The following is a 56,900-nucleotide window of genomic DNA, read 5'->3' on the forward strand; positions in this document are numbered from 1 at the left end:
TGAATAATAACTGAATCGAGTTTGAGCCTGGTTGGACAGGTTTTCGGAGAGACGTCATGGCAATACACGAGAAGGCACTGATCGAGGACGAGCGGCTCCAGCAGCACGACGAGCTGGTGGTCGACGGCGTGGACGTGTCCGGGCACTGGAACACCATGATTGCCCCGCGCACGGTCCGCGACTACGACGACGATTTCGAGACGAAGATCCAGAGCTACACCGGCGGCGAGTACGTGCACCGCTGCTGGCAGTGCGGGTCCTGCACCAACTCCTGCACCATGTATGCGCAGAACGTACAGTTCAATCCGCGCTACTGGATCTACCTGACCCGGCTGGGCATGAAGGAAGAGCTGGTCAAGGACAAGGACATCATCTGGCAGTGCGTGTCCTGCAACAAGTGCACCAATATCTGCCCGAAGGACGTGAAGCCCGAGGGCGTGATGAAGGCGCTGGCGCACTGGATGGAGGAAGAGGGGATCACCGAGAAGGCCCCGTCCACCATCTTTGACGAAGAGTTCGCGGACCAGATCTACAAGACCGGGCGCATCGAGGACGGCAAGGTCATGCAGAACTTCTTCAAGAAGACCGGCCAGCCATTGTTGCAGGAATGGCTGAAAGTGTTCGTCTTCCGCATGATGAAGCACCTGCCGGTGAAGCACCTCATGACGATGGGCTTCAATACCGTTCATACGCCGCGCACCAAGTCCTGGGGCAAGACCGGGGATGTGCTGAAGAACTACGTGCGCGAACAGAAGGAGGCCGCTCATGGCTAAGGTTGCTTACTATCCCGGGTGTGCACTCGAGGGTTCCGGCGGTCCGTATGACCGGTCGACCCGCGTGCTGGTCAAGGCGCTGGGCCTGGAGATGGAAAACCTGCGTGACTGGAACTGCTGTGGCGCGATGGAGGTGAAGAACGTTCACCCCATGCTGCAGACCTACCTCTCGGCCCGGAACATGGCCATCGCCTCCGAGCAGATGGGCATGGATACGGTGATGGCGCCGTGTAACGGTTGCTATCACAACCTGAAGAAGGCCGAGTACGAGACCGCGACCTCCGACGACGCCATGAATACCGTTCAGGATCTGGCTCGCAAGTCGGATGACCCGGTGTATTCCGGCGACGTGCGCACCCTTCACCTGCTGGAATGGCTGATGGAGGAACTGGGCCCCGAGGGCATCAAGCAGAAGATGACCAAGAGCCTGAACGGCCTGAAGATCGCCAACTACTACGGGTGCATGTACACCCGTCCCCGGCAGATCTTCCCGGAGAAGGACAACGGCCCGGGTTCGGAGTCCAGTTATCAGCCGCACTTCATGGACGATCTGCTGGGCGCTGCGGGCGGCGTGAACGTGGACTTCCCGCTGAAGACCTCCTGCTGCGGCGGTGCCCATACGCTGTCCGACTCGGATACCTCGACCCAGCTGGTGCTGAACCTGCTGCAGTCGGCCGAGGACTCCGGCGCCGAGGTGATCGCGACTGAATGCCCGACGTGCCACTCCGGTCTGGAGATGCACCAGGTGCGTGCCGAAACCGAGTTCGGCATCAAGACCGACGTGAAGGTGCTTTACTTCACGCAGCTGCTGGGCCTGGCCATGGGGCTGTCGCCGCGCAAGCTGGGCATTCACGAGAACGTGAGTGACTCGATCGGCCTGCTGAAGGAGAAGGGGGTCCTCTGATCCCCTTCTTTCGGCATTCAGGCTTGATACGACAAAACGGGCGCGCTGCGCCCGTTTTTTTGTGGAGCACGGGCGCGCGGGCGTCCGGGAACGAGGCGAATCATGGATTGCAACGGCTGCGAGTTCCATCCTGAACTGTTCTACGACGACGAATACCAGATCTGGCTTCGGCGCGAGGACGACGACACCCTCACAGTGGGGATGACTGACCTGTCACAGACGATCGCCGGCAAGATCATCCATGTGCGGGTGCGCCGGCCGGGGACGCGGCGGCCGCCGGGCAAGCCGGTGGCCACCATCGAAAGCGGCAAGTGGGCCGGTCCGATCCCCAACTTCATCGACTGCAAGATCGTCGAGGGGAACGAGGAGGTGCTGGAGAATCCGGTGCTGCTGAACTCGGACCCCTACAATGCGTGGATCGCGCGGGTCGAGGCGACCAACGGCGCTGATGCGGCACTGGCGGAATTCGTCACCGGCGACAAGGCGCACGAAGGTTACTGCCGGCGGGCGCGTGAAGATGATATCGAGTGCCAGCGCAAGCTGCGCTGAGGGGTAAAGATGGCCGATCTCGACGACGACTACTATCTGGACAACGACGAGCAGACCGTCGTGTTCGTGATGACCTCGGGGCCGTCCACCCCTGGCCGCTGCGCCACGCCGTTCTATCTCGGCGCGGTGATGGCGTCGATGGACGTGGACGTGTACATCTTTTTCACCATGGAAGGGGTGAAGCTGATGGAGCAGGGTGTCGCAGAGAATCTGCGGGCAATGGAAGGCGGCAAGCTCATCAGCGAATTCATTCAGGACGCCAAGCGTGCGGGCGTGCGTCTGCACGTTTGCCAGCCCGCTTTGCCGGGGTATAGAATCGACCCGTCTTCCGATCTCGTTGCCGAGGTCGATGAAGTCAATCGGGCCAGCGAGCTCGCTGACCTGATCCTGCGTAGTGATAAAACGATAACTTTCTAGTCTTTCCCGCTTTTTTATCCAGGAGGTATTTATGGGCGCTGTTCGGGGTTGTGATATTCCGGAAGATCTGATGTACAACGTTGAAAACAACGTCTGGGTGCGCAAGGAGAGCGATGGTACCGCCACCGTCGGCCTGACCTCCTACGCCTGCTCGCTGGCCGGCACGATCGTGTCGTACACCCCCAAGAAGGTGGGAAAGTCGGTCAAGAAGGACAAGTCCTGCACGACAGTTGAATCCGGCAAGTGGGTCGGTCCGGCCAAGACTCCGGTCACCGGCGAAGTCACCGAGACCAACGACAAGGTCGCCGCGAACCCGGGCCTGATCAACGAAGATCCCTACGGTGAAGGTTGGCTGATCAAGCTGAAGCCGGAAGACTGGGACGGCGAAAGCGCCGAACTCAAGACCGGTTCCGACGCCCTGGCGGCGTTCGAAGCCAAGATGGAAGCGGACGGCTTCGGCGGCTGCTGAAGGTCTTTCGCGAAGAGGCCGTCGTTCCCGAGGGATCGGCGGCCTCTTTTTTGTCACTAATACCGCAGTAAAACGTTCAACAAATTGCGCGCACCCGGAGAGAGCCGATGACGAGCTGGAACGATGTGATCCGGCGGGTTGAACCCCTGGAAGACGTCCCCGTGGATCCGTTGCTGGTGGAGGATCTTCAGGCCCGGGGAGGCGGCGCGACTGCGGGCAGTGACTCGGTCCATTTCTACACCCCGACGTTCAAGTCCTACCAGACCAGCGAGATCGCCGACTGCGGCAAGAGTGCCTGGCCGGCCATGTCGATCACCGGCGGGGACTGCAAGCTGGCCTGCGACCACTGCAAGGCCAGGATCCTGGAACCCATGATCCCGGTGCGCAGCCCCGAAGACCTGTGGCGGGAGGTCAATCAGGTGATCGAATCCGGTGCCCAGGGGATGTTGCTGACTGGCGGCTCGAACCACCGCAACGAGGTGGAGTACGGGCCCTATTACTCGACCATCCGCCGGATCAAGGACGAGTTCCCGGATTTCCGTATCGCGATGCACACCGCCCTGGTCGACGACGACATCGCGCTGTCCATGGAGCAGGCCGGGATCGACGCGGCGATGATGGACGTGATCGGCGCCCAGGACACCATCACGCAGGTCTACCATCTGCGCCGTAGCGTCGACGATTTCGAGCAGACCCTGGAAAGCCTGGTGAAGACCAACATGAAGGTGGTGCCGCACATCGTGGTGGGCCTGCATTACGGCAAGTTGCTGGGCGAGTGGAACGCGCTCGAGATGCTGGCCCGGCATCTGCCCGATGCGGTGGTGCTGGTGGTGGTGATGCCGTTCTATGCCCCGGCCAGCCGGCCGTTCGAAACCCCGGACGTGCACGCGGTGGGCCGGTTCTTCCATGACGCCCGCGAACGCCTGGGCGACACCCCGCTGCTGCTCGGGTGCGCCCGGCCGCCGGGCGAGGCCAAGAGCCAGATCGACAGCTATGCCGTGATGGCCGGGCTGTCGGGGATCGCGCATCCGGCCGAGGGTGTGGTGGAGCTGGCTGCGCGGCTGGGCAAGAACGTCCGCGTCACGCCCGCATGCTGTTCCATCGCGGTGGGCGACGAGGTGATGGCCGAGGCCGCGGACAACGCCAGCGGGGTTGAACTGGATCTGGACACCATCGTTGCCGAAGAGGCCCGCCGGCGCGAACAGGAGCGCAAGGCGCGCGAGGGCCTGGGTGGCATTCGCATCGTGACCGAAGGCGGGGCCGTGGCCTCGGGGGGTGGCTGTCATGCCTGAACGTGATCAGAAGACGCTGCGCATCCTGGATACCGGCCTGCGCCCGGCCGCGGAGAACATGGCGTTCAACCGCGCCCTGCTGGAGTGCCACCAGGAGGGCCATTCGCCGCATACCCTGCGCTTTCTTCAGTTCGAGCCCTGCGCGCTGGTGGGCTTCCACCAGAACGTGGATCAGGAGATCCACGCCGATTACTGCCGCGAGCAAGGGATCGCGATCCAGCGCCGGATCACCGGCGGTGGCGCGATCTACTTCGACAGCACCCAGCTGGGCTGGGAGCTTTACCTCGACAAGCAGTTCCTCGGCACCGCCGACATGGGGCGCATCGCCGAACGGATCTGCACCGCGGCGGCCGAGGGCATGCAGAAGCTCGGGGTGGATGCGCGCTTCCGCCCGCGCAACGACATCGAGGTGGACGGGCGCAAGATCTCCGGTACCGGCGGCGCCTTCGACGGCGAGTCCATCCTCTATCAGGGCACGCTGCTGATCGAGTTCGACGTCGAGGACATGCTGCGCATCCTGCGCATCCCGGCGGAGAAGCTCTCCGACAAGGCGATCGAGTCGGCGCGTGATCGCGTGGCCAATATGGCGACCCTGCTGGGCGAGACCCCGGATCTGGACCACGTGAAACGCACCATCGCCGAGGCGATCGCGCGCGAGTTTGCGGTGGAGGCGGCACCGGCCGACCTGCTGGCGGAAGAAGACGCCGCGTTCCGCGAGGCGCTGGCCGAAATCGACAATGACGAATGGGTCTACCAGCGCAACCGTCCCGCGACCGATGCCCCGCTGCACGAAGCGGTGTATCGCTGCGACGGCGGCCTGATGCGCGTGGGCGCGGCGGTGGACCCCGAGCGCAGCCATCTCAAGCAGGTCTGGATCACCGGCGATGTCTTCGTCAAGCCGACCCGCACCATCGCGGATCTGGAGGCCAGCCTGAAGGATACTCCCGTCACCGAGATGGAGGACCGCGTGCGCGCCTTCTTCGCCGAGCGCGAGGTGGAGATGCTGCAGCTGACGCCGGAAGACTTCATCGCCGCCCTGCGCGAGGCCCTGGCGCAGGCGGAAACCGACGAGGCCGCCGAATAATGAACGGTATCCCCAACCCGGCGGGGTGCGCCTGATGCTGCCCGCTTCGGTCGACGTACTGGTGGTCGGGCTGGGGCCCGGCGGGGCCTCCGCCGCCCGCGTGGCGGCCGAAGCGGGGCTGTCGGTGCTGGCGGTGGAACGCAACCGCGCACGCGGCGAGCCGGTGCAATGCGCCGAGTTCATCCCCAACCCCATGGGCGCCTATGCGAAGCCGGACGGCGTGCTGCATCAGCGCATCGATTCCATGCAGAGCTTCCTGCCCTCCGGCGCGGTAGAGCAGTCCGACTTCCCCGGGCTGATGGTGGATCGCGGCGAATTTGACCGCGCAATTATCCGCGCCGCGGAGGCCGCCGGGGCGCAGGTGGCGATGTCCTCTCCGCTGACCGACGTGGATGCGGACCGACGTGTGGCGCGGGTGAAACACGCGGGTGAGGCGGTCGAGGTCGGCTTTCGCTTCCTGGTGGCCGGCGACGGCCCGCATTCCCCCGTGGCCGCGGCCCTGGGCCTGGATCCGCTGCCGGTGGTGCAGACCCGTCAGTACACCGTGCCGCTGCTGCGGCCGTACACCGCGACCGACGTCTGGCTGTCGGATGATTTCCCCGGCGGGTACGCCTGGCTGTTCCCCAAGGGCGAATGGGCGAACCTGGGCCTGGGCGCCGACAAGCGTCTGGAGCGTGACATGAAGACCCCGCTGGAGACGCTGCATGCGCAGCTGGTGGAGCAGGGGCTGCTGGGCACCGAGATCGTGCATCGCACCGGCGGTGCCATCCCGGTGGGCGGTCTGCGCGAGCAGCTGGTCCACGGGCCGGTGCTGTTCGTGGGCGATGCCGCCGGGCTGACCCACCCGATCACCGGGGCCGGGATCGCCGCGGCGGTGGTCTCCGGCGAGGCCGCTGCGCAGGCGGTCGTGGATGATCTGGGCGGCGATGACGAGGCGCTGGAGGACTACGACGACGAGATGCGCAGCCAGTACGGCCCGGCGCTGGAGCGCGCCTGCCGCCGGCGTGCGTTTCTCAATCAGCACTGGCGCACGCCGCGCGCGAACGACGACGCAACGCAGCGCCGTGGATGGATTGCATTTTCCGATTATTTCGACGATGGTGACCGGGCCGCGTAACCGGGCTCGGTCGACGGATGCCCCGCATCCCCGAGACAACGCTGGAGGAAGACAATGAGTGCAAGTGCAGAGGACATGGTCGCGCCGGTAAACTTCTATCGGCCGGACTACCACATCAAGACCCCGGACATGCGTTCGCCGGAGTACGTGCAGATGTCCACGGCGGCCGCGATCACGCTGGGCCTGGTGCCGGGGACCATGCATCGCACGTCCTGCACCCACTGCCTGAACCTGCTGGTTACCTATCCGGAAGGCTGCCGCGCCAACTGCTCCTACTGCGGGCTGGCGCGCCACCGCGAGGAATCGCGTGACTACGCCGACCGCAACTTCATCCGCGTCGACTGGCCCACCGCCAAATACGACGAGGTGATCGAGCGCGTGAAGAACAACGCCGACGCCGGCCAGTTCGAGCGCATGTGCATCTCCATGATCACCCATCCCAACTCCGATGCCGACACCGTCGAGCTGCTGGAGAAGTGGGTCGCCGAGGTGAATCACATCCCGGTGTCGATCCTGTCCAACCCGACCACCATGAGCTATGAAGACCTCCAGCTTCTGCGGGACAAGGGCGCGGACATCTTCACCGTCGCGCTGGACGCGGTGACCCCGGAGATCTTCGAGCGCACCCGCGGCAAGTCGGTCGAGAGCCCGCATACCTGGGACAAGTACTGGCAGTCCATCGAGTGGGCCGCCGAGATCTTCGGCCCGGAGAAGTTCGGCGCCCATCTGATCTGCGGCATGGGCGAGACCGAGGAAGAGATCCTGCAGGTCTGCCAGCGCATCCGCGATCTGGGTGGCCACAACCACATGTTCGCCTTCTTCCCCGAGGAAGGCTCGCTGATGGAGGACTGGAAGCCGGTCCCGCGCGACCAGTGGCGCCGCGTACAGCTGGGCCGCTTCATCATCGATTATGCCGGCGGCCGCATCGACGACATGAAGTTCAACGACGACGGCCAGGTGGTGGACTTCGGTCTGCCGCAGTCCGAGGTTGAGGAACTGATCGCCTCCGGCAAGCCGTTCCAGACCTCCGGGTGCCCCGGCAAGTCGGACGAGGAGGTCTCGGCCTGCAATCGCCCCTATGGTGATTCCAGCCCGACGGACATCCTGTCGTTCCCGTTCGCGCTGAACAGCAGCGACGTCGGATTCGTGAAGCGGCAGATGGATGGCGAAGACGTCGGCACCTTCGACTTCGACGCCGACGATGAGGCCGAGGACGAGACATCGGTCCGGTAAGCAATAACCATCAAGTCCCCGACGAAAGCCCCGCCCTGCGGGGCTTTCGCACGTCAGGGCGCCGATAAGCGGTTTTGAATATTCAGGTTTCGAGCGGCAGGGGGGCCGCCGAAAAAGATGCCCGTCCGTATGGTCAGCGGTGCGGGTATCCCGAGCCGATGGGGGAGCCAATCCGCCCCCGGCTACAACAAGAAGACCACCAAAGGAGACAACAATGAAAGCACGCTTCATTCGCCGCAGCGCGATCACGATGGCGGTCGGCCTGGCTCTGGGCGCCGCCGGCACTGCACAGGCCACCAACGGCTATTTCGCCCATGGCTACGGCATCAAGGCCAAGGGCATGGGCGGCGTCGGCATGGCCATCTCGCAGGACGCCTACGCCCCGGGCATCAACCCGGCCGGCCTCGCCGGCATGGAAACCCGATTCGACGGGGCTCTCACCTACTTCCGTCCGGAACGTTCGTATGAGGTTTCCGGCATGCCTCAGGGCAACGGGGTGTTCCCGCTCGCACCCGGCGAAGTCGAGAGCGACAGCAAAAACTTCTTTATCCCCTCGCTGGGCTTCGTCCAGCAGATCGATGAAGATCGGTCCTGGGGCATCGCTTTCCTCGGTAACGGTGGCATGAACACGAACTATCCGGGGTTCGAGAACACGGCCTTCTGCACCGACCCGAATACGGGCGAAACCATTGGAACCGGGACAGGCCTGTTCTGTGACGGCTCGGCCGGGGTCGACCTCGAGCAGCTGGCCATCATCCCGACCTACGCGCAGAAGTTCGCCGACGGAACAGTCAGCGTGGGCTTCAGCCCGATCATCAGCTATCAGCGCTTCGAGGCGAAGGGGATCCAGACCTATGCCGATTACGGCATGTCGGACTCCCGGGAGAACTTCTCCGGCAACGGCACGGATGACTCCTGGGGCTACGGTGCGCAGATCGGGATCCAGGCCGAAGTGGCCGAAGGGGTCCGGTTGGGGGGCAGTTATCGTTCGAAGATTCGTAACTCGGATTTCGATGACTATTCCGGACTGTTCGCCGAGGGAGGTTCCTTCGACATCCCGTCGACCTGGGGGATGGGCGTGGCCTGGGAGGTGACGCCCACGGTGACCCTGGTGGCCGACTACCAGCGTATCAACTACTCCGACGTGGATGCGATCTCGAACGACGGTCCCGACGCGGATGATTTGATGGCCGGCATGATGGGCCAGTACGCGGCTTTTGGTACCAGTGACGGTCGTGGTTTCGGCTGGGACGACATCAACGTCTACAAGATCGGTGCCCAGTTCGAGCTGCCGAACGACTGGCAGGTGCGCGTGGGCTACAACCGCGGCGACAACCCGATCGATTCGGACGAGGTGACCATGAACATTCTCGCGCCGGCGGTGATGACGCATCACTACACCGCGGGCTTCACCAAGTCCTTCGGCGACCAGCACGAGCTGAGCTTCGCGGCGATGTACGCGCCCAGCAATTCGGTTTCCGGCTCGAACGCGTTTGATCCGGACCAGGACATCGAGATCGAGATGAAGCAGTACGAGCTGGAGCTGGGCTACAGCTATCGCTTCTGAGGCCGGTCCGTCGATCCCCCGGCGCCGGGGTTGTGGCCCCGGCCGGGGTCGACGGCGATGTCCCGCTTCCCAATGATCGAAGGAGCAGTACCCATGTCATTGTTTCATCGCAAGCCGCTGCAAACCGGCGGCTCGACCGGGATCGTCCGGTCACTGACGGCCGGGCTGGCGGCCGTGACCCTGATGGCCGCGGCAGCGTCCGCCACCGCGGACGAGTATCGCCCGTTCGTGCTGGCCTGGACCGATGGCGGGGCCGGCGTCTCCGAGGTGGCCGACGAGGCGCGCGAGCGTCTGGAGGGCGCGGATTTCGAGATCCTCGGTGAGTACGACGTCACCGACTCGGCCCGTGTGCTGGTGGCGACCAGCGACGACCTGCTGGAGGCGGCCGCCTCGCATGACCGTGCGGCTTATATCGCGCCGATGCGTGTCGGCATCACCGAGGTCGACGGCGAAGTGCAGGTCAGCTACACGCATCCGGTTTACTTCCAGCACGCCTACCGTGTCGAGGTGCCACTGGGCGGTGTCGCGGCGTCGCTGGAAGAGGCCCTCGGGGCCGAGGAGACCTTCGGCCACGAGGACGGCATGAGCCAGCGCGACCTCAACCGGTATCGCTATGCCTTTGGCATGGAACGTTTCGACGCGCCCTACGAGCTGGGCAGCCGGGGCTCGCGTGCGGAAGCCCTCGAGACGCTGAGCGCAGGTCTGGAGGAGCGGGCCGGCGGTGTCAGCGAGGTCTATCGCGTGGACATCCCGGGGCGCGACGCAACCCTGGTCGGCGTGGCGATCCGCGCCGCGGACGGGGCCGAGGAGGATGCGTCCGATCGCAACGCCCTGGAGACCGTGGACGTCAACGCACGTCGCCACACCGCCTACGTGCCCTACGAGGTCCTGGTCAATGGCGGCGACGTGGAGGCGCTGCACATGCGCTTTCGCATGGCGCTGCATTTCCCCGACCTGAGCATGCTGGGGTCGAACAGTTTTATCCAGCTGCGCAATGCCCCGGGAGCGGTGGAAGAGGCGCTGCAGGAGGCCACCGGATTCGCGTCCTCCGGCTTCCAGTGGGATGACTGAATCCCGGCCCGGGAAAAACCCCTGGTTGCACTCAAGAACCCCGGTCCGCCGGGGTTTCTTACGTAGGGGGGCCGGGGTTGTTTATCCTCCCCGTTCACTCGCGGCAGGAAGCAGGCCATGAAATCGATGAAGATCGCCAATATCGGCGAGATCCGCAACGAACTCAACAAGTACAAGAAGGGCCGCAAGCTGGACATCCACCAGTTCAACCAGGTCGCGCGTCAGGCGTGGCTCGGCAAACTGGTGATGCAGCCGCTGGACCTCGAAGATCCCGAATGCAAGGCGTTCCTGGTGTTCGTGCAGGAGCCCGAGGAGCTGGCGCAGCATTTCCTCGACACCGACCAGGAGCTGCTGGGCGGCATGCACATCATCGACGGCCAGCAGGCCGAGGCGCTGGTGGATATCATGCGCACCGGAGTCGAAGAACGGGCCAAGTTGTACGAGGATCTGTCGCGCTCCGACTTCTATTTCCGTTACTTTTACAAGCCGGGGAACGATGACAAGGATCAGGAGCAGCAGGGCGACGCGGCCTCCGGCCAGCCGTCGGAGGAATAAGGCACGATGACGACCCCGGCCGCTCCGGAATGGATCGATGCCGGGGAGCGGTCGGCGACGGAGCTGCATGCCCTGTATACCGGGCTGGCGGCGTCCACCCCGCCGGACGCTCCGCCCCGGGTGCTGTGGATGCGCTCGCGCGAGGCGCATGTCTCGGTGGGCGGCAGTCAGGATCCCGAAGCCGACCTCGATCTGGACCACTGTGCCGCGCGTGGCATCCCGGTGGTGCGGCGCCCGCTGGGCGGTGGTTCGGTATGGGTGGATGCCGACCAGGACTGCTTCTTCGTGATCCGGCCGAGTCGTGTCCTCAAGCGTGGTCCCCGGCATCTGTTCGCGCAGGGCCTCGCCATGGCCGTGGACGTGTTGCGCGAGCTGGGCCTGCAGGGGGTGGAACCCCGCGGGCAGGATGTCTGGGTGCAGGGCCGCAAGATCATGGGTACCGGTGCGGCCACCCTGAACGAGGGCTCGGTATTCGGCGCGAGTTTTCTCGGTCGTTTCCCGGTGGAGGATTTCCTCGCCTGCGTGCGGGCCCCCAGCGAGGGCTATCGCGAATGGCTGCGCCCGGTACTGGAGGCCGGCATGACCGACTGCGCCGGGGAGCTGGGGCGGGCGCCGGATTCCGCGGCCCTGCGCGACTCGCTGCGTCGGGTCACGGAACGCCGCTTCGAGGCGCCGCCGGTGGAGGTGACGCCGGACGCGGCGACCGTGGAGGCCTGGCTGGCGGCCGGCTACGAGGAACTGGACGATCTCGCGGACGGGGATGCGCGCCCGTCCGTGCCGGAGGGGATCCGGGTCAATCGTGACAATCACGTGTTCGAGACACGGGTGGCCTGCGGGCGCCTGCGCCTGCACGTGGAAGGACAGCACATCGCCCGCGTGTGGTGCGAGGACCCCGCGGTGGACCGTGTCCTCGGCGAGCGCGTGGCGGGCGAGCTGCCGGAACGTCTGCATCTGCGCTCGCGCCTGGCCGGCTGCCTCGACCCTGCGGTGGCCGATGCGGTCAGCGCCCGCATCGATGCGCTGTACCGCGGCATCGCCTGAATTTCCAAGGAGACACCGAGATGGCCGAACCGACGATCCAGCGCCGGCTGGAAAAGCGCATGATCCTGATGAGCCGGGACGGCGAGATGACCGAGCGCCTGCGGGCGCCATTGCCCGACGACTGGCACATGGAAGCGACCACCGATCTGGAGGGGCTGGGAGACTGGAACGAGGTCCTGCTGTATCGCTTCATGCTGCTGGACCTGGACGAGATCGAGGTGTTCGATCCGCTGGACGTGATCCGCACCCTGCGCATGGAATACCAGATCAACCTGCCGGTGTTCTGTTTCGGCGGGGATGCGGACATTCGTGACGAGATGCGCCTGGCGCGTGCGGATCGCTTCTTCGACCGGGACGAGATGGTCGAAAAGCTCCCCGAGTTCATCCGCATGTACGACTGGGGCTGAGTGCCCCGTCAGAAAGAAAGGCCTCAACAGAAAAGGCCCCGGGCTCAAGCCACGGGGCCTTTTCGCTTGGTCGGTCCGCGTGTGCCGCGGACAGGCGAATGGCGCGGCCTTCAGCCGATCCAGGCGTGCTCGAGGACGTCGATCCGGATCTTCTGGTGGTAGGTCTCGCCGTTGCCCTCGATCTCCAGGTCACCCATGCGGGTCCCCGCGGTGTCGTAGCTGAACTTGCAGTCGAAGCTGCCGGGCAGGGACACGCTGCTTTCGCAGAGGGTCTCGCCCTCCACGGTGAAGCGGCACTGCGCGGTGCCCGAGCCGTTCAGCATGGCCTGCAGGCGGAATTCCTCGTTCACCGGGCGACGGTACACTTCCGGGTCGCGGTTCGGGTTGTACTGCAGGTTGTTCAGCTTGACGAGTTTGACAAGTTTCATTGCGGGTCCTCTATTTACGCGCTGAATCCGAGTGAACTGGTTGGGTATAATCAAACCCGAAATCATACAACAATCCCCGCGCGATGACGATTCCGGGGGTGCGCCCCCCGGGAATGTGCCCGGAATCGTCATGCGACGCGACATACGAGGCGGCCTACAGGAGCCAGCATGAAGAACCTGATCAACCGCATGCGCGGAGTGGAACGCGACGTCATCGACAAGCCCGGCCAGGATGGCAGCCAGGGCGGCGCGCCCTTCTACAAGCCCCAGGCCGACGAGGTCGAGATCTTCCAGGCGGCCTATGCCAAGCGCCTTCCGGTGATGCTCAAGGGGCCGACCGGCTGCGGCAAGACCCGTTTCCTCGAACACGTGGCGCACACCCTGGGTCAGCCGCTGGTCACCGTGTCCTGCCACGAGGACCTCACCAGCTCGGATCTGGTCGGGCGTTTCCTGCTCGAGGGTGAGGAGACCGTGTGGCAGGACGGGCCGCTGACCCGCTCGGTCAAGGAGGGGGCGATCTGCTACCTCGACGAGATCGTCGAGGCGCGTACCGACACCACCGTGGTCATCCACCCGCTGACCGACCACCGGCGCCAGCTGCCGCTGGACAAGAAGTCGCAGATTATCGACGCGCACGAGGACTTCATGCTGGTGATCTCCTACAACCCCGGCTACCAGACCGTGCTGAAGGACCTGAAGCCGTCCACCAAGCAGCGCTTCGTCGGCATCCACTTCGATTACCCCTCGGAAGAGGTCGAGCGCGAGATCGTTGCCAAGGAATCCGGTGGCCTGGATGCCGACCGCGTGGAAAAACTCGTGGCCGCCGGCCGCAAGGCGCGTGCCCTCAAGGACCACGGTCTGGAAGAGGCCACCTCCACCCGCGCGCTGGCCTATGCCGGCGAGCTGATGCAGGCGGGCCTGAGCCCGCGCGTGGCCTGCCGCGCGGCGATGATCGCGCCGATCACCGATGACCCCGAGCTGATCCAGGCGCTGGAAGAGATCTTCGACGCCCACTTCCCCGAGTCGGAAGCCGCGTGAGCGAGCAGGTTCGCAACGACGGGGGCGCGGACAGCGAAGCCGGGGATCTCGTCGAGATCGAGGAGATCCTGCAGCACCTCGAGGACATGAGCTTCGTCGCCCACCGCGACGCGAAGGAGGCCCTGCCGGCGATCCGCGAGTTCGGTGCCGGCCCCGCCCGACGCTGGATCGAGACCGCGCGCGACCTGTTCTTCCACGACCGCGAGGCCGGCAAGAGCTTCATGCGTCATTCCGCGCGGATGGCCGAACACGTCGGCGGCGTGGAGCCGTGGCGCGCACAGGCTGCCGAATTCGCCCGCTGGGTGAATTCGGCCGATGCGCTCGAGGGGTTCATGAGCCAGGCCGACCGGGTGTTCGCCGCCTGGGGCGAGGACGGCGAGCGCGAGTGGTACGCGACCGGTCTGCGCTGGTGCGAGCGCAGCCTGCCGGACGCGCGGGCCTATTTCGAGACCGATTTCGACAAGCTCGCGGCCGGGCGTGGTATCGAGGGGCTGCGGGCCCTGATCGACCCGGCCGAGACCCTGTTCGACGAGCGCGGCCTGACCCTGGACTGCTACCTCGAGGGGGCGCCGATCGCGCGCAACCTGGTCGGCGACGGCGGTCTGCTCTCCTGGGCGCGGCGCGGGGCCGACCTGCTGAAGGCCGGGCGCTCGCGCGGCGAGGCCTATTTCCGCCTGGAAAGCGACGAGAGCCTGAAGCTGCTGCTGGACGCGCTTCCGGGGTTCCGTCCGCGCATGCACGGACGCTTCCTGCGGCTGGTGATGCTGGCCTGGCTGGACGCCGACATCCCGCTGGCGGATTCCAGCTGGAAGCCCGGCGAGGGCCGGCCGATGCTGGAGACCGACGGCCGCCGACTGTTCATGCCGGCGGTCATGGACTCGCGCGAGGAGGCCCTGGTGGCCACGCAGCATGCGGCGGCCCACCTGGCGTACGACACCTATGCCCTGCCCCGCGTGGAGCGCCTGTTCGAGCGCGCGGGCAGCGAGCACCCGCCGCTGGACGACCGCTCGCGCATCACCTGGCGGCCGCTGTTCGCCGCCTTCGGCGAGCGCATGTTCCGCTTTCAGGTCCTGTTCGACCTGGCCGAAGACCTGCGGGTGAACGCCCGGGTCGCCCCGCGCATCCCGCGCTTTCTCGAACGCCTGGTGCGGCTGGCCGAGGCGTACGAGCGCCCGGCCGAACCGGCCGGCACGTATTTCGATTTCGCGCTGCGGGCGCACCGGGCGCTGCTGGAGGGGCGCGAGCCGGAGGATCCTCGGCTCGCGCGCATGCTGGCGCCCGATGCCGACGTGGTGACCGCCTGGGAGGTGGCCGAGGAACTGTTCGCCGACGGGGCCTTTCCCGAGATCACCATCGAAGAACGCGCCGAGGCCTACCTGCCCGGGCTGTCGCTGAACGCGGCGCTGCCGGTCTATCCTCAGCGCGAGCGCAACGGCGAGCTGGCGGACTTCCGCGACCACGAGGCGCACGACGAGCACAAGTTCGAGCACGAGAAGCAGGAAGAGCAGCCGCAGCAGGCCCCGGAGGACGCGCAGAAGGACCCGGACGCCGACATCCAGACCCCGCAGCAGGAGACCTCCGGCACCGGCGGGCGGATCGGCACCGGGATCCCGCAGCCGGCCCAGGTAGCCAAGCGCGCGGCCCCGTACACGCCGAAGAAGGACGGCATCCTGTACCCCGAGTGGGACTATCGCGAGCAGCGCTACATCTCCGACTGGGTGAACCTCTACGAGCGCGTGCTGGACGACGAAGAGCCCGACCGCGCGGCGGAGATCCTGACCCGCCACGCCGACACCCTGAAGCGCCTGACCCGGGGCCTGGAGATGCAGCGCCCGATGCGCCCGGCGCCGCTGCGCAAACAGATGGACGGTGACGAGCTGGATACCGAGGCGGTGATCGATTATGTCGCCGACAAGAAGGCCGGGCTCTCGCCGAAGGCCTTCATCTATCGCCGCCGCGCGGTGCAGCACCGTGACACCTCGGTGCTGATGCTGGCGGACATGTCGACCTCCATCATGGCGCGGCATCCGGGCGGGCAGGGCAAGATCGTCGACCGCGTGCGCGAGGGCATGATGCTGTTCGCCGAGGCCATCGACCGGGTCGGCGATCCCTGTGCGATCGCCGGGTTCGCCTCCAAACAGCGCGATCAGGTCAACTACTACTGGCTGAAGGACTTCAACGAAGACCTGAACGCCACCGTGCGCAACCGCATCGCCGGGGTCTCCGGACGCCTGGCCTCGCGCATGGGCGCGGGCATCCGTCACTCGCTGGAGGCCTTCCGGCGCAGCTCGGCCCAGCGCCGCCTGCTGCTGATCCTGTCCGACGGCCGCCCGGCCGACTACGACGACGGCGGCGACCAGCGCTACCTGCACGAGGACACGCGCATGGCCATGAAAGAGGCGGTGGACGCCGGCGTGCACCCGTTCTGCGTCACCCTGGACCCGTCCGGCTCGGAATACCTGCCGGCGATCTTCGGCCCCGGCCACTACACCATCATCGACCACGTGGACGAGCTGCCGCGCCGTCTGCCCGAGATCTACCTGAGGCTGCGCCACCAGTGAATGCCACCCCCGAAGCCGCCCCCGTCGCTGCCCCGGACGCCGCATCCGGTCCGGCGCGCCGCCATGCGACGCTGCTGCACGCCCCGCGCTATCGCGGGCACAGCTACGGCGACAACCATCCGCTGGGGATCCCGCGGGTGTCGCTCACCATCGACCTGATCGAGGCCTACGATGCCGTCACCCCCGGCGAGATGGCGGTGACCCGCAAAGCCATGCCCGCCGAGCTCGAGTGGCTGCATACCCGCGACTACGTGACCGCCATGCAGCGCGCCGAGGCGCTAGGCAAGGTGTTCCAGCGCTACCGTGACCGCCACAACATCGGCAACTTCGAGAACCCGTTCTTCGCCGGCTTCTTCTCCACCCCGGCCACGGCCACCTATGGTTCCATCCAGGGCGCCGAGGTCGTGCTGGAGGGCGGCATGGCCTTCAATCCGGCCGGGGGCATGCACCACGCCGCCCCCGATCAGGCGCGCGGCTTCTGCTACTTCAACGACTGCGCGCTGGGCATCCTGCGCCTGCGCCAGGCCGGAAAACGGGTGCTGTACCTGGATATCGACGCCCACCATGGCGACGGCGTGGAAGCGGCATTCGCCGACGACCCGGACGTGCTTACCGTGTCCCTGCACATGGATACCGAATACGGCTACCCGTTCCAGGGCGGGCGTATCGAGGACACCGGCCGGCTGGGGAACGCGGTCAACCTGCCGCTGCCGAAAGAGACCAACGACACGGAATTCCACAGCGCCTTCAGCCGCATCTGGGAGGCGGCGCGTACCCGCTGGCAGCCGGATTACGTGGTCGTGCAGGCCGGCACCGATGCGCTGCTGCCGGACCCGCTGGGCAAGTTCGGCATTTCCACCCAGTGCTTCCTCCAGTGCATCGACGACGTGATCGAGACCAGCCCGCGTCACGGCGACGGCACGCCGAAGCTGCTGGTGCTCGGGGGCGGCGGCTACCACCCGCTGGCGCTGGCCCGCTGCTGGACCGGCGTGTGGGCGCAGCTCACCGGCCGCGAGCTGCCCGCCGCGCTGCCCGAGGCCGGTCAGTCGCTGCTGCGCGAGGTCGACTGGGACATGGACGAAGAAGAAGAGTGGTACGACAACCTGTTCATATCCCGCCTCGACGCCGACCGCAGCGGCCCGGTGCGCGTCGAACTGGAACAGCGCCTGGAGCGCCTGTTCGCGACCCATCCCCTGCTGGTGCTTTCCTAGCGCACGTCGACCACGCGGCTGGCGCGCTGGAAGCGGACGTGCCAGCCCTGCCAGGCGGGCAGTTCCCAGCGCTTCGGGTCGTCGCGCCGGTTGCCGTCGATTTTCTCTGCGGTGACGGTACGGCGGGCGACGTTGTAATGGATGCGCATGTGCAGGCCCGAGAGCCGCACCTCGCGCGGATAGCGGCGATCGAAGCGTTCGCGTTCCCACTCGGGTACGCCCTCGAACGCGAGATCCTCCGGTTCCAGCAGGGCCACGTCTTCGTCCGATTCCACGCCCAGGGTCTGCAGGCGACGGGTCAGCCAGTCGCGGGCGTCCGGGGCCTCGCCCTGCTCGAAGCCCAGCGCGAGATACAGCGCCCAGGCGTCGAGGTCGTCGCGCAGGCGCGAGCCGGCGGGGGCGAGCAGCCGGTCATCCAGGATGAGCGCGGCCAGTGCCTCGCGTGCCGCTGCGCCTGCGGGGCGGGTGCGGTCGCTGCGCAGTACGCGCCCGGCATGCCACCAGTCGCGGCGGACCACGAGTCCGTCGGCGGACCATTCGGGATCGGCGATGGCCGGCGTGGCCACCCCCGCGTCGATCAGGGCATCGGGCTCCAGCGGCGCGAGCACCGTGGCGATGGTGCGGGTGTCGCGGGTGCCCTTGCCGGGCAGGCTGTGGCTGTCGAACACTACGGCCGCCTCGGCATCCTCGTCCAGCAGCGAATCGCGACCGATCTCCGCCTCCTCGCCGCCGTTGCCCAGCGCGAAGCGGCGGCGCTCGCGGCGCACGAACGCCAGCTCGGGGGCGGCGGCGACTGCGGCGGTCAGGGCCCGGGGCGCGGTGGCCGCGAGGGGCTCGGACTCCGGTTCCTGCTGCGATTCCCGGGCGGGCAGGCCGGCCAGCTCGCGCACCTGACGGGCCAGATGGTGGGCCTCGCGGCGTTCCTCCCGGCGTATGCGAACCCCGTCGGGTGCGTGGCCGCGCACGGCGGCGACCCTCAGCGTCGCGTCGCAGGCCCGGCCGAGGGCGGCGAGTGCATCCTGCCGCTCGCGTTCGTCGTCGGGCGGCACCACGACCGCCCGGCGGCTGCCGAGGGCGCCGGCGAGATCGGCCATGAACGCGGCCGTCGCCGCATCCGGCATGGCCAGCACCAGATGGGCCAGCGCGGTGTCCACCGGCAGGGCGAACAGGCGTTGCCCGTGCTCGGTCGCGCGGCCATCCGCGTCGATCGCGTGCATCGCCCGCAGCCGGTCTTCGGCGCGTTCCAGGGCCTCCTCGCGCGGAGGATCGGGGAATGCGAGTTCGCGCGCCGGGCGGTCGCAGCAGGCGGCCGCCAGTACCGGTTCGGTGAGGTCCTCGCGCTGCAGCTCCGGCGGCGTGTTCGTGGCCAGCGGGGCATTGCGCCCCCACAGCCGCAGGCACAGACCCGGTGCGGTGCGGCCCGCGCGCCCGCGGCGCTGCTCCGCGCTGTCGGCGGCGATCGCCTGCAGCGCGAGCACGGTGCGGCCGTTGCGGCGACCCGTGCGGCGCTCCAGACCGCTGTCGACCACGGCGGTGACCCCGGGTACGGTCACCGAGCTCTCGGCGACGTTGGTGGCGAGGATCACCCGGCGTTCCTGCCCCGGCTGCAGGGCATGGCGCTGCGCCTCGGCGCTGGCGCCGGCGTGCAGCTCGATGCAGGCCACGGGCTCGTCCTTCAGGGCCCGCGCCGCCGCGGCGATCTCGCCGCGCCCGGGCAGAAAGGCGAGGACATCGCCGTCGGTACGCGCCAGTGCGGTGCGTATGCCTTCGGCCACGCGCGTGGCCAGATCCTTCGCATGAGGCATTGCCTGCGGGTCCGCGGCGAGGTGTTCCAGCGCGACCGGCCAGGAACGGCCGGGGCTCTCGAGGTGGGTGCCGCCGAGATCGCGGGCGAGGCGCGCGCCGTCGATGGTGGCCGAGGTGATCACCAGGCGGTGGCGTCCGGTCTCGGTCAGCAGGGCGTAGAGGAGATCGGTGTCCCAGCGGCGTTCGTGGAACTCGTCGAGGACCACCACCGCGAAATCCGCGAGGCCGTTGTGCGCCAGCCACTGCAGGGCCATCCCGGGCGTGGCGAACACGATCTGCGTGTCGCGGTCGCAGCGCACCTCGCCGCGCACGGCGAAGCCCGCTTCGCGCCCCGGCTTTCCGCCGAGCAGGCCGGCCACCCAGTGCCCCAGGCTGGTGGCCGCCACTCGGCGGGGTTCCACCACCAGCACGCGCCCCTGGTCCCGCGCCCACACCGGCAGGCGCGTCGACTTGCCGGAACCGGTGGCCGCCGACACCACCACCGGCCCGTCGGCCAGCGCCGCGGCAAAGTCCCCGCGCAGGGCGTCGATGGGCATCTCGTCGCTCATGCGAGCGAAGTGTCCACACAGCGACCGACCTATCAAGAGGGCGCGCCGGGGTCAATGGCCCGGCGCCGGCATTCACTCTCGAGCCCTGGCCAGCGAGATCCCGGATCGGGGCTGGCTGCGCCCGGACCTCATGCGGGTGCCGGGCGCCGGGCGTGCGTCAGACGAACCCGGGTCGGGACCTCCAGCGGGCCCTCCAGGGCCTGGTGGATCGGGCACTGGGCCAGCATGCGTTCCAGGCTGGTCTGTTCGCCTTCGTCCAGACCGATCGCCAGGCGCAACTCGGCCTGAAGGGTGGAGACCCGGCAGCGGCGCCCATCGAAGGTCCAGGTGACCTCCAGTTCCGCCGCACGGGAGTAGCCGCGCCGGCTCAGAAAACGGTCGGCGAATTCCAGCAGACAGGACGCGAGGCCGATGGCCAGGTGTTGCAGGGGGTCGTATCCCAGCACCCCCGCCTTGTCGCTGTGGTCGGTACTGCTGATCGCCAGGTTTCCGTCATGGTCGCGCTCGAGTATCAGGCTGCGGGTCGAATCATTCGCCATGCTGTCCCCATGCAGTTGCGGGCGGAAGGATCACGGGACCGGGTCGTTCAGCCTGCACCGACCGGCAGCGGGTGGTCGAAGGCGGGGAGCGACGGGGGCTCCCTGCGGATGTGCCGGGCCTGGGCGGTTTCCTCGCTGCATGCGGCCAGGGCCTGGTTCACGCGCGCCAGGTTGCGCTGCAGTTCCGCGCGGCGCTTTTCCAGGGTCTGGCGGTCGGGTCGGGACGGGATGGTTTCGGTCTTCATGGTCTTTCTCCTGCTCGGGTGTCGGATGGGTTCCGAGGCCTCGAGAAAGACTCTAGAGGGATATATATAGAATGGAAAAGAATAATAAATTATGTTTTCATGTTAAAAGTGAATAAAAGGGCCGTTCTCCCCGGCCCGCAACCGGTCGAGAGATCACACCCGGGCCATGAAACTGCAACAACTGCGCTGTCTGAAAGCGGTGGTGGAATCGGGCCTCAACGTGACCGATGCCGCGGAGCGGCTGTTCACCTCCCAGCCCGGGGTGAGCCGGCAGATCCGCATGCTGGAAGACGAGCTGGGGGTGCTGATCTTCCAGCGCAGCGGCAAGCACCTGACCCACGTGACGCCGGAGGGACGCCAGATCCTGGCCCGCGCCGAACGGATCCTGGCCGAGGTCGACGGCATCCGCTCCCTGGCGGCGGATTTTTCCGATGAACGCCGCGGACTGCTGCGACTGGCGACGACCCATACCCAGGCGCGTTACTTCCTGCCACCCCGCATCGACGCCTTCCGTCACGATTACCCTGAGGTCAGGCTGCAGATCGAGCAGGGCGGCCCCGCGGACATCGCGCGGATGGCTGCGAGCGGCGAGGTCGATTTCGGCATCGCGACCGAGGGTGTCGCCCAGAACCGGGAGCGGGTGATGCTGCCGGCCTACCGCTGGCATCACTGCCTGGTGGTGCCCCGCGACCATCCTCTGGCCCGGACGCCTCCGGCGGATCTGGCGGCGGTGGCGGCCCACCCGCTGGTGACCTATGTGCACGGATTCACCGGGCGCGGTCAGCTGGAGCGGGATTTCCGGGCCGCTGACCTGGAGCCGGACGTCGTCCTGAGCGCGGCGGACTCCGATGTCATCAAGGCCTATGTCCGCCTCGGCCTGGGCGTGGGCCTCATCGCACGCATGGCCTACGAGCCGGACGAGGATGCCGACCTTGTCAGTATCGACGCCCGCCACCTGTTTACCGAGCAGGTAACCCGGGTCGGCTTCAACCGCGGGATGTTCATGCGCGGCTACATGTACGACTTTCTCGCCCTGCTGGCCCCCCATCTGACCCTGGAACGGGTCGATCGCGCCCTGCATGCCGCCGACCAGAAGGGGGTGGACGCCGTCTTTGCGGATGTGGCACTGCCGCGCTACTGACGGCGGCAGGGGGGGGCGGATGGAGCCAGGCCCGGGGAAGCACGGCACCGGCGGCTGACGCGCGAATCGATTGGGCGCTCAGCCTGTCGGTTGGCGCCGGCGCCAGCGGCGGATGCCGCGCCACAGCACGAAGGCCGCTCCGGCCGCCAGCAGGGCGGCGACGACCCATTCCCCGATGACGCGGGCCATGGAAGGTTCGCTCTGTTCGCTCAGATAGTCGACGATCGGACCGCGCTCGCCGAACCCGACCCCGGCGCCGTTGACCCAGTTCATCCGCGTGACCGTGGCGTGCCAGCCCAGGCGCCCGAACCCGGCCTCGCTGAGGGTGCGTTCGCCGTGGCAGTTGAGGCAGCGCTGTTCGACCAGTTGCCGGCCCTCGGGGGATTGCGGCGCATCATCGGCACGGGTGGTGGCTTGCGGGGTGTCGTTGTCCGCGCCGTCGGCTGCCGGGGCGGATCCGGCCGCGAGCAGGAGGATCAGGGCCGGCAGGGTCAGTGCCGCCCGGGGCCGGCTCGACGGCATGGGCGGCGGGCGGTCACTCACGCGACTTGCGGGCCAGGGCATCCTGCTGCTGCTCCAGTGACAGGTGCTGGTGGACGTAGTCGCGGGCGTCGGCGGCCGAGGGGTGTCCCTGGTCGGCCGCGCGCGAGAACCATACCCAGGCCTCGACCAGATCCTGTTCCACGCCATGGCCTTCGGCCAGGAAGATGCCCAGGTTGTACTGCGCCTGCATCTGCCCCTGGCGGGCCGCCAGCCGGTACCAGTGGGCGGCCTCGCGCTGGTCCCGGGCGATCCCGTGACCGCGGTCCAGCAGCACGCCCAGGTTGGTACGCGCCGCGGGATGGCCGTCATCGGCGGCGACGCGATACCAGTGCGCCGCCTGCGCCGGATCGCATTCCACTCCCTTGCCGTCGCGGTACAGGTTGCCGAGGCGGGCGGCGGCCTCGCCGTCGCCGTCCTCCGCGGCCTGGCGGTACCAGCGTACGGCCTCGGCCAGATCGGCGATCACGCCGTGCCCCTGTTCCAGCAGCTGGGCGAGGTTGCAGGCCGCCCGGGCATGACCGGCGCCGGCGGCCCGCGTATACAGCCGGCCGGCTTCGGCGGGGTCGGCAGCGCAGCCGCGGCCGGTTTCGTACGCCACGCCCAGACTGTTCAGGGCATCGGGGTCGCCCTGCTCGGCGGCTTTCTCCCACCAGGCGACGGCCTCCGCGGCGGCTTCCGGGCTGATCTCGCTGGCGAAGCGCAGCACGCCCAGGTTGTACTGGGCGTTCGCGTGCCCGGCCTCCGCCGCGCGGCGATACCAGGTCTCGGCCTCCTCTGCGGGATCACCCTCGGCGATCCCCTGTTCGGCCAGCAGGCCGAGGTTGAAGCAGGCATCCAGCAGGCCCAGCTCGGCCGCGCGTTTCCAGTGCTCGCGGGCCCGCTGCACGTCCGATTCGACGCCCAGGCCGCTGGCGTACAGCACGCCCAGGCCGAGATGGGCGCCGGCATACGGTCCGTCGGCGCGCTCGCTCCAGATTCGATGGGCTTCGGCAAAGTCGCCGCGTTCCAGGGCCTCGAAGCCGGCCTCGTCTTCCGGTTCGACGGTGGTCTGCGGGGCGTGTTCGGGGTCTTCGGGGGCGGTCATCTCGGACGGTATTCCGGGCGGCACGATGGGTTTGCAAGCTTCGCAGCATTCCGGGGGTGGCCGCAAACGACCGGGGGACGCCGGACAGGCACCCTCCGTCTGTCGAGGGAAACGTGCACATCGAGCGGTGTTTCCCTAGGATTCGCATTCCCGATGCGATGCGCCGGAAGACCAGGATCCGGCGGTTGCCCTTGTTGCGGCGGTTCGAGAGAGGAATATGGAAGCTTCGCAGAAACTGATTCCCGGCTATGCCAACGCCAAGGCGACGCGCAAGTATGCCGAGTCGTTCCTCGCCGACGGGCGCGCGGCCGAGGGCCATTACAGCGAGTTCTCGCGCGCGCGCATGCGCCTGTCGAGTCTCGGCATCGGGACCTTCGGCGGGGCGGCTACCGCCGAGGTGGATGCGGCGATCTCCGCGATCGTGGCCCGCGGGCTGACCGAGGGCATCAACGTGGTGGATACCTCCGCGCATTACCGCTATGGCCGTTCGCTGGCGGCCGTGGGGGCGGGCGTGCGCACGGCGCTCGAGGCCGGGGTCCCGCGCGAGGCGATGTTCCTGATCTCCAAGGGAGGCTTCCTGACCCTGCGCGGCGGTCAGCCGGACGACATGGACGCCTGGTTCCAGCGCGAGATCGAGGCCCCGGGCATGGGCACGAAGGAGGACCTGGCCAAGGGCGCGCATCTGCTGACGCCGGAATACATCCACTACCAGATGGAGCTGTCGCGCTCGCTGATGGGCGTGGAGACCCTGGATGCGTTCATCATCGACCAGCCGGAGGTGCATATCCACGAGATCGGCAAGGAACGCACCAACTGGAAGCTGGAGCCGGTGTTCGAGATGCTGGAACGTGCGGTGCGCGACAAGAAGATCCGCGCCTACGGGATCTCGACCTTCGAGGGTTTTCGCGAGGAGACCGATGCCCCGGTGTTCCAGTCGCTGACCTCCATCCAGGGGCTGGCGCAGCGCGCGGCGCAGACCGTGACCGGGGACGACTTCGCGCGCGATCATTTCAAGATCGCCATGCTGCCGTTCAACCAGGTGATGCTGGAGGGGTTCACCCGCTTCAACACCGCGACCGGGCAGGGCAACGTGGCCAGCCCGCTGCAGGCGGCGCATCAGCTGGAGATCTACATGATGGCCTCGCACACGATGCTCAAGGGGCATCTGGCGCAGCAGTCGGTGGACGTGGTCGAGCGCGAACTGGCGGGGCTGGCCAGTCCGGCGCAGCGCGCGATGCAGTTCAATCGCTCCACGCCCGGTCTGGGGACCTCGCTGGTGGGCATGAGCACGCCGGAGCATCTGGACGACATGCTGGCGGTGATGCGCGAGCCGATGCTGGACAAGAAGGCCTACCTCGGCATGTTCAAGAAGGCCGAGGAGTAGGCCGGGCCATCGTTCCTTCCCTGTGGGAGCCGGTAGAGATTTCATGAACAAGGGGATGTCATGCAGGTCGATCTGAAGGCCCTCGAATTTCCCGCGATCCAGCGTCTGCTGGAACGTCTGACCGCCACGCCCTACGGCGCCGACGCTGCGCGCGGGCTGGAGCCTGCGCCCAACCTGGAGGCCGCGCGCGCGCTGCAGAAGGCGGTGACGGTGGCCCGCCAGCGCCTGGACGCGGGCACGCTGCCGCGCCTGGGGCAGCTGCCGGACGTGCGGGCAGCGCTGCGCCAGGCGGGTAATCCGGGTTCGGCGCTGCCGGTGCAGGCGCTGCACAACCTGCAGACCATCATGCGCCATGCGCGCGAGCTGGCCGACCAGCTGAAAGACACCCCGGAAATCTACCCGGCGGACCTGAACAAGCTGTATCCGCCCGAGGGGCTGGAGCAGCGTCTTTCGGGCTGCCTCAATCCGGGCGGTTCGCTGCGCGAGGATGCCAGCGAGTCGCTGGTGGACTCCTTCGGCGAGCGCAATCGCCTGCGTGGCGAGGTCGAAGCCGTGGTGCAGAAGCGTCTGTCCGCGTCGGATGTCGCGCAGAAGGGCGACGAAACCCTGAAGGTGCAGTGGCATCAGGAGCGCGCGGTGATGGTGTTGCGCGGCGATGCCGCCGGCGCGGTCAAGGGCGTGCGCCGGGGCACCGCGATGGGCGGGCGCGATCACATCATCGAGCCGATCGAGGCGGTCCCGCTGAACAACCAGCTGGATACCGTGAACGGGCAGATCAACAACGAGCAGCAGCGGCTGCTGCGCGAGCTGACCGACACCGTGCGCGAATACGGCGAGCCGCTGGATCTGATGCTGACGGCGCTGACCTGGATCGACCTGGCCTCGGCCGCTGCGCAGCTCTCCGCGCAGATGAATGCCCATGCCCCGGCCCTGGAAGACCGCCCCGGGGTGGAACTGGACGAGGCCTACCACCCGCTGTTGCTGCTGCAGTTCGCGGAGGGCAACGGGCCGCAGCCGGTGCCGCTGTCGATCCGCCTGGACGACGAGCAGCCGCTGCTGCTGATCACCGGCCCCAACACCGGGGGCAAGACGGTCGCGCTGAAGACCCTCGGTCTGCTGGTGACCATGGCCTGGTGCGGGCTGCACATCCCCGCGGAGCAGGATTGCCGCATCGGCCGTTTCGACCAGGTGATGGTGGACGTGGGCGACAACCAGAGCCTGCTGCACCACCTGTCGACCTTTGCCGGGCACGTGGCGGTGCTCAAGCGCATCCTGGATAACGCGGGTCCGGAGAGCCTGATCCTGCTGGACGAGCTGGGGACCGGTACCGACCCGGACGAGGGGGCCGCCCTGGCCATGGCGATGCTGGACGAGCTGCGCTCGCGGGGCACCCGCGGGATCGTCAACACTCATCTTGCGCCGTTGAAGGATTACGCCGCTCAGCAGGCGGGCATCGTTAACGCCTCGATGCAGTTCGATCCGGACACCCTGTCACCGACCTACCGCCTGCTGATCGGCGAGCCGGGGGTGTCCTTCGGGCTGACCATCGCGGAGAAGGAGGGGCTGCCGGGGGATCTGGTGGCGCGGGCGCGCCAGCATTTCGCCGAACTGCCCACCGCCCAGGCGGGCGGTTCCGAGGGAAGCTGAGCGGGTCGCAGGGCCCTTGCCTGCGGGAGACCGGCCCCCCGGGGAAGCCAGTCCTGTGGGAGGCGAGCCTCTCGTCGTTCCGGGCGAGGTTGCTCCCGTCGGCCAGAGGGCTGGCCTCCCACGGGGCTGGACGCTCCATGGTTCGCCACCGGCAGGGTCCGCGCGTGCGCCTGCTGGCGTGAAGCGCGGGCGATTTCATATTAGTATGGTGGGCTATTTTGATTCGGCGTGTCCGCTCGGATCACGATCGCCCGACAGCCCCTGGTAAGGAACAACCGTCATGTCCGAGACCTCTGCATCGTCCACCGCCATCACCGGTGCCGAAATCTTCGTCCGCAGTCTGCAGGCTGAAGGCGTCGATCTGGTATTCGGCTATCCCGGCGGCGCGGTCCTGCACATCTACGATGCGCTGTATCAGCAGAGCGAGGTCTCGCACGTACTGGTCCGTCATGAGCAGGGCGCGGTGCATGCCGCCGAGGGCTATGCCAAGTCCTCCGACCGGCCCGGCGTAGCCCTGGTGACCTCCGGCCCGGGCGCGACCAACGCGATCACCGGCATTGCCGACGCCTACATGGATTCGGTGCCGCTGGTGGTGTTCACCGGCCAGGTGCCGACCAGCATGATCGGCAACGACGCCTTCCAGGAAGTGGACACCGTGGGCATCACGCGCCCCTGCGTGAAGCACAACTTCCTGGTCAAGGACGTGAAGGATCTGGCGACCACCATCAAGAAGGCCTTCTACATCGCCACCACCGGCCGGCCCGGTCCGGTGGTGGTGGACATCCCCAAGGATGTCACCGCCGACAGCTGCGAGTTCGAGTACCCCGAGAGCATCCACATGCGCTCCTACAACCCGAAGACCCGCGGCCACACCGGTCAGATCCGGCGCGCGGTCGAGCTGATCCTGTCGGCAAAGCAGCCGATGATTTACACCGGCGGCGGGGTGGTGCTGGGCCGCGGCTCCGAAGCGCTGACGGAATTCACCCGCAAGCTGGGCTACCCCATCACCAACACCCTGATGGGCCTGGGCGCCTATCCGGCCTCGGACGATCAGTTCCTGGGCATGCTGGGCATGCACGGGACCTATGAGGCCAACATGGCCATGCACCATGCGGACGTGCTGATCGCGATCGGCGCGCGTTTCGACGACCGCGTGACGGGCAACATCGAGAAGTTCTGCCCCCATGCGAAGATCGTCCACGTGGACGTCGACCCGGCCTCCATCTCCAAGAACGTGAAGGTGGACGTGCCCATCGTCGGCGAGGTGGAGCCGGTGCTGCGCGAGCTGATCCGCGCGCTGGAGGAAAACGGCGGCCAGCCGGACGCCGATGCGCTGAAGGCCTGGTGGGACCAGATTCGCGAATGGCGCGGCCAGGACTGCCTCAAGTACGATCGCGATTCCGAGCTGATCAAGCCGCAGTACGTGGTGCAGAAGTTCTGGGAGCTGACCGGCGGCGACGCCTTCGTGACCTCCGACGTGGGCCAGCACCAGATGTGGGCGGCGCAGTTCTACGGTTTCGACAAGCCCAACCGCTGGATCAACTCCGGCGGCCTGGGAACCATGGGCGTGGGACTGCCGTTCGCGATGGGCGTGCAGTTCGCGCATCCGGACGCCACGGTGGGCTGCATTACTGGCGAGGCCAGCATCCAGATGTGCATGCAGGAGCTGTCCACCTGCTATCAGTACCAGCTGCCGCTGAAGATCCTGAACCTGAACAACCGCTATCTCGGGATGGTGCGGCAGTGGCAGGAGTTCTTCTATCAGGGCCGTTATGCGATGTCCTACATGGATGCGCTGCCCGACTTCGTGAAGCTGGCGGAGGCCTATGGTCACGTCGGCATGCGGATCGACAAGCCGGCCGACGTGGAAGGCGCGCTGAAGGAGGCCCTGGCACAGAAGGACCGCCTGGTGTTCCTGGACTTCATCACCGATCAGTCCGAGAACGTCTACCCGATGATTCCGGCCGGTGCCGGTCAGAACGAAATGATCCTGGTCTGACAGGGAAGGATTCCGTATGCGTCACATCATCAGTGTCCTGCTGGAGAACGAATCCGGCGCCCTGTCCCGGGTCGCGGGGCTGTTCTCCGCGCGCGGCTACAACATCGAATCGCTGACCGTCGCGCCCACCGACGATCCCACGCTGGCGCGCATGACCATCGTCACCAGCGGATCCGAGGAGATCGTCGAGCAGATTACCAAGCAGCTGAACAAGCTGATCGACGTCATCAAGCTGCTCGATCTGACCTCCTATCCTCACATCGAGCGCGAGATGGCGATGATCAAGGTCAGCGTGGACGAACCCGGCGATCGCGAGGAGGTGAAGCGCCTCGCGGACATCTTCCGCGGCCGCATCATCGACGTCACGCGCAAGACCTACGTCATCGAGATCACCGGAGAGGGCTCCAAGCTGGACGCCTTCCTCGAGGCCCTGGAGCCCTTCCCCGTGCAGGAAGTGGTGCGCTCCGGGGTCATGGGCATCGCGCGCGGGGACGTCGCGCTCCAGATCTGAACACCTTTCACTGATTGCCAAGGAAACCGCAATGAAGCTCTACTACGACAAAGACGCCGACCTCTCCATCATTCAGGGCATGAAGGTGGCCATCATTGGCTACGGCTCGCAGGGGCATGCCCATGCGAACAACCTGAAGGATTCCGGCGTGGACGTCACCGTCGGCCTGCGTGCCGGTTCCGGTTCGCGTGCCAAGGCCGAGGAAGCCGGCCTCAAGGTGGCCGACGTCTCCGACGCGGTGGCCGCCGCCGATCTGGTCATGGTGCTGGCCCCCGACGAATACCAGGCGAAGCTCTACAGCGAGGAGATCAAGCCCAACCTCAAGCAGGGCGGCACCCTGGCGTTCGCCCATGGCTTCACCATCCATTACAACCAGATCGAGCCGCGCGGCGACCTCGACGTGATCATGATCGCGCCCAAGGCGCCGGGTCACACCGTGCGCTCGGAATTTGCCCGTGGCGGCGGCATCCCCGACCTGATCGCCATCGAGCAGGACGCCTCCGGCAAGGCGCGTGACATCGCGCTGTCCTATGCCTCGGCGATCGGCGGCGGCCGCACCGGCATCATCGAGACCAGCTTCCAGGACGAGACCGAGACCGACCTGTTCGGCGAGCAGGCGGTGCTCTGCGGCGGCGCGGTGGAGCTGGTCAAGGCCGGCTTCGAGACCCTGACCGAGGCGGGCTACGCCCCGGAGATGGCCTACTTCGAGTGCCTGCACGAGCTCAAGCTGATCGTCGATCTGATGTACGAGGGCGGCATCGCCAACATGAACTACTCGATCTCCAACAACGCGGAGTACGGCGAGTACGTGACCGGCCCGAAGGTCATCAACGAGCAATCCCGTGCGGCCATGCGCGAGGCCCTGCACAACATCCAGACCGGCGAGTACGCCAAGCGCTTCATCCAGGAAGGGGACACCAACTATCCCTCCATGACCGCGAATCGCCGCCGCAACGCTGCCCACGAGATCGAGCAGGTGGGCGAGCGGCTGCGTGCGATGATGCCCTGGATCCAGGCCAACCAGCTGGTCGACAAGTCGCGCAACTGATCCGCGGCACCACCGGCCCCGGGTGCGGGCCGCGGAGGGGACATGCTGTTTCCGGTAGCGAAGGAAGGCCGCCTGTTCGTCATCGTCACCGCCTGGATGGCGGTGATTACGCTGCTGTCCGGGCTGGCGGATCTGGGCCTGTTCCTGGTCATCCTGATGCTGGCCCTGATGGCCCTGTTCCGCGACCTGCGGCGCCGGGCGCCGGCCCAGGCGCTGGGCCTGGTGGCCCCGGTCGACGGCGTGGTGGAATCGGTGGAGACCACCACCGACCCGTTCACCGGGCGCGAGGCCGAGCGCATCCGCATCCGCCAGCGCTATCTCGGCGAATACAATATCCATGCCCCGCAGGAGGTCGAGGTGCGCGAGCGCGTCTGGCCGGGGCAGGAATCGGATCGCGAGCCCGACCTGCAGCTCGCCGGTCGGCTTGCGTTCGCCCTGGCCACCGACGAGGATGACCGCATGACCCTGGCTCTCAGCGTGACGCACTGGCCGCGTTTCATCCGCATGGTGGAGGTGCTGCCCGGCAATCGGCTGGGGCGCGGCAAGCGCATCGGCTTTGCCGGCTTCGGCGGGCGTGCGGAGCTGTGGCTTCCGCAGGGATCGCACGTGATGGTGCGGCCGGGGCAGGTCGTGCTGGCGGGGACCACCCTGCTGGGCGGGCTCCCGCCGCGCGAGCCGGGTGATCAGGGCGGTGCCGTGGAGCTGGCCGAATGAATCCCGACGAAGACCCCGACATCATCCGTGGCGAGGACGAGCTGGACGATGATCGCCCGCGGTCGCGGCGGCGGCGCGGGGTGTTCCTCCTGCCCAACCTGTTCACTACCGGGGTCCTGTTCTCCGGATTCCTGGCGATCGTCTCCGCGATCGACGGGGAGTTCATTACCGCGGCCATCGCGGTCTTCGTGGCCATGGTGCTGGATACCCTGGACGGCCGCGTCGCGCGCATGACCGATACCCAGAGCGAGTTCGGCGCGCAGTTCGATTCGCTCTCGGATCTGGTCTCCTTTGGTCTGGCCCCGGCGCTGGTGGTGTACCTGTGGCAGCTGCAGGACCTGGGCAACTTCGGCTGGGTGGCCGCGTTCTTCTTCGCCACGGCGGCGGCGCTGCGCCTCGCGCGTTTCAACAGTCGCCTGGCGGTGACCGACAAGCGCTTCTTCCAGGGGTTGCCCAGTCCCGCCAGTGCGGCGTTGCTGGTGGGGACCGTCTGGGTGGTCGAGGACCTCGGCATGGCCGCGGAGCTGGGGGACACCGGGGCGGTGGCGGTGCTGATCATCACCGTGCTCGCCGGGGCGGCAATGGTCAGTAACCTGACCTATTTCAGTTTCAAGGACATGGACTTCCGCCACCGGGTCCCGTTCCTGGCCATGCTGGGCGTGGTCGGGGCGCTGATGCTGGCGGCCCTGGATCCGCCCAAGATGCTGCTGGCCGGGTTCGTGGTGTACGCGCTGTCCGGGCCGCTGCTGACACTCGTGCGCTGGCAGCGCCATCGGCGCCGCGGCCGTGCCCCGCAAGCCTGAGCGGGGAGGCGGGCGTGGAACTCTCGCGGCGCAAGCGGCGCATCCTCGCCGACATGGGCATCCCGTTGTGGCGGGCGCGCCCGTCGGCGGATACCGGCGCCGCGCCGGAAGCGTCTCCGGAGCCACCACCTGAACCGGTGGCCGGCCTCACCGTGGAGCAGGAACCACGGGAGTCGTCCGTGCCGGCCACGGGCATCGACTGGCAGGCCCTGCGTGACGAAGTCGCGGGCTGCACTGCCTGCAGCGAGCTCGCGGCCAGCCGGCGGCAGACGGTCTTCGGGGTGGGCGATACCGGCGCCCGCTGGCTGTTCGTCGGCGAGGCCCCGGGTGCCGAGGAGGACCGTCGCGGCGAGCCCTTCGTCGGGCGGGCCGGGCAGCTGCTGGACAACATGCTGGCGGCGCTGGGACTGGATCGCGAGCACGATGTGTTCATCGCCAATATCCTGAAGTGCCGGCCGCCCGACAATCGGGATCCGAAGCCGGAGGAGGCACGGGCCTGCCGCGGATTCCTGGATCGCCAGATCGAGGCGCTCGCCCCGGAGGTCATCGTGGCGCTGGGGCGGGTCCCGGCGCACCAGCTGCTGGAGACCGAGACCGCGGTGGGGCGCCTGCGCGGGCGCGTCCACGAGTATCGCGGCATTCCGCTGGTCGTGACCTGGCACCCGGCCTATCTGTTGCGTTCGCCGCGGGAAAAGGCGCGGGCCTGGGAGGACCTGCAGCGGGCGCGTGCGTGCCTGCCGTCCGCGGCCACCGACTGAACCACCGGCTCCATCCGGGGGGGCGACTCCTGCACGAGGGAAGATGACCGATGAGTGCCGAAGCCCGAACCCGACCTGAACTGCGGCGCATGCAGCTGGCCGACATCGATCGCGTGATGGTGATCGAGCGCCAGGCGTATGACTATCCCTGGACCGCGCGGATCTTTCAGGACTGCCTGAAGGTCGGTTACGACGGCTGGGTCCTCTCCGTGGATGGCCGCCAGGTGGGGCATGCGATCCTGACCGTGGCCGCCGGCGAGGCGCATCTGCTGAACCTGACGGTGGATCCGCGCTGGCAGGGCTACGGGCTGGGGCGTTTCATGTTGCGCCGTCTGCTGGGCTACGCATGCGGCGAGAGGGCCGAGGCGCTGTTCCTGGAAGTGCGCCCGTCCAATGCCGCGGCCGTGCAGCTCTACCGGTCGGAGGGCTTCGAGCACATCGGCACCCGACCGCGTTACTACCCGCTTCCCAGCGGCCGCGAGGATGCCTGGGTCCTGCGCCGCAGCTGCGAGGAACCGGCGGGGGCCTAGGGAAACGCTGATCAGCGTTTCCCTGGCGCATTCTGCGGTCAGGGTGCGCAAAAATGCATCGCCGGTTTTGCGGTTCCCCCAGCATGTGTCTATTCTCAGGGTCTTACGACTGACTCCGTATCGAGGCCGTGATGAAAAAGTCCCTTCTTGCCCTGGCCGCGGCCCTGCCGCTCGTGTTCACCGCCGGCCCCGCAGCGGCCACCGAATTCGGTTACGACGAAGCCGAACGTCAGCAGGAACTGCTGGGCGTCTGGTTCGGCATCCGTGAACGCAATGCGCAACGCGGCGACCGTGACGCGCAGTTCGACGTGGGCATGGCCCATTACACCGCGCGTGGCACCGAACAGGACGCGGCGGCGGCGGCCGAATGGTTCGCGCGGGCCGCCGAGCAGGGGCATGCGCGCGCGCACTACTTCCTCGGCTACCTCCATGCCACCGGACGCGGGGTTCCCGTGGACGCGGAGAAAAGCGGCGAACACTACCGTCGCGCGGCGGAACTGGGCGACATGGATGCCCAGTATCACCTCGGGCGCGACCTCCTGGCGGATGAATCGGCCGATCCGGCCGAAGCCGCGGAATGGATCGAACGCGCCGCCGGTCAGGGGCTGGCCTCCGCCCAGTATCACTGGGGCTACCTGCTGGAGACCGGGCGCGGGGTCGAGCGTTCGGTGGACGACGCCGTCGAGTGGTACGTGCTCGCGGCGGAGCAGGGCAACGACCAGGCCCAGCGCGGGCTCGGGCGCCTGCACATGGCCGGCCGCGGCGTGAATCGTGACCGGATCCAGGCCTGGGTCTGGTACAGCCTCGGCGACGACGCCGAGCACGTGGAACGCCTGGAGTCCCGCATGAGCGAGGCCGAACTGGCGGCAGCGCGCGAGAGCCTCGCCGAACAGCGCACGGCCATGCGCACCGAGGCCGCCGTGCGCTGAACCGCTTGCGCGGTGGGCGAGGCCGCGCCGCCCAATGCGGCGGGCGGAATACGTTAGAATGTCGGGCTTTCTCCCCGTACGGGACCCGACCGATGTCCTTTGTCGACGAGACCGCCCGCCGCCGGACCTTTGCGATCATCTCGCATCCGGACGCGGGCAAGACCACCATGACCGAAAAGCTCCTGCTGTACGGCGGCGCGATCCAGCTCGCCGGTACGGTCAAGGGGCGCAAGTCCGCGCGCCACGCCACCTCCGACTGGATGGCGATGGAGCAGTCGCGCGGGATCTCGGTCACCTCCTCGGTGATGCAGTACCCCTACAAGGGGCGCATGGTGAACCTGCTGGATACCCCGGGGCATGCGGACTTTTCCGAGGATACCTACCGCACGCTGACCGCCGTGGATTCCGCGCTGATGGTCATCGACGCGGCCAAGGGCGTGGAGGACCGCACCATCAAGCTGATGGAGGTCTGCCGCCTGCGCGACACCCCGATCATGACCTTCGTCAACAAGATGGACCGCGAGGGGCGCGAGCCGATCGAACTGCTGGACGAGGTCGAGGAGGTGCTGAAGATCCAGTGCGCCCCCGTCACCTGGCCGATCGGCAGCGGCAAGCGTTTCCGCGGCGTCTATCATATTCGCCGCGATGCGGTGCACTTGTACGACCCGGAGCAGGGCGGCAAGAAGTCCACCGGCGAGATCATCGAGGGCCTCGACAACCCGCGCCTCGACGAGGTCCTGGGGACCCAGGCCGAAGAGCTGCGCGAGGAACTGGAGCTGGTGCAGGGCGCCTCGCACGAGTTCGACCCGGACGCCTATCTGCGCGGTGAGCAGACCCCGGTATTCTTCGGCTCGGCGATCAACAACTTCGGCATCGAGGAGCTGCTGGACGACTTTGTCGAGTACGCCCCGGGGCCGCTGCCGCGTCCGACGTATTCGCGCAGGGTGGAACCCACCGAGGAGAAGTTCACCGGGTTCGTGTTCAAGATTCAGGCGAACATGGATCCCAATCACCGCGACCGCATCGCGTTCATGCGCATCTGTTCCGGCACCTTCGACAAGGGCGCGAAGCTGCGTCACGTGCGCATCGGGCGCGACGTGAAGGTTCCGGACGCGCTGACCTTCCTGGCCTCCGATCGCGAACACGTGGAGACCGCCTATCCCGGCGACATCATCGGCATCCACAACCACGGGACCATCCGCATCGGCGACACCTTTACCCAGGGCGAGGACCTGACGTTCAAGGGCATCCCCAACTTCGCGCCCGAGCTGTTCCGCCGTGCGCAGCTGAAGGATCCGCTGAAGATGAAGCAGCTGACCAAGGGGCTGCAGGAGCTGTGCGAGGAGGGCGCGACCCAGCTCTACCGCCCGCTGACGAACAACGACCTGATCCTGGGGGCGGTGGGGGTGCTGCAGTTCGACGTGGTCGCCGAACGCCTGCGCACCGAGTACAAGGTGGAGGCGCAGTTCGAGAACGTGAACGTGCAGACCGCGCGCTGGGTCGAAAGCGACGATCCGAAGAAACTGGCGGAGTTCAAGGAAAAGGCGGCGAACAACCTCGCCCTGGACCATGCCGGGGATCTGGTCTATATCGCTCCGACACGGGTCAATCTGCAGATGGCCGAGGAAAAATGGCCGGAGATCCGGTTCCTCGCCACCCGCGAGCACGGACAGCCGGGCGACTGACCCGCGCCGATCGCGGCGCGGCGCTGGAGGCAGCGATGATATTTCGACACCGGGCCGCACTGGCGGTCGTGATGGTTCTGGCCCTGGGGGGCTGCTCGCTGGAGACCGGGGAGCGCGGCGGCAACGGCTTCGAGCCGCGGCCGGGAACGGTCGAGGAGCTCGAGCCGTTCCATGCCTTCATCGACACCCGCCCGACCCCCGAGGAATTCCGGCGGGTCTATCCCGATGTGACGCTGGTGCTCCCGGGCGACATCGCCACGCACGAATACCGTACTGACAACAGCCGCTTTTTCGCCGAACTCGACGACGACGGCCGCATCGTCGACGGCGAGTTCCGCTGAGCCTCCCGATGCTGAAGATCTCCGGTAATGTGAGCATCCCCGACGCGGAGATCGAGCTGACGCCGATCCGCGCACAGGGCGCCGGCGGGCAGAACGTCAACAAGGTGGCCACCGCCATCCATCTCCGCTTCGACATCCATGCCTCCGCGAGCCTGCCCGAGGTCTATCGCGAACGCCTGCTGCGCCGGCGCGACCGGCGCATCACCCGTGACGGCGTGATCGTGATCAAGGCACAGCAGTACCGCACGCAGGAGGCCAATCGCGAGGATGCCCTGGAGCGCCTGGCCGAGCTGCTGCGCGAGGCCGGACAGCCGGTGAAGAAGCGGCGCCCGACGCGACCGCCCCGTGCCGCCAAACTGCGCCGGCTGGACGCCAAGACCCGCCGCGGGCGCAGGAAGGCCCTGCGCGGGCGCGTCGACCCCGGCGACTGAGCTCGTCAGGGCAGCAGCGCTTCCAGGCTTTGCGCGGGCATGGCGCGGTGGAACAGGAAGCCCTGGAAACGTCTGCAGCCGCGCTGTCCGAGGAAGTCCTGCTGGGCGGGCGTCTCGACCCCTTCGGCCACGACCTCCAGCCCCATGGTGCGAGCAATGGCGAGGATGGTGGTCACGATCTCGGCGTCGCCCGGATCGTGTTCGAGGTCGCGCACGAAGGAGCGGTCGATCTTCAGTTCGGTCACCGGCAACCTCTTGAGATAACCGAGCGACGAGTAGCCGGTGCCGAAATCGTCCAGTGCGAGGCCGATGCCCAGCGCCCGCAGCTCCTGCAGGTTGGTCATTAACTGTTCGGATTCGTCGGCCATCACGCTTTCGGTGATCTCCACGACCAGGCGTTGCGCCGGGGCACCGGTTTCGTCCAGCAGCTGGCGCACCTCGTCGAGCAGCCGGGCATCGCGCAGGTGCGGAGCGGAGAGATTGACCGCGAGCTGCAGGGCCTCGGCGCCGGGGATGTTGCGCCAGCGGGCCAGGTGCTCGCAGGCCTGGCGCAGGGCCACCCGGCCGATCGCGAGGATCTGACCGCTCTGCTCTGCCACGGGGATGAATTCGGCGGGTGAAACCTCCCGGGGGTCGCCCGGGTTCCAGCGCATCAGGCCTTCGGCACCGATCAGGTGGCCGTCGGCGTCCACCTGCGGCTGCAGGTGAAGGAGCAGCTCATCGGCATCCAGTGCGTCCCGCAGGGCCCGTTCCAGTTCCGCCCGCCGCTGCAGCTGACGCTGCATCTCCGGGTCGTAGAAGCGCATTGTGTCGCGACCGTCATGCTTGGCCTGATACATCGCGAAATCCACCTGCTTGAGCAGTTCCTCGCTGGTGTCGCCGCCCTGCGGGAACACGGTGACGCCGATGCTGGCCTGGATGACATGCTGGATCCCGTCCAGTATCAGCGGCTCCCGAATATGGTCCAGCAATTTGGCGGCGAGCTTGCCGGAATCTGCGACCGCCTGATCCTGGTCGGGCTTGAGCTCTTCCAGCAGGACCACGAATTCGTCGCCACCGATGCGCGCCACCGTGTCCTGCGGGCGAACCTGCCCCTGCAGGCGCTGTGCGACCAGCGTCAGCAGCCGGTCGCCGACCGAATGGCCGCGAGTGTCGTTGAGGGTCTTGAAGTTGTCGAGGTCGATCAGCAGCAGGGCCGAGGGCTGCCCGGACTGTTCGGCGGCGCGGATGGCGTGGTCCAGGCGCTCGTGCAGCAGTCGGCGGTTGGCCAGGCCGGTCAGCGGATCGAGAAAGGCGAGGCGGGCGTCTTCTTCGACTTCCAGCATGCGCCGCAGCCGCTCCACCATATCCAGGGTGGCTCCCTGCAGGGTGGCGACTTCCTGCAGCCGCGAATCGCGGCGGATGCGGGTGGTGAACCGTCCCTGGCCCACGTCCTCGAGAGTGGCCACCGCCTCGCGCAGCGGTCGCAGGGCGCGCCCCAGCCAGAAGTACAGCGCCCAGCCGATCAGGAGGAGGGCGACGATTGCGCCGGCCCGGGTCGCCGTGTTGATGAAGCGCTGGGTCGTGACCGAATCGGTGATGTCGCGGATGACCACAACGTTGCCCGTGACTTCCTCGCGGCCGAACGGGGTCAGGGGGAGATGTACCGCGAGTTCATGGTGCCCGCCCGTGGTCGTCCGTCGGGTCGCGGCCCGGTTCAGCATGGGGCCGGGGTTGGGCAGGGCCGCTGCGGGTGCGGTGTGTTCCACCCGCCCCCCGGCGTCCAGCAGCGCCGCGCGGGTATCCGCCTTGCCCGCCAGGGTGTCGAGGGCGGACCCGCCCAGCGATTGTAGCGGCACGACCACGCCGACCAGCTGTCCCTGGTCGTACAGCGGGATGGTCAGGCCGGCGAAATAACGCCCCTCCGGAGTACGGTGCAGGCCCTGGTGGATGCGGCCGTCGTCCAGCGTGGCACGAGCCAGCGGACACTCGGTGGAATCCTCGAGAACGGAGGCAAAGCGGCGTTCGCCGTCGGCGTCATAAATGACCAGGCCGCTGGCGACGCCCGCGGCGGTCAGTCGGTTGTGCAGCGGGTCGGCATAGCCCGCCACCGGTTCGTCGCCGGCAAGCGCCTCGCGCAGCGCCCGGTTGCGGGTGACCGCGGTGGCTTCGCTGCGCAGCGCCTGCAGTTCGGCCTCCAGCACCTGTTGCCAGGCGGCTTCCTGGGTTTCCATGGCAAAGCGGTCGAGCCGCTGGTCCGCCTGCTGCAGGGCCAGATGGGCGCCGGTAGCCAGCGCGGCAGCCAGCAGGGCCAGGCCGGTGAAAACAGCCAGAGCAATCGCTGTTCGCAGCCGAATCACCCGCGCCTCCGCTCCGGACTCCGTCTCATTCGAAGGGGTAGTTCCGGCGGCTCCACTCGGGGTAGCCACCGGGGAAGTAGTGGAGGTCGTCGAAGCCCCATTCCAGTGCGCGGCGGATGGCGGCCTCGGTGCGCCAGCAGTCGAATTCGTTGCAGTAGAGGACCACCGGCCGGTCCCGGCCTCCGGCGACTTCGAGCAGGGCCTCGCGGGTGAAGCGGTTCCGCGGGTCGTCGGCGTCGCGCATGATGGTCAGGTTGATGGCTCCGGGAATGCGGCCGGCGCGATAATCCGCGGCCAGCCGCACGTCCACGAACGGTAGCCCCTCGCGAAACAGTCTCCAGGCGTCGTCCGCATCGATCCGGGTGGTGTCCGCGATGGATTCCGGGGCCCGGTAATCGTCATCGGCATCGGCGGTCGCAACCGTCAGGGCCAGCAGACACCAGAGCAGGAGGATCGGGGGGTTCATCGCCACCGCGGTTCACGAGTTTTGAGAAATGTATCACGAGTTGTCGGTGAATTCCGAGGCGTCACCGGCCTCGGACTGCTGGTGGTGCCACAGGCGCGCATACGTGCCGTTGCGGGCGAGAAGCTCGTGATGGTTGCCGGTTTCGGCCACCCGACCGTGCTCCAGGACCACGATGCGGTCGGCGTGCTTTACCGTGGACAGGCGGTGGGCGATCACCAGTGTCGTGCGGCGCGCGGAGACCTCGTCCAGCGCCTGCAGGATGCCCTTCTCGGTGTCCGAGTCCAGCGAGGAGGTGGCTTCGTCGAACACCAGGATGGGCGGGTCCTTCAGCAGCATGCGGGCGATCGCGATGCGCTGTTTCTCGCCGCCGGACACCTTCAGGCCGCGTTCGCCGACCACCGTGTCCAGGCCATCGGGCAGACGCGCGATGAACCCTTCCAGATGCGCCAGGCGCGCCACCCGCTCGATCGCCGCGTCACTGGCGGACGGATCGCCGTAGGCGATGTTGTAACGGATGGTGTCGTTGAACAGCACGGTGTCCTGCGGAACCATGCCGATCGCCCGGCGCACGCTGGCCTGGGTCACGTCGCGCAGGTCCTGACCATCGATGGTGATGCGCCCGCCGGTAACGTCGTAGAAGCGGAACAGCAGGCGTGACAGGGTCGATTTGCCGGCCCCGCTGGGGCCCACCACTGCAATCCGTTTCCCGGCCGGCAGGTCGATGTTCACGTCCTCCAGGATCGGACGTTCCGGCTGGTAGTGGAAATCCACGTGCTCGAAGCGCACGTGCCCGGCGCCGACTTCCAGGTCCGGCGCATCCGGCCGGTCCTCGACCTGCACGGGCTTCTCCAGCAGCCCGAACAGGCGCTCGATGTTGGCCAGCGACTGACGGATCTCGCGATAGACGAAACCGAGGAAATTCAGCGGAATGAACAGCTGGATCATGTAGGCGTTGACCATCACCAGGTCGCCCAGCGACATCGAGCCGTCGGCCACCCGCGCGGCGGCGAGCAGCATCATCACCGTGATGGCTACCGCGATGATCAGGGCCTGCCCGGAGTTCAGCAGCACCAGCGACAGCACGTTCTTCGTGCGTGCCTGCTCCCAGGCCGCCAGTCCGCGGTCGTAGCGTTCGGCCTCATAATCTTCGTTACCGAAGTACTTGACCGTTTCGTAGTTGAGCAGGCTGTCGATCGCCCGGGTATTGGATTCGTTGTCGCGCTGGTTGGCCTCGCGCACGAAGCGCGTGCGCCACTCGGTGATCCAGATGGAGAAGGCTGCGTAGACCGCCACCGCGATCAGCACGGTGAACATGAACACCGGCCCCACGGCGAACAGCAGGATGACGGCCACCAGCAGGATCTCGATCAGCGTCGGCAGGATGTTGAACACCATGAAGCGCAGCAGGAAGCTCATGCCGCTGGTGCCGCGCTCGATGTCGCGGGCCAGGCCGCCGGTCTCGCGTGCCAGATGGAACCCCAGCTCCAGCCGGTGCAGGTGCTGGAAGACCCGCAGCGAGGCGCGCCGCATCGCGCGCTCCGCCACGCGCACGAACACCGCGTCGCGCAGCTCGCCGAAGAAGGTCCCGCCGAAGCGCAGCAGCCCGTAGCCCAGCACCAGCGCCACAGGCACGGTCACCAGCGCCTCCGCCCCGGCGTCCTCGAAGTGCTCGACAATGTACTTCAGGGCCACCGGCACGGCCACGGTGGCCAGCTTGGCCAGGGCCATCAGGCCCAGCGCCAGGAACATCCGTCCGCGGAATTCGGACAGATACGGCAGCAGGCTGCGGATGATGCGCCAGTTGACCGCGTTGTCGGGGGCGTCGTGGACCGAAGAGCCGAAACCGCGCATGGAAAGTCACCCGGATGAAGGGAGCGCGTAGCCTACTATGCACACCGGGAAGCTGCCCGTTCTTGCGCCCGGCGCGGGGCCTGGGGCAGTCTGAACAGCTTCATGGCAACGCAGGTGGACCGTCCGGTGGAAGGGAATCAGACCGCAGCAACACCGGCGCAGGGAAGCGCCCCGGAAACCATCCTGCGCGAGACGTTTGGCTACCAGGCCTTTCGCGGACAGCAGCAGGCGGTGGTGGAGCATGTCGCCGGGGGCGGCGACGCCCTGGTGCTGATGCCCACCGGAGGGGGCAAGTCGCTCTGCTACCAGATCCCGGCACTGGCGCGGCGTGGCTGCGCCATCGTCATCTCGCCCCTGATCGCGCTGATGCAGGACCAGGTGCAGGCCCTGCGGCAGAACGGCGTGGCCGCGGCCGGGCTGGATTCGGGGCAGGACGAGGCCACCGCGCGCGGCGTGCTGGCGGCGCTGCATGCTGGGGAGCTGGATCTGCTTTATCTCTCTCCGGAACGGCTGTTCGCCCCCGGGATGCTGGATCGCCTGGAAGGGCTGGAGCTGGCGCTGTTCGCGATCGACGAGGCGCATTGCGTATCCCAGTGGGGGCACGATTTCCGTCCCGAGTACGGGCGCCTGGCGGTGCTGGCGGAGCGTTTCCCGTCGGTGCCGCGCATCGCCCTGACCGCCACCGCGGACGAACCCACGCGCGAGGAGATCCGCGAGCGCCTGCGCCTGGAGTCGGCGCGGATGTTTGTCAGTTCCTTCGATCGGCCCAACATCCGCTACCGGGTCGGGGCCGCCGACGGATCGTCCGGCCCGCCGCGCGAGCGCCTGCTGCGCTTCATCCGCGAGGAACACCCGGGCGAGGCGGGCATCGTTTACTGCCTGTCGCGGCGCAAGGTGGACGAAACCGCCGAATGGCTGGCGGCGCGCGGCGTGACCGCGCTTCCCTATCACGCCGGCTTGCCGGCGGCGACGCGCGCCGAGCACCAGCGTCGCTTCCTGCGCGAGGATGGCGTGGTGATGGTCGCGACCATTGCCTTCGGCATGGGCATCGACAAGCCGGACGTGCGCTTTGTCGCCCATCTGAGTCTTCCCAAGAGCCTGGAGGGCTACTACCAGGAGACCGGCCGTGCCGGACGCGACGGGCTGCCGGCCGATGCCTGGATGCTCTACGGGCTGCAGGACGTGGTCACGCTGCGGCAGATGCTGCAGGACTCGGATGCCGGCGAGGAGCGCCAGCGAATCGAGCAGCAGAAGCTGGAGGCGATGCTGGGCTTCAGCGAACTGACCACCTGCCGCCGTCAGGCCCTGCTCGCGTGGTTCGGCGAGACCCTGCCCGAGCCCTGCGGTTACTGCGACAACTGCCAGGACCCGCCGGCCACCTGGGATGCCACGGTGGCGGCGCAGAAGCTGCTTTCCTGCATCTACCGCACCGGCGAGCGCTTCGGCGCCGGTCACGTGATTGCGGTCCTGCGCGGCAGCCGCAGCGAGCGGCTCACCCGCCTCGGCCACGACCGGCTGAGCACCTTCGGGATCGGAACCGAACTGGATGAGCGCCAGTGGCGCGGCATGGTGCGCCAGCTGCTGGCGCGCGGCCTGCTGCGTCTGGATCCCGAGGGTTACGGCGGGCTGCGGCTGGATCCCGCCTGCCGCGGCGTACTGCGTGGCGAGGAAGCCCTGCATCTGCGCCACGAGGCCGCCGCCGGGGGGCGTCCCGCGCCCGCCTCGCGCCGCGAGACGGCGCGTTCGGTCGCCGGTCTGGATGCGGAAGACCGGGCCTTGTGGGACACTCTGCGCAGGCTGCGTCAGAAACTCGCGGCGGACCAGGGCGTGCCGCCCTACGTGATCTTCAACGACGCCACCCTGCTGGAGATGGTGGCCGGCATGCCGCGTACCCCCGATGAGCTGCTGGGCATCTCCGGGGTCGGGCAGCACAAGCTGGATCGCTACGGCGAGGCCTTTCTGGCGGCGATCCGCGAACACCTGGGACTGGAAGTCCGGGAATAACGAGAACGAAGTTCGGGGAGAGTCGAGTGACCCGCATATCATTTCTGGAAGATTTCTACCGCTATCAGGACGGGCAGCTCGTGGTGACCCCGGAGCAGGGGAGCCGGTTTGCCAAGGCCGTGGCCGGGGACTTCAACCCCATCCATGACGCCGATTCGCGGCGGTTCTGCGTACCCGGTGATCTGCTTTTCGCCCTGGCGCTGGACGCCTGGGGCGCCAGTGCCTCGATGAACTTTCGCTTTACCGGCATGGTGGGTGGTAACGCCCCGGTATATTTCCCGGAGACGCCCGGCGAACAGGTGGCGATTACCGACGAAAACGGCAAGAGCGTGGTCGAGATCGAGCGTTCGGGAGCGGTGGTCGATGACCCGGCCGCGATCGAGTCGCTGATCCGCAGCTACGTGTCGTTCTCCGGGCAGAATTTTCCGCACGTGCTGGTGCCGCTGATGCGCGAGCATCAAGTGATGGTGAACCCCAAACGCCCGCTGGTGATGTACGAGCGCATGGGGTTCGAGCTGCCCGAACCGCTGGCGGCCGCGGACGCGCGGCCCGAACCGCGCCTGAAGGACGCGGTCATGACGGTCAATGGCAAGCGCGGCGAGATCCGGCTCGACTACGAACTGGTGACCGACGGTGCGGTGGTCGCCCGTGGCAGCAAGCACCTGGTCCTGAGTGGCCTGCGGCCGTTCGACGAGGCCGATGTCGAGCAGCTGGTCGCGGACTACGAGGGCTGGAAGGCGGCCTGGGCGCAGTCGGGGTCGGCGACCGCCTGAGAATCCGGGCGGCCGCCGGTGCCGCCTCAGGCGCGCACCGCCTCCGCGAACTGCTCTTCTTCCATCTCCCGGATTTTCCTCTCCAGCGCGTCGAGGTGGTGCACCACGCTGCGCGAGGCCTCCTCCAGTGCCTCCATGTGCATCCGGATCAGCGGTTCGTTCCGCTCGTGCTGGCGCCGGGCGAAACCCAGCAGTTTCGAAAACATCGAGGCGTTCTCTTCCTCGGTGACCAGCTTGAAGATCTCGGCGTACGCCTGATGCAGGTGGCGGTGGGCCTCGTCGATCGATTCGAACTCGGGAAAATCGTTGAGCGCCTGCCCGTCACTGAAATACCACTGCCCGAATGGGCAGTCGGTGTGCAGCACGGGGATCTGATCCTTTTCCACCGGTACGCCCTGGGTGAGAAGTTCGGCGCGGCCGACCCAGGCGAGGTGGGCACGTTTGGCCTGGTGCAGACGGTCCAGGACTTCCTGCTTTTCCATGTCGTTGTCCTCGTCAATGAGCACGATTCCGGGCGAAGGCCGGAAATTGATCCCACACTAGCAAAGTCCATTTGATTATTGAAGGAATAGGCGTGCATTCATGTTGCACGCGCCTGCATGTTCTCCGGGGGGCGGGACCCTCGGGCCCAAAAAAGCCCGGGTCCCCCAAGGGGAGCCCGGGCCGGAAGCTCGCCGGAATCCGGCCATCGCGGCCGGATCCGGTGAGGGGCTGCCTCAGTAGCGGTAGCCGAAGGCCTTCTCGAACTTGTCGGCGAACTCTTCGGCCGAGAAGTGGTGGTTCTGGGTGCCGGAATGGGCGATCTTGATCGAGCCGATCAGCGAGGCGATGCGGCCGGTCGTCTCCCAATCAAAGCCCTTCTCCAGGCCGAACAGCAGGCCGGCACGGTAGGCGTCGCCGCAACCGGTCGGGTCCTTGATCGCGGCCGGTTCCACCGACGGGATGGTGATCTTCTTGCCGCCGGTGTAGATGTCGGAGCCGTCGCCGCCACGGGTGACGATCATCGCGTCCACCATCTCCGCCAGCTGCTCCATGCTCATGCCGGTGCGATCGGCGGTCAGCTGCGCCTCGTAGTCATTGAACGCCGCATAGGTGGCGTTCTCCATGAAGCGCTTCAGGTCGTCGCCGTCGAACATCGGCAGACCCTGGCCCGGGTCGAACATGAACGGGATGCCGGCGTCGGCGAACTGCTGGGCGTGCTCGATCATGCCGTCACGGCCGTCCGGGGAGACGATGCCGACCTTGATGCCGTCGGCGTCGGTGACCTTCTGCTGGTGCGAGAAGCCCATCGCGCCCGGATGGAAGGCGGTGATCTGGTTGTCGTCCTGGTCGGTGGTGATGAAGGCCTGACCGGTGTAGGTGTCCCGCAGCTCCTTCACGAACTTGCGCGAGATGCCGTGCTTGTCCATCCAGTCGGCGTACGGGGCGAAGTCGCCGCCCACGGTGGCCATCACGGTCGGATCGGCGCCCAGCAGCTTCATGTTGTAGGCGATGTTGCCGGCGCAGCCGCCGAACTCGCGACGCATGTCCGGGACCAGGAAGGACACATTCAGCATGTGCACCTTGTCCGGGAGGATGTGGTTCTTGAAGCGGTCGGGGAACACCATGATGGTGTCGTAGGCCATGGACCCACAGATCAGAGCGGACATGTTGACTCCTTGCGTTGTTGAAGCGGTTCGGATGATGCCGATGTGGCGTCAAAACGGCCCTGCGGCGCGCGATTGCGGGGTGCGCGGCGCGTCTGCGGCGGGCCGGACGGTGCGCACAGGGTAAATATTTGGGCGCAAAACAACAAATCGGGGTCTCGCGCAACTCGCGATGAGGGGGGCGGGGCGCCGCCATGTGGGGGCCTTTGTGGCAGCATTGGGGTATTGCCGCGAGCGAGGGCCTGTCCGATGAAACCACGCATCCTGATCCCGATCCTGATCCTCCTGCTGTTGCTGCTGAGCCTGTGGTCGGCGGGTCTGGACGGCAACGGCGGCGGTCTGCTGCCGGGTGCGCCGGACAGCGGGGCGGCCCCGGCGGCCGAACCTCCGGCCCCGGTGGCGCGGGTAACGTCGATTCCGGGATGAACGCCATCCCGGCCCCGGCCGCCGGTTTCGGCCGGCGCGAGGTCATCTTCCATGCGAGCGGGGTGACCCGGGTCTATCGCATGGGGGAGGTCACCATCCGGGCGCTGCGCGGGGTGGATCTGGAGGTCTACGCCGGCGAGCTGGTGGTGATGCTCGGTGCGTCGGGCTCCGGCAAGTCGACGCTGCTGAACATCATGGGCGGGCTGGATACCGCGTCCGAGGGCGAGGTGCGCTACCGCGACCAGGACCTGGCACAGGCCTCCGAGCGCACGCTGACGGCCTTTCGCCGTGACCATGTCGGCTTCGTGTTCCAGTTCTACAACCTGATCTCCAGCCTGACCGCGCGCGAGAACGTGGCCATCGTCACCGACATCGCGCGCGATCCGATGCCGCCGGAGGAGGCGCTGGCGCTGGTCGGGCTGGAGGACCGCATGGATCATTTCCCGTCGCAGCTGTCCGGCGGCGAGCAGCAGCGTGTGGCCATCGCCCGCGCGATCGCCAAGCAGCCGGCGGTGCTGCTGTGCGACGAGCCCACCGGCGCGCTGGACTCGCAGACCGGCATCCGCGTGCTGGAGGTGCTGGCGCACATCAACGAGCGTCTGAACACCACGGTCGCGATCATCACCCACAACGCGGTCATCGGCGAGATGGCCGACCGGGTGATCCATCTGCGCGACGGCCGGGTCGATGCCATCGAGGAGAACCCGCAGCGGGCGGACCCGGCCACCCTGCGGTGGTGACGCGTACCCGTGCGCACCCTGCATCTCAAGGTCCTTCGCGATCTCGCCCGGCTGCGCGGACAGGCGGCGGCGATCGCGCTGGTCATCGCCAGCGGGGTGCTGACCCTGGTGTTCTCGGTGATGGGCCATGACGCACTGAGCCTGACGCAGGAACGTTTCTACGCCGAGCGCCACTTTGCCGATGTCTTCGCCGAGGTGAACCGGGCCCCGCGGCGGATCGCCGATCCGCTGCGCGAGATCCCCGGGGTGGCCGAGGTTGAGCCGCGGGTGCGCGCGCCGGCGCGGCTGGAACTGGACGGCTTCGACGACCCGATCCGTGGCCAGGTGCTGTCGCTGCCGGACGGGCGCCAGCCGGCCCTCAACCAGCTGCACCTGCGCGAGGGACGCCTGCCGGAACGGGCCCGCTCCGACGAGGTGGTGGTCAGCGACGGCTTTGCCGAGGCCCACGGGCTGGTTGCCGGGGATACGCTGCGGCTGATCATCGGGGGGCGACTGGTCGAGGTGCGCGTCAGCGGCATCGCACTGTCACCGGAGTTCGTCTACCAGGTCTCGCCGGGGCATCTGATGCCGGACTACGAGCGCTACGCGATCCTGTGGATGAACGAAAGCGCGCTGGCTGCCGCCTGGGGCATGGAAGGGGCGTTCAACAGCCTGAGCGTGAGCCTGCAGCGCGATGCCGACCGCGCGGCGGTGATCGACGCGCTGGACGCTGCCCTCGCGCGCTATGGCAGCACCGGCGCCCATGGCCGCGACGAGCTGTTCTCGCACGAGTTCGTCACCCTGGAGATCCAGCAGCTGGGCATCATGGCGGTGGTGGTGCCGGCGATCTTCCTGCTGGTCTCGGCGTTTCTGCTGCACGTGGTGATGGGGCGCATCATCCGCGGGCAGCGCGACCAGATCGCGATCCTCAAGGCGTTCGGCTACGGCAACCTCGCGATCGCGTGGCATTACGTGCTGCTGACGACGCTGATCGTGCTGACGGGCAGTGTCGCGGGGATCGCCCTGGGGGCGTGGACCGCGCACGCCCTGGTCGACCTGTACATGGAGTACTTCCGCTTCCCGGAGCTGAACTTCCGCCTGCAGGGATGGCTGGTGCTGCTGGCGGTGGGGGTGGCGATGGTCGCGGCCCTGCTGGGCACCCTGCAGGCGGTGTGGCAGGCGGTGCGCATGCAGCCGGCGGAGGCGATGCGTCCGCCGGCGCCGGAACGCTTCCGCCGCGGCTGGCTGGAGGGTTCGGCGCTGATGCGGGGTCTGGGACAGTCCTCCCGCATCATCCTGCGCAATCTCGCGCGCCACCGGCTCAAGGCACTGGCGTCGGTGATCGGGATCGGCCTGTCCGGCGGACTGCTGCTGATCGGGGCCTACCAGCTGCAGGCGGTGGGACACATGATCGACCAGCAGTACCGGGTGACCCTGCAGATGGATGTCGACGTGGCGTTCACCGATCCGGTGCCGCCGCGGGTGGCGGGGGAACTGCGCCACGAGCCGGGCGTGCTGGCGGTGGAGACCTGGCGCAGTGCGCCGGTGCGCCTGCATGCCGGGGCGCGCAGCGAACGCATCGGGCTGCTGGGGATGGATCCGGAGCCGCACCTGCGCCGGGTGCCTTCTGCGCAGGTCGGTGAGACCGGCCTGCCCGCCGCGGGCGTGGTGCTGACCGACTATCTCGCCGACCAGCTGGCGCTGGAGGCGGGGGATGCGCTGGAGATCGAGTTCCTGGAGGGACGTCGGCGCAGCGTGACCACACAGCTGGCCGGTGTGGTCGACGAGCCGATGGGTACCGGGGCCTATATCCGGCGCGACGCGCTGCATCGGCTGAAGGGCGAGGGCCCGGCGGTGACCGGCGCCTGGCTGCTGGTCGACTCCGAATACGAAGACGCGCTGTATGCCTCGCTGTCCGAACAACCCGAGGTGGCCAGCGTGGAGCGGGTGCGCGAGGCCGAGGCCAATGTGCGCGAATACATGGAGGAAACGGTGCTCGCGTTCGCGGCGGTATTCGTGCTGCTGGCCGGCTCGATCGCCTTCGCGGTGACCTACAACAACGCCCGTATCGCGTACGCCGAGCGCGAACGCGAGCTGGCCACGCTGGAGGTGCTGGGGTATTCGCGGGCGCAGGTCAGCTGGGTCCTGCTGGGCGAGATCGCGCTGGTCAGCCTGGCCGCCATCCCGGTGGCCTGGGCCAGCGGTACCGGGTTCGCCTGGCTGCTGAACCAGGCCCTGACGCTCGAGTTCGTGCGCCTGCCGTTCATCATCACGCCGCAGCTGTACGGCTTCGCCGCGCTGGGGATCATTGTGGCCTCCACGCTGTCCGGCCTGCTGATCCTGCGCCGGCTGCGCGGCCTGGACCGCGTGCAGGCCCTGAAGGCCGCGGAATGACCCCCGGTGTCCGGAACGCTCGTCTGCGGCGCGGGGGCGCGGGATCTGCGAGACTGAGGAAATGGTGTTGAAGAAGCGAATCACGGCGGGACTGGTGGTGCTGGCGGGTGCCGCAGCGCTGGTGTGGGCGCTGAGCCCGCGGCCGGTCGCGGTGGCGGTCAGTGAGGTGAAGTCCGGGCCGTTCACGGAGACCCTGCGCGAGGAAGGGCGCACGCGGCTGCGCGATACCTGGGAGGTGTCCGCGCCCATCGCGGGATTCCTGCATCGCGTGCACCTGGAAGAGGGCGATGCGGTAGCCGCCGGCGATGAACTGTTCCGCATGGAGCCGCTGCCGGCGCCGGGGCTGGATGCGCGCTCGCGCGAGCAGGCCCGCGAGCACCTGGCCGCGGCACGCTCGCGTCTGCAGGGGGCACGGGCCAGCCTCGAGGATCTGCGGGCCGAGGCGCGGCTGGCGGAGTCGGAGTACCGGCGTCACCGCGAACTGTTCGAGGACGGGGCGGTGTCCGCCAGCGATCTGGAGCGGGTGGAGACCCGGCGTGATCGCGCCCGCTCGACGGTGGAGGCAGGCGAGTCGGCGGTGGAGGTCGCTCGCAGCGAGGTCGAGGCGGCGCGGGTGATCCTGGACATCGCCACCGGCGAACGCAGCGAGGAGGAAGCCGAATCGCTGGCCGTGCGTGCGCCGGCCGGCGGCGTGGTGCTGCACCGGCATCGCTGCTGCGAGGGCACGGTCGTGGCCGGCGAACCGGTGCTGGAGCTCGGGGATCCGGCGGATCTGGAGGTGCAGGTGGACCTGCTGTCGATGGATGCGGTGCGGGTAACGCCGGACATGCGTGTGCGTCTGATCGACTGGGGTGGCGATGAGGCGCTGGAGGCCCGGGTGCGCCGGCTGCGGCCGGCGGGCTTCACGCGGACCTCGGCGCTGGGGGTGGACGAGCAGCGCGTGCCGGTCCTGCTCGAAGTGGATGCGGAAGAGGCCCGCAAGGCGGGGCTGGTGGTGGGCTACCACGTGGAGGCCGAGTTCCTGCTGTGGGAAGGCGAGGACGTGCTGCAGATCCCCACCAGTGCCCTGTTCCGCGAGGACGGGGAATGGGCGGTGTTCGTGGTGGAAGAAGGCCGGGCGCAGCCGCGCCGGGTCGAGGCCGGCCGCCGCAGCGATTTCACCACGCAGATCCGCGAGGGTCTGGAGGCCGGGGACCGGGTGGTGACCCGCCCCGGGGATCATGTGGAGGCGGGGGCCCGGGTGGCCCCCGACTGAATGCGGGTGTGCTGAGTCCGGGCGTGGCCGTCAGGCCTTGCCCTGCAGCTGCGGGATGACCGCCTCGTTCTCCAGGGTGGAGGTGTCCGAGGTGATCTCCTCGCCCTTGGCGATGGAGCGCAGCAGGCGCCGCATGATCTTGCCGGAACGGGTCTTGGGCAGGCCGTCGGCGAAGCGGATGTCGTCGGGCTTGGCGATCGGGCCGATCTGCTCGCCCACCCATTCGCGCAGTTCCTTGACCATCTTTTCGGCTTCCTCGCCGGTCAGGCGGTCACTCTGGAGGATGACGAAGGCGACGATGGCCTCGCCCTTCACATCGTGTGGACGGCCGACCACTGCGGCTTCGGCGACTTCCTGGTGGGCCACCAGTGCGGATTCGACTTCCATGGTGCCCATGCGGTGCCCGGAGACGTTGAGCACGTCGTCGATGCGGCCCATGATCCAGAAGTTGCCTTCGGCGTCGCGACGCGCGGAGTCGCCGGCGAGGTAGTACTTGCCGCCGAACTTGGGCCAGTAGGTGTCCTTGTAGCGCTGGTCGTCGCCCCACACGGTGCGCAGCATGGACGGCCAGGGCTTCTTGATGACCAGGTAGCCGCCCTCGTCGGCGCCCAGGCTGTTGCCGTCCTCGTCCACTACGTCGGCGTCGATACCCGGAAGGGCGCGGGTGCAGGAGCCCGGGACCAGGGTGGTGGCGCCGGGGATCGGGGCGATCATGTTGGCGCCGGTCTCGGTCTGCCACCAGGTGTCCACGATGGGGCAGCGCTCGCCGCCGACCTCGCGGTAGTACCACATCCACGCCTCGGGGTTGATGGGTTCGCCCACGGTGCCCAGCAGGCGCAGTTTCGACAGGTCGTAATGCGCGGGCAGCTCGGGGCCGGCCTTCATCAGCGCGCGGATGGCGGTGGGGGCGGTATAGAACACGGTCACGCCGTGGTCCTGGCACATCTTCCACCAGCGCCCGGCGTCCGGAACGGTGGGCACGCCCTCGTAGACCACCTGCGTCGCGCCCACCGCCAGCGGGCCGTAGGCGACGTAGGTGTGGCCGGTGATCCAGCCGACGTCGGCAGTGCACCAGAAGATATCGTCGCCCTGCAGGTCGAACACCCATTCGTTGGTGATGATCGCGCCCAGCAGGTAGCCGGCGCTGGAGTGCTGGATGCCCTTGGGCTTGCCGGTGGAGCCGGAGGTGTAGAGCAGGAACAGCGGGTGTTCGGATTCCACCCACTCCGGTTCGCAGTCGACCGATTCGCCGTCCACCGCCTCTTCCCACCAGACGTCGCGGCCTTCGTGCATGGTCACGTCGTTGCCGGCGCGCCGGCAGACGATGACCTTCTCGACCTCGGCGGGGTTGCTGGCCAGCGCCTTGTCCACGCCCGCCTTCAGGCCCACGACCTTGCCGCCGCGCTCGCCGCCGTCGGCGGTGATGATGACGGTGGCGCCGGAGTCCACCACGCGGTCGCGCAGCGCATCCGCGGAGAAGCCGCCGAACACCACCGAGTGGATCGCGCCGATGCGGGCGCAGGCCTGCATGGCGATCACGGCCTCGGCGTTCATGGGCATGTAGATGACCACGCGATCGCCCTTCTCCACGCCCATGCCCTTGAGCGCGTTGGCCAGCTTGCCGACCTCGTTGTAGAGCTCGCGGTAGGTGAGGTTGCGGGTATCGCCGTTTTCGGCCTCGAAGCGGATCGCGGTCTTGTTGCCGCGGGCCTCCAGGTGGCGGTCGATGCAGTTGTAGGAGACGTTCATGCGCCCGTCGGCGAACCAGCGGAAATGCGGGGCGTTCGAGCTGTCCAGGCCCTCGGTGAAGTCGGTCTGCCAGTCGATCTTCTGCCGGGCCAGATCGCACCAGAACCCCTCGTAGTCGGCCCGCGCCTTGTTGTGCAGGGCCTCCACGTCCTCCGGCTTCAGCCGGGCGTTCGCGGTGAATGCCGCCGGCGGATCGAAATGGCGGGTCTCGGTGAGGGTGGACTCGATGGTGTCGCTCATGCGGGCCTCCATGTTCTGCGTGGTTCCAGCGGATTCGTCGGGGTTGGGTCTCACGGGCGCGAGGATAGCATGCCTGCCGGCCGTGTCCGGCCTACCAGAGCCGTCGCGGCCGGAACAGCACGCGTCCCAGCGGCAGCTCGCCCGTCGGATCGCGTTCGGCGATCAGCGCGGCGAACAGTTCGGCGGCCCCGAGTGCGTCCAGCAGGGCGTCGTGGGTGCGCCGGGCGGGCAGATTGTATTCGCCGCGCAGTACGTGCAGCCGCAGCCCCCGGGCCGGGATCGGGCGGCCGGCGCGCCGCCGCGAGGTTTCGGCCAGACGCAGGGTGTCGACCACCGCCAGTGGGGGGCGCGTGCCGTAGTGACGTTCGCAGGCGCGGGCCAGAAAGCCCAGCTCCAGGGCTGCGTGATGGGCGATCAGCACGCGGCCGTCGAGGGCCCGGAACAGCGCATCCAGGGCCTCGCCGGGCGTGCCGCCGGTCGCTGCCCGGTGGTCGGTGATGCCATGGATCACCGCACTCTGTTCCGGTACCTCGCGTTGCGGTCGTACCAGTACGTGTCCGGCGGTCGCCAGGTCGATGCTGGTGCCATCCAGCGCCACCCAGCCAATGCTCAGGATGGCGTCGCGTTGCGGGTCCAGACCGGTGGTCTCGATGTCCACCGCGAGAAAGCGGGTGCGGGCTACCGGCTGTGACGGGGCGGGCGGCGGCGTGTTCAGGCAGTCCCGTAGCGCCCCGGCGGGGGCCTGGCTCCGGGCGTGGTCTCGCGCACGGCAGAAGCGCCAGTAGCCCGGCGCCAGCCAGAACGCGGCGCGACCGGGGGCGCAGGCCTCGCGTTGCGGGGCGGCGGCGCGGGTCATACCTCGCCTTCGCCTCCCAGGGCCGCCCGGGTGGCTCGATCCACGCGCACGAAGGCGGCCTTCAGCCGGCTGCGTTCCAGCCCGGAGAGTTCCGTCGGGTCCACGTGGTTGTCCGGGGCTTCGCCGGCGGCGATCCGTCGCGCCTGATGGCGGGCCCGGACCCCGGCAATGAAGCGGAATGCCTCTTCCAGCTCCCGGGTACTGTCCGGGTCGAGGACCCCGGCGTGAGCGGCGGCGCGCAGGCGTTCCAGGGTCCCGCGGGCATCGGCTCCGGCGCGCAGGGCGCAGACCCGCGCCAGGGCCACCACCGGCAGCAGGCCGCGTTTCTTCAGGTCCAGGGCCGGAGTGTGCTCGCCATCGTGTTCGAGCACGAAGCGGCGGAAAAAACCCAGCGGGGGGCGTACTTCGCGGGCCTGCACCGCCATGGCCGTGTGCGCCGCCTCGTGGCGGCAGCCGTCGTCCAGCGCCTGCTCCCGCAGGGGCGTGAAGAGATCGCCACGGCCGTGGATTACCCGCAGGTCGAGGTAATGCGCGGCCAGGCGGGCCTCCTGCGCGTCCGGCCGGGTGAAGGCGCGCCGGAAGGTTTCCTGCCAGGTGCTGGCGGGGCCGCGCCAGGCCGCGTGGGTGGGGTCGACGCCGCCGGGGCAGCGCCGGATGCCGCAGGCGTCCAGCCCGTCGGTGACCTCGCGCGCCAGTTCGGCGAACCAGTCGTCGGCGTCGTTCGGGGCACCGTCGTCCCAGATGAGAGCCGTGTCCTGGTCGGTATGGGCCAGCTGTTCGTGGCGGCCCTGGCTGCCGCTGGCCAGCCAGGCCCATGCGGCCGGAGCGGGCCCCAGACGGGCTTCGGCCAGTTCGATCAGGCATCGGGTCAGGGTGTCGACCACCAGCGTGATTACCTGCGCGGTGCGCAGGGCGTCCACTCCGGCCTCGGTGAGCCGGACCTGAAGGCGGGCCAGGGCCTGCATGTGCTGGCACAGTTCTTCCTGCGAGCCGGCCCGGCGCAGGTCACGGATCAGATGCACCGCGCTGGTGCCCTGGTGCCGGATCAGGTCGGTCCCGGAGAGGATGCCGGCCAGACGGCCTCCGCCCGGTTCCACCACTGGCAGGTGATGGATGTCGCGGCGTGCCATCTCCAGCAGAGCCTCGAAGACCGGGGTTTCTCCGGTAACGGTGACCAGATGCCGGGCCATGCACTGATGCACCGGGGTGTCCGCGGGCAGGTCCTGCGCCAGGGCATGGCGCAGGTCGGTATCGGTGAGCAGGCCGGCGGGTCGGTCCGGGTCTTCGGCCGTGTGCAGGACCAGGGCCGAGACATCCGCGTCGGTCATGAGCCGGGCCGCCTCGTGCAGCGAGATGTCCGACTGCCCCTGCAGAACCTGCGGGCTCATCAGGGTGGAGACCGGCGTGGTCAGCAGGGCGTCCGGTCCGCCCTCGGTGGCGTGCATTACCGCGTTCTCGCCGTCCGGTGCCACCGGCGCGCCCGGGGTACGCAGGAAATCAGCCAGTTCCGGATGACGGGTCGCGAGGTCCTCGGCGCGGGGCCCGGGAAGGTGATAGACCAGTGCGTCCTCGGTCACGCGTCCGTGCTCACCGGCCACTCCGCTTCCCCAGGCGCCGTCGGCGACCCGGGCCACGTCGCCTTCGCCCAGCCGGTCGTGCAGCCGGTCGCCGGCGTCCAGCAGGTCGATGGCGCCGGTGTGCACGATCCACAACCCGTCGCTGTCCCCTTCGGGCGGGAACGGCGCGCCGTGGCGCAGGTAGCGCAGGGTCAGGCGGCGCACCATCGCGGAGCGGGTCTCCGCGGACAGCTCCGCGAGATCCGGCGACTGATCGAGGAATTCGCGGATCTCGTCGAGTTCGGCGTTCATCGCGCTGCTCCGTGGTGGACGGGGGAGGTTGCGAGGATCGTCCGCAAGCCCACGTGGATGGACTTGCGGACGACCCCCTCGCGGGGATCGCCCGGGCCGGCCCGAGGGCCGGTCCGGGACCGGATCCGGGAGCGGATCAGTCGGCGCGCGGCACGCGTACGCTTTCCACCAGGTCCTGGATGTCCTTCGGCGGCGGAGCGGTCATCTTCATCACGATGTAGGCGGTGATGAAGTTCAGGGCCGCGCCGATGGGGCCGAAGCTGGACGGGTTGATCCCGAAGATCCAGCCCTCCGGCGTGTCCGGCAGCATGGCGGTCTCGGGGAAGAAGAACCAGCCCTTGTACATGAAGATGTACAGCAGGGTGCTCACCAGACCCACCAGCATGCCGGTGATTGCGCCTTCGCGGTTCATCTTTTTCATGAAGATGCCCATCATCAGGGTCGGGAACAGCGAGGCGGCCGCGAGTCCGAAGGCCAGTGCCACCACCTCGGCCGCGAAGCCCGGTGGATTGAGCCCGAGATAGCCGGCGAACAGGATGGCGACGGCCATCGATATGCGTCCGGCCAGCAGCTCGCGCTTCTCGCTGATCTTCGGCGTGAAGACCCCCTTGAGCAGGTCATGCGAGATGGCCGAGGAGATCGCCAGCAACAGCCCGGCCGCGGTGGACAGGGCCGCCGCGATCCCCCCGGCCGCCACCAGGGCGATGACCCAGCCCGGCAGACCGGCGATCTCGGGGTTGGCCAGCACCATGATGTCGCGGTCCAGCTCGACGATCTCGCTGCCTTCCCAGCCGTATTCCTCCTCGGCCATGGCGGCGAATTCTTCGTTCTCGTCGTTGTAGTACTGGATCACGCCGTCGTCGTTCTTGTCCTCGAACTCCAGCAGGCCGGTCTGTTCCCAGCGCTCCATCCAGGCTGGCTTGTCCTCATAGGCCAGGTGGCCTTCCTCGGTGCCGATCTCGCCCGGATGCACGGTGTTGACCAGGTTCCAGATGGCCATCGCACCCACCGCCGGCGCGGTGGTGTAGAGGATGCCGATGAAGACCAGCGCCCAGCCGGCCGACTTGCGGGCATCCCGCACGCGCGGGACGGTGAAGAAACGGATGATGACGTGCGGCAGGCCCGCGGTACCGATCATCAGCGCCAGGGTCAGCAGGAACATGTTGAGCATGCTCATGCCGCCCTCGGTGGCGGTGTACTGGGTGAAGCCCAGCTCCACCATGGTGTTGTCCAGCGCTTCCAGCAGGTAGGTGTCGGAGCCCTGCAGGGTCGACCCCAGGCCCAGCTGCGGGAGCGGGTTGCCGGTCAGGGTGATCGCAATGAAGATCGCCGGCACCGTGTAGGCGAAGATCATGATCACGTACTGCGCGATCTGGGTGTAGGTGATGCCCTTCATCCCGCCGAGTACGGCGTAGATGAACACCACTGCCATCCCGGCGACCAGGCCCACTTCCAGCTGCACCTCGAGGATGTTGGAGAAGGCGATCCCCACGCCGCGCATCTGCCCGATCACGTAGGTGATGGACATCGCCAGCAGCGAGATCACGGCCACCACGCGGGCCGGCTTGGAGTAGAACCGGTCGCCGATGAATTCCGGCACCGTAAACTTGCCGAACTTGCGCAGATAGGGGGCCAGCAGCAGGGCCATCAGCACGTAGCCGCCGGTCCAGCCCATCAGATAGGCACCCCCGGTGAAGCCGAGGAAGGCGATCAGGCCGGCCATGGAGATGAAGCTGGCCGCGGACATCCAGTCGGCCGCCGTGGCCATGCCGTTGGCGACCGGGTGGACGCCCTTGCCCGCCACGTAGAATTCGCTGGTCGAGCCGGCGCGGGCCCAGATCGCGATCCCGATGTAGATCGCGAAGGTGATGCCGACCACGATCAGGCTGAGAGTCTGTTGATCCATGGCCG

Annotated in this window: 53 protein-coding genes (1 of these 53 cut by a window edge); 38 read left to right on the forward strand and 15 right to left on the reverse strand. The window is 67.8% G+C overall.

Translation table 11 applies throughout. The annotated features are described in order from the left end of the window. From D577_RS0107360 to D577_RS0107430, 15 genes are all read left to right on the forward strand, one after another. Positions 1-3, forward strand: the 3' end of a protein-coding gene (locus D577_RS0107360) for a hypothetical protein (RefSeq protein ID WP_018946870.1). It extends 870 nt beyond the left edge of the window; only the last 3 of its 873 coding nucleotides appear in the window; the start codon falls outside the window, past its left edge; its stop codon occupies positions 1-3. 53 nt (positions 4-56) lie between these two features. Continuing rightward, a complete protein-coding gene (locus tag D577_RS0107365) occupies positions 57-773 on the forward strand; it encodes a 4Fe-4S dicluster domain-containing protein (RefSeq protein WP_018946871.1) in 717 nt (238 codons plus the stop codon). Continuing rightward, positions 766-1,677 carry a CoB--CoM heterodisulfide reductase iron-sulfur subunit B family protein gene (locus tag D577_RS0107370; protein ID WP_018946872.1) on the forward strand — a complete coding sequence of 304 codons (912 nt, stop codon included), beginning with the start codon at positions 766-768 and terminating at the stop codon, positions 1,675-1,677. Before D577_RS0107365 ends, D577_RS0107370 begins: the two co-directional genes overlap by 8 nt. Before the next feature lie 102 nt (positions 1,678-1,779). Further along, on the forward strand, positions 1,780-2,226 hold the full coding sequence (locus D577_RS0107375) for a glycine cleavage system protein H (protein ID WP_018935767.1): 447 nt from the start codon (positions 1,780-1,782) through the stop codon (positions 2,224-2,226). Positions 2,227-2,235: 9 nt separating this feature from the next. Then, positions 2,236-2,643 (forward strand): DsrE family protein, encoded by a 408-nt coding sequence (locus D577_RS0107380; protein ID WP_018946873.1) that lies wholly within the window; start codon positions 2,236-2,238, stop codon positions 2,641-2,643. Between the two features lie 31 nt (positions 2,644-2,674). Then, entirely contained in the window at positions 2,675-3,112 is a 438-nt protein-coding gene (locus D577_RS0107385; protein WP_077244523.1) for a glycine cleavage system protein H, read from the forward strand. 107 nt (positions 3,113-3,219) lie between these two features. Continuing rightward, positions 3,220-4,404: a radical SAM protein gene (locus D577_RS0107390; protein ID WP_018946874.1), complete on the forward strand. Its 1,185-nt coding sequence runs from the start codon at positions 3,220-3,222 to the stop codon at positions 4,402-4,404. Continuing rightward, a complete protein-coding gene (locus tag D577_RS0107395; RefSeq protein WP_018946875.1) occupies positions 4,397-5,488 on the forward strand; it encodes a biotin/lipoate A/B protein ligase family protein in 1,092 nt (363 codons plus the stop codon). Before D577_RS0107390 ends, D577_RS0107395 begins: the two co-directional genes overlap by 8 nt. A gap of 34 nt (positions 5,489-5,522) precedes the next feature. Beyond that, positions 5,523-6,605 (forward strand): NAD(P)/FAD-dependent oxidoreductase, encoded by a 1,083-nt coding sequence (locus tag D577_RS0107400; RefSeq protein ID WP_026288966.1) that lies wholly within the window; start codon positions 5,523-5,525, stop codon positions 6,603-6,605. Between the two features lie 54 nt (positions 6,606-6,659). Beyond that, complete coding sequence (locus D577_RS0107405) at positions 6,660-7,838, forward strand: radical SAM protein (protein WP_026288967.1); 1,179 nt, start codon at positions 6,660-6,662, stop codon at positions 7,836-7,838. 214 nt (positions 7,839-8,052) lie between these two features. After that, entirely contained in the window at positions 8,053-9,405 is a 1,353-nt protein-coding gene (locus D577_RS0107410; protein WP_018946878.1) for an OmpP1/FadL family transporter, read from the forward strand. Between the two features lie 93 nt (positions 9,406-9,498). Further along, the gene (locus D577_RS0107415; RefSeq protein ID WP_018946879.1) at positions 9,499-10,476 is read left to right on the forward strand and encodes a hypothetical protein; all 978 of its coding nucleotides are present in this window, start codon (positions 9,499-9,501) and stop codon (positions 10,474-10,476) included. Between the two features lie 117 nt (positions 10,477-10,593). Continuing rightward, the gene (locus tag D577_RS0107420) at positions 10,594-11,031 is read left to right on the forward strand and encodes a hypothetical protein (protein ID WP_018946880.1); all 438 of its coding nucleotides are present in this window, start codon (positions 10,594-10,596) and stop codon (positions 11,029-11,031) included. Positions 11,032-11,037: 6 nt separating this feature from the next. Further along, positions 11,038-12,072 (forward strand): lipoate--protein ligase family protein, encoded by a 1,035-nt coding sequence (locus tag D577_RS0107425; protein ID WP_018946881.1) that lies wholly within the window; start codon positions 11,038-11,040, stop codon positions 12,070-12,072. 20 nt (positions 12,073-12,092) lie between these two features. After that, positions 12,093-12,479, forward strand: a complete 387-nt coding sequence (locus tag D577_RS0107430) for a hypothetical protein (protein ID WP_018946882.1) — start codon at positions 12,093-12,095, stop codon at positions 12,477-12,479. A 110-nt stretch (positions 12,480-12,589) separates the two neighbouring features. Here D577_RS0107430 and D577_RS0107435 read toward each other — a convergent pair whose 3' ends face one another. Continuing rightward, entirely contained in the window at positions 12,590-12,907 is a 318-nt protein-coding gene (locus D577_RS0107435) for a hypothetical protein (RefSeq protein ID WP_018870306.1), read from the reverse strand. Positions 12,908-13,075: 168 nt separating this feature from the next. On the opposite strand from D577_RS0107435, the gene D577_RS0107440 reads away from it, so the two are divergent. The 3 genes from D577_RS0107440 to D577_RS0107450 are packed head-to-tail and all read left to right on the forward strand — an operon-like array spanning position 13,076 to position 17,717. Continuing rightward, on the forward strand, positions 13,076-13,945 hold the full coding sequence (locus D577_RS0107440) for a CbbQ/NirQ/NorQ/GpvN family protein (protein WP_018946883.1): 870 nt from the start codon (positions 13,076-13,078) through the stop codon (positions 13,943-13,945). Next, positions 13,942-16,506 carry a VWA domain-containing protein gene (locus tag D577_RS0107445; RefSeq protein WP_018946884.1) on the forward strand — a complete coding sequence of 855 codons (2,565 nt, stop codon included), beginning with the start codon at positions 13,942-13,944 and terminating at the stop codon, positions 16,504-16,506. The genes D577_RS0107440 and D577_RS0107445 overlap by 4 nt, the downstream gene beginning before the upstream one ends. Beyond that, positions 16,503-17,717 (forward strand): acetoin utilization protein AcuC, encoded by a 1,215-nt coding sequence (locus tag D577_RS0107450; protein ID WP_018946885.1) that lies wholly within the window; start codon positions 16,503-16,505, stop codon positions 17,715-17,717. The genes D577_RS0107445 and D577_RS0107450 overlap by 4 nt, the downstream gene beginning before the upstream one ends. On the opposite strand, the gene D577_RS0107455 is transcribed toward D577_RS0107450, so the two are convergent. The 3 genes from D577_RS0107455 to D577_RS0107465 all read right to left on the reverse strand — a co-directional run bounded on the left by D577_RS0107455 (position 17,714) and on the right by D577_RS0107465 (position 20,855). Next, positions 17,714-20,059: a helicase-related protein gene (locus D577_RS0107455; RefSeq protein WP_026288968.1), complete on the reverse strand. Its 2,346-nt coding sequence runs from the start codon at positions 20,057-20,059 to the stop codon at positions 17,714-17,716. The two genes, D577_RS0107450 and D577_RS0107455, sit on opposite strands and share 4 nt — an antisense overlap. A gap of 140 nt (positions 20,060-20,199) precedes the next feature. Then, entirely contained in the window at positions 20,200-20,610 is a 411-nt protein-coding gene (locus tag D577_RS0107460) for an OsmC family protein (RefSeq protein ID WP_018946887.1), read from the reverse strand. Positions 20,611-20,657: 47 nt separating this feature from the next. Then, the gene (locus tag D577_RS0107465) at positions 20,658-20,855 is read right to left on the reverse strand and encodes a hypothetical protein (protein WP_018946888.1); all 198 of its coding nucleotides are present in this window, start codon (positions 20,853-20,855) and stop codon (positions 20,658-20,660) included. A 166-nt stretch (positions 20,856-21,021) separates the two neighbouring features. On the opposite strand from D577_RS0107465, the gene cysB reads away from it, so the two are divergent. Beyond that, positions 21,022-21,996: an HTH-type transcriptional regulator CysB gene (cysB, locus tag D577_RS0107470; RefSeq protein ID WP_018946889.1), complete on the forward strand. Its 975-nt coding sequence runs from the start codon at positions 21,022-21,024 to the stop codon at positions 21,994-21,996. Between the two features lie 78 nt (positions 21,997-22,074). On the opposite strand, the gene D577_RS0107475 is transcribed toward cysB, so the two are convergent. Together D577_RS0107475 and D577_RS0107480 are read right to left on the reverse strand one after the other, a co-directional pair. Continuing rightward, entirely contained in the window at positions 22,075-22,539 is a 465-nt protein-coding gene (locus D577_RS0107475) for a hypothetical protein (protein WP_231363040.1), read from the reverse strand. Then, positions 22,532-23,623, reverse strand: a complete 1,092-nt coding sequence (locus D577_RS0107480) for a tetratricopeptide repeat protein (RefSeq protein ID WP_018946891.1) — start codon at positions 23,621-23,623, stop codon at positions 22,532-22,534. The genes D577_RS0107475 and D577_RS0107480 overlap by 8 nt, the downstream gene beginning before the upstream one ends. Positions 23,624-23,840: 217 nt before the next feature. Here D577_RS0107480 and D577_RS0107485 point away from each other — a divergent pair, with 217 nt between their 5' ends. The 13 genes from D577_RS0107485 (at position 23,841) to arfB (ending at position 36,403) form a co-directional block, all read left to right on the forward strand. Next, positions 23,841-25,007, forward strand: coding sequence for an aldo/keto reductase (locus D577_RS0107485; RefSeq protein WP_018946892.1), 1,167 nt, complete (start codon positions 23,841-23,843; stop codon positions 25,005-25,007). Positions 25,008-25,067: 60 nt separating this feature from the next. Next, positions 25,068-26,654, forward strand: a complete 1,587-nt coding sequence (locus D577_RS0107490) for a DNA mismatch repair protein MutS (protein WP_018946893.1) — start codon at positions 25,068-25,070, stop codon at positions 26,652-26,654. 280 nt (positions 26,655-26,934) lie between these two features. Beyond that, a complete protein-coding gene (gene ilvB / locus D577_RS0107495; RefSeq protein ID WP_018946894.1) occupies positions 26,935-28,653 on the forward strand; it encodes a biosynthetic-type acetolactate synthase large subunit in 1,719 nt (572 codons plus the stop codon). 16 nt (positions 28,654-28,669) lie between these two features. After that, positions 28,670-29,164, forward strand: coding sequence for an acetolactate synthase small subunit (gene ilvN / locus D577_RS0107500; RefSeq protein WP_018946895.1), 495 nt, complete (start codon positions 28,670-28,672; stop codon positions 29,162-29,164). A gap of 31 nt (positions 29,165-29,195) precedes the next feature. Then, a complete protein-coding gene (gene ilvC / locus D577_RS0107505) occupies positions 29,196-30,212 on the forward strand; it encodes a ketol-acid reductoisomerase (RefSeq protein ID WP_018946896.1) in 1,017 nt (338 codons plus the stop codon). 42 nt (positions 30,213-30,254) lie between these two features. After that, positions 30,255-30,926 (forward strand): hypothetical protein, encoded by a 672-nt coding sequence (locus D577_RS0107510; RefSeq protein WP_018946897.1) that lies wholly within the window; start codon positions 30,255-30,257, stop codon positions 30,924-30,926. Then, a complete protein-coding gene (gene pssA, locus D577_RS0107515; RefSeq protein ID WP_018946898.1) occupies positions 30,923-31,729 on the forward strand; it encodes a CDP-diacylglycerol--serine O-phosphatidyltransferase in 807 nt (268 codons plus the stop codon). The genes D577_RS0107510 and pssA overlap by 4 nt, the downstream gene beginning before the upstream one ends. Before the next feature lie 14 nt (positions 31,730-31,743). Continuing rightward, on the forward strand, positions 31,744-32,487 hold the full coding sequence (locus D577_RS0107520; RefSeq protein WP_018946899.1) for a uracil-DNA glycosylase: 744 nt from the start codon (positions 31,744-31,746) through the stop codon (positions 32,485-32,487). A 50-nt stretch (positions 32,488-32,537) separates the two neighbouring features. Then, positions 32,538-33,017: a ribosomal protein S18-alanine N-acetyltransferase gene (gene rimI, locus D577_RS0107525; RefSeq protein WP_024328755.1), complete on the forward strand. Its 480-nt coding sequence runs from the start codon at positions 32,538-32,540 to the stop codon at positions 33,015-33,017. 131 nt (positions 33,018-33,148) lie between these two features. Then, positions 33,149-33,946, forward strand: coding sequence for a tetratricopeptide repeat protein (locus D577_RS0107530; RefSeq protein WP_018946901.1), 798 nt, complete (start codon positions 33,149-33,151; stop codon positions 33,944-33,946). Positions 33,947-34,038: 92 nt separating this feature from the next. Beyond that, positions 34,039-35,631 carry a peptide chain release factor 3 gene (locus tag D577_RS0107535; protein ID WP_018946902.1) on the forward strand — a complete coding sequence of 531 codons (1,593 nt, stop codon included), beginning with the start codon at positions 34,039-34,041 and terminating at the stop codon, positions 35,629-35,631. A 35-nt stretch (positions 35,632-35,666) separates the two neighbouring features. Next, a complete protein-coding gene (locus tag D577_RS0107540) occupies positions 35,667-35,972 on the forward strand; it encodes a hypothetical protein (protein ID WP_018946903.1) in 306 nt (101 codons plus the stop codon). Positions 35,973-35,980: 8 nt separating this feature from the next. Continuing rightward, positions 35,981-36,403, forward strand: coding sequence for an alternative ribosome rescue aminoacyl-tRNA hydrolase ArfB (gene arfB / locus D577_RS0107545; RefSeq protein WP_018946904.1), 423 nt, complete (start codon positions 35,981-35,983; stop codon positions 36,401-36,403). A 5-nt stretch (positions 36,404-36,408) separates the two neighbouring features. Here arfB and D577_RS0107550 read toward each other — a convergent pair whose 3' ends face one another. From D577_RS0107550 to D577_RS0107560, 3 genes are read right to left on the reverse strand one after another with little or no spacing between them, the layout of a single operon-like run. Beyond that, positions 36,409-38,742 carry a bifunctional diguanylate cyclase/phosphodiesterase gene (locus D577_RS0107550; RefSeq protein WP_018946905.1) on the reverse strand — a complete coding sequence of 778 codons (2,334 nt, stop codon included), beginning with the start codon at positions 38,740-38,742 and terminating at the stop codon, positions 36,409-36,411. A 25-nt stretch (positions 38,743-38,767) separates the two neighbouring features. Further along, positions 38,768-39,208, reverse strand: coding sequence for a rhodanese-like domain-containing protein (locus D577_RS0107555; RefSeq protein WP_018946906.1), 441 nt, complete (start codon positions 39,206-39,208; stop codon positions 38,768-38,770). Positions 39,209-39,241: 33 nt separating this feature from the next. After that, a complete protein-coding gene (locus D577_RS0107560) occupies positions 39,242-41,059 on the reverse strand; it encodes an ABC transporter ATP-binding protein/permease (protein WP_018946907.1) in 1,818 nt (605 codons plus the stop codon). A gap of 102 nt (positions 41,060-41,161) precedes the next feature. Between D577_RS0107560 and recQ the strand changes: the two genes are divergently transcribed. Continuing rightward, positions 41,162-43,063: a DNA helicase RecQ gene (gene recQ, locus D577_RS0107565; RefSeq protein ID WP_018946908.1), complete on the forward strand. Its 1,902-nt coding sequence runs from the start codon at positions 41,162-41,164 to the stop codon at positions 43,061-43,063. A gap of 26 nt (positions 43,064-43,089) precedes the next feature. After that, positions 43,090-43,836 (forward strand): DUF3581 family protein, encoded by a 747-nt coding sequence (locus D577_RS0107570; RefSeq protein ID WP_018946909.1) that lies wholly within the window; start codon positions 43,090-43,092, stop codon positions 43,834-43,836. 26 nt (positions 43,837-43,862) lie between these two features. Here D577_RS0107570 and D577_RS0107575 read toward each other — a convergent pair whose 3' ends face one another. Further along, positions 43,863-44,318: a CZB domain-containing protein gene (locus D577_RS0107575; RefSeq protein WP_029681198.1), complete on the reverse strand. Its 456-nt coding sequence runs from the start codon at positions 44,316-44,318 to the stop codon at positions 43,863-43,865. A gap of 234 nt (positions 44,319-44,552) precedes the next feature. Next, a complete protein-coding gene (locus D577_RS0107580) occupies positions 44,553-45,485 on the reverse strand; it encodes a carbohydrate kinase family protein (RefSeq protein ID WP_018946911.1) in 933 nt (310 codons plus the stop codon). A 246-nt stretch (positions 45,486-45,731) separates the two neighbouring features. Between D577_RS0107580 and D577_RS14350 the strand changes: the two genes are divergently transcribed. The 4 genes from D577_RS14350 (at position 45,732) to D577_RS0107600 (ending at position 50,276) form a co-directional block, all read left to right on the forward strand. After that, complete coding sequence (locus D577_RS14350) at positions 45,732-45,908, forward strand: hypothetical protein (RefSeq protein WP_018946912.1); 177 nt, start codon at positions 45,732-45,734, stop codon at positions 45,906-45,908. Continuing rightward, entirely contained in the window at positions 45,905-46,648 is a 744-nt protein-coding gene (locus D577_RS0107590) for an ABC transporter ATP-binding protein (RefSeq protein WP_018946913.1), read from the forward strand. Before D577_RS14350 ends, D577_RS0107590 begins: the two co-directional genes overlap by 4 nt. A 9-nt stretch (positions 46,649-46,657) precedes the next feature. Next, on the forward strand, positions 46,658-49,021 hold the full coding sequence (locus tag D577_RS0107595; RefSeq protein ID WP_018946914.1) for an FtsX-like permease family protein: 2,364 nt from the start codon (positions 46,658-46,660) through the stop codon (positions 49,019-49,021). A gap of 61 nt (positions 49,022-49,082) precedes the next feature. Continuing rightward, positions 49,083-50,276, forward strand: coding sequence for an efflux RND transporter periplasmic adaptor subunit (locus tag D577_RS0107600; RefSeq protein WP_026288969.1), 1,194 nt, complete (start codon positions 49,083-49,085; stop codon positions 50,274-50,276). 30 nt (positions 50,277-50,306) lie between these two features. On the opposite strand, the gene acs is transcribed toward D577_RS0107600, so the two are convergent. From acs to D577_RS0107620, 4 genes are all read right to left on the reverse strand, one after another. Then, a complete protein-coding gene (gene acs, locus D577_RS0107605) occupies positions 50,307-52,265 on the reverse strand; it encodes an acetate--CoA ligase (protein ID WP_026288970.1) in 1,959 nt (652 codons plus the stop codon). A 91-nt stretch (positions 52,266-52,356) separates the two neighbouring features. Next, on the reverse strand, positions 52,357-53,121 hold the full coding sequence (locus tag D577_RS0107610) for an exonuclease domain-containing protein (RefSeq protein WP_018946917.1): 765 nt from the start codon (positions 53,119-53,121) through the stop codon (positions 52,357-52,359). After that, positions 53,118-54,989: a putative nucleotidyltransferase substrate binding domain-containing protein gene (locus D577_RS0107615; protein ID WP_018946918.1), complete on the reverse strand. Its 1,872-nt coding sequence runs from the start codon at positions 54,987-54,989 to the stop codon at positions 53,118-53,120. Before D577_RS0107615 ends, D577_RS0107610 begins: the two co-directional genes overlap by 4 nt. A gap of 136 nt (positions 54,990-55,125) precedes the next feature. After that, positions 55,126-56,895: a sodium:solute symporter family protein gene (locus tag D577_RS0107620; RefSeq protein ID WP_018946919.1), complete on the reverse strand. Its 1,770-nt coding sequence runs from the start codon at positions 56,893-56,895 to the stop codon at positions 55,126-55,128. Positions 56,896-56,900 lie beyond the last annotated feature (5 nt).

This window comes from Thioalkalivibrio sp. AKL17 (assembly GCF_000377885.1).
In the GTDB taxonomy this organism is placed as follows: domain Bacteria; phylum Pseudomonadota; class Gammaproteobacteria; order Ectothiorhodospirales; family Ectothiorhodospiraceae; genus Thioalkalivibrio; species Thioalkalivibrio halophilus.

Coding starts and splice junctions, on each gene's coding strand:
- D577_RS0107415 (WP_018946879.1), top strand. CDS start 9,499: ATGTCATTGTTTCATCGCAAGCCGCTGCAAACCGGCGGCTCGACCGGG.
- acs (WP_026288970.1), bottom strand. CDS start 52,265: ATGAGCGACACCATCGAGTCCACCCTCACCGAGACCCGCCATTTCGAT.
- D577_RS0107530 (WP_018946901.1), top strand. CDS start 33,149: ATGAAAAAGTCCCTTCTTGCCCTGGCCGCGGCCCTGCCGCTCGTGTTC.
- D577_RS0107620 (WP_018946919.1), bottom strand. CDS start 56,895: ATGGATCAACAGACTCTCAGCCTGATCGTGGTCGGCATCACCTTCGCG.
- D577_RS0107480 (WP_018946891.1), bottom strand. CDS start 23,623: ATGACCGCCCCCGAAGACCCCGAACACGCCCCGCAGACCACCGTCGAA.
- D577_RS0107510 (WP_018946897.1), top strand. CDS start 30,255: ATGCTGTTTCCGGTAGCGAAGGAAGGCCGCCTGTTCGTCATCGTCACC.
- D577_RS0107430 (WP_018946882.1), top strand. CDS start 12,093: ATGGCCGAACCGACGATCCAGCGCCGGCTGGAAAAGCGCATGATCCTG.
- D577_RS0107465 (WP_018946888.1), bottom strand. CDS start 20,855: ATGAAGACCGAAACCATCCCGTCCCGACCCGACCGCCAGACCCTGGAA.
- D577_RS0107410 (WP_018946878.1), top strand. CDS start 8,053: ATGAAAGCACGCTTCATTCGCCGCAGCGCGATCACGATGGCGGTCGGC.
- D577_RS0107395 (WP_018946875.1), top strand. CDS start 4,397: ATGCCTGAACGTGATCAGAAGACGCTGCGCATCCTGGATACCGGCCTG.
- rimI (WP_024328755.1), top strand. CDS start 32,538: ATGAGTGCCGAAGCCCGAACCCGACCTGAACTGCGGCGCATGCAGCTG.
- D577_RS0107375 (WP_018935767.1), top strand. CDS start 1,780: ATGGATTGCAACGGCTGCGAGTTCCATCCTGAACTGTTCTACGACGAC.
- D577_RS0107580 (WP_018946911.1), bottom strand. CDS start 45,485: ATGTCCGCTCTGATCTGTGGGTCCATGGCCTACGACACCATCATGGTG.
- D577_RS0107365 (WP_018946871.1), top strand. CDS start 57: ATGGCAATACACGAGAAGGCACTGATCGAGGACGAGCGGCTCCAGCAG.
- D577_RS14350 (WP_018946912.1), top strand. CDS start 45,732: ATGAAACCACGCATCCTGATCCCGATCCTGATCCTCCTGCTGTTGCTG.
- ilvB (WP_018946894.1), top strand. CDS start 26,935: ATGTCCGAGACCTCTGCATCGTCCACCGCCATCACCGGTGCCGAAATC.
- D577_RS0107485 (WP_018946892.1), top strand. CDS start 23,841: ATGGAAGCTTCGCAGAAACTGATTCCCGGCTATGCCAACGCCAAGGCG.
- D577_RS0107385 (WP_077244523.1), top strand. CDS start 2,675: ATGGGCGCTGTTCGGGGTTGTGATATTCCGGAAGATCTGATGTACAAC.
- D577_RS0107540 (WP_018946903.1), top strand. CDS start 35,667: ATGATATTTCGACACCGGGCCGCACTGGCGGTCGTGATGGTTCTGGCC.
- D577_RS0107435 (WP_018870306.1), bottom strand. CDS start 12,907: ATGAAACTTGTCAAACTCGTCAAGCTGAACAACCTGCAGTACAACCCG.
- D577_RS0107610 (WP_018946917.1), bottom strand. CDS start 53,121: ATGACCCGCGCCGCCGCCCCGCAACGCGAGGCCTGCGCCCCCGGTCGC.
- ilvC (WP_018946896.1), top strand. CDS start 29,196: ATGAAGCTCTACTACGACAAAGACGCCGACCTCTCCATCATTCAGGGC.
- D577_RS0107560 (WP_018946907.1), bottom strand. CDS start 41,059: ATGCGCGGTTTCGGCTCTTCGGTCCACGACGCCCCCGACAACGCGGTC.
- D577_RS0107425 (WP_018946881.1), top strand. CDS start 11,038: ATGACGACCCCGGCCGCTCCGGAATGGATCGATGCCGGGGAGCGGTCG.
- D577_RS0107405 (WP_026288967.1), top strand. CDS start 6,660: ATGAGTGCAAGTGCAGAGGACATGGTCGCGCCGGTAAACTTCTATCGG.
- D577_RS0107400 (WP_026288966.1), top strand. CDS start 5,523: ATGCTGCCCGCTTCGGTCGACGTACTGGTGGTCGGGCTGGGGCCCGGC.
- D577_RS0107575 (WP_029681198.1), bottom strand. CDS start 44,318: ATGGAAAAGCAGGAAGTCCTGGACCGTCTGCACCAGGCCAAACGTGCC.
- recQ (WP_018946908.1), top strand. CDS start 41,162: ATGGCAACGCAGGTGGACCGTCCGGTGGAAGGGAATCAGACCGCAGCA.
- D577_RS0107440 (WP_018946883.1), top strand. CDS start 13,076: ATGAAGAACCTGATCAACCGCATGCGCGGAGTGGAACGCGACGTCATC.
- cysB (WP_018946889.1), top strand. CDS start 21,022: ATGAAACTGCAACAACTGCGCTGTCTGAAAGCGGTGGTGGAATCGGGC.
- D577_RS0107490 (WP_018946893.1), top strand. CDS start 25,068: ATGCAGGTCGATCTGAAGGCCCTCGAATTTCCCGCGATCCAGCGTCTG.
- D577_RS0107600 (WP_026288969.1), top strand. CDS start 49,083: ATGGTGTTGAAGAAGCGAATCACGGCGGGACTGGTGGTGCTGGCGGGT.
- pssA (WP_018946898.1), top strand. CDS start 30,923: ATGAATCCCGACGAAGACCCCGACATCATCCGTGGCGAGGACGAGCTG.
- D577_RS0107615 (WP_018946918.1), bottom strand. CDS start 54,989: ATGAACGCCGAACTCGACGAGATCCGCGAATTCCTCGATCAGTCGCCG.
- ilvN (WP_018946895.1), top strand. CDS start 28,670: ATGCGTCACATCATCAGTGTCCTGCTGGAGAACGAATCCGGCGCCCTG.
- arfB (WP_018946904.1), top strand. CDS start 35,981: ATGCTGAAGATCTCCGGTAATGTGAGCATCCCCGACGCGGAGATCGAG.
- D577_RS0107590 (WP_018946913.1), top strand. CDS start 45,905: ATGAACGCCATCCCGGCCCCGGCCGCCGGTTTCGGCCGGCGCGAGGTC.
- D577_RS0107390 (WP_018946874.1), top strand. CDS start 3,220: ATGACGAGCTGGAACGATGTGATCCGGCGGGTTGAACCCCTGGAAGAC.
- D577_RS0107380 (WP_018946873.1), top strand. CDS start 2,236: ATGGCCGATCTCGACGACGACTACTATCTGGACAACGACGAGCAGACC.
- D577_RS0107455 (WP_026288968.1), bottom strand. CDS start 20,059: ATGCCCATCGACGCCCTGCGCGGGGACTTTGCCGCGGCGCTGGCCGAC.
- D577_RS0107370 (WP_018946872.1), top strand. CDS start 766: ATGGCTAAGGTTGCTTACTATCCCGGGTGTGCACTCGAGGGTTCCGGC.
- D577_RS0107420 (WP_018946880.1), top strand. CDS start 10,594: ATGAAATCGATGAAGATCGCCAATATCGGCGAGATCCGCAACGAACTC.
- D577_RS0107535 (WP_018946902.1), top strand. CDS start 34,039: ATGTCCTTTGTCGACGAGACCGCCCGCCGCCGGACCTTTGCGATCATC.
- D577_RS0107460 (WP_018946887.1), bottom strand. CDS start 20,610: ATGGCGAATGATTCGACCCGCAGCCTGATACTCGAGCGCGACCATGAC.
- D577_RS0107555 (WP_018946906.1), bottom strand. CDS start 39,208: ATGAACCCCCCGATCCTCCTGCTCTGGTGTCTGCTGGCCCTGACGGTT.